This window comes from Vibrio sp. qd031 (assembly GCF_002100145.1).
Classification (GTDB): Bacteria; Pseudomonadota; Gammaproteobacteria; order Enterobacterales; family Vibrionaceae; genus Vibrio.
The window spans coordinates 1-57671 of record NZ_JXQD01000009.1; the positions used below are offsets into that span (position 1 = coordinate 1).

General features: G+C 46.0%; 51 protein-coding genes and 1 pseudogene (1 of these 52 running past the window's edge). 31 read left to right on the top strand and 21 right to left on the bottom strand.

The genetic code is table 11. The annotated features are described in order from the left end of the window. Positions 1 to 400 precede the first annotated feature (400 nt). The 3 genes from hemG to ST37_RS05360 form a co-directional block, all read right to left on the bottom strand. A complete protein-coding gene (hemG, locus tag ST37_RS05350) occupies positions 401 to 934 on the bottom strand; it encodes a menaquinone-dependent protoporphyrinogen IX dehydrogenase (protein ID WP_084884438.1) in 534 nt (177 codons plus the stop codon). A 63-nt stretch (positions 935 to 997) separates the two neighbouring features. Next, on the bottom strand, positions 998 to 2455 hold the full coding sequence (locus ST37_RS05355) for a TrkH family potassium uptake protein (protein ID WP_084884544.1): 1458 nt from the start codon (positions 2453 to 2455) through the stop codon (positions 998 to 1000). A gap of 25 nt (positions 2456 to 2480) precedes the next feature. After that, entirely contained in the window at positions 2481 to 3116 is a 636-nt protein-coding gene (locus ST37_RS05360) for a YigZ family protein (protein ID WP_084884439.1), read from the bottom strand. Between the two features lie 276 nt (positions 3117 to 3392). Between ST37_RS05360 and fadB the strand changes: the two genes are divergently transcribed. From fadB to ST37_RS05375, 3 genes are all read left to right on the top strand, one after another. Continuing rightward, positions 3393 to 5564 (top strand): fatty acid oxidation complex subunit alpha FadB, encoded by a 2172-nt coding sequence (gene fadB / locus ST37_RS05365; RefSeq protein WP_084884441.1) that lies wholly within the window; start codon positions 3393 to 3395, stop codon positions 5562 to 5564. Positions 5565 to 5590: 26 nt separating this feature from the next. Continuing rightward, positions 5591 to 6754 (top strand): acetyl-CoA C-acyltransferase FadA, encoded by a 1164-nt coding sequence (gene fadA / locus ST37_RS05370; RefSeq protein ID WP_084884545.1) that lies wholly within the window; start codon positions 5591 to 5593, stop codon positions 6752 to 6754. A gap of 186 nt (positions 6755 to 6940) precedes the next feature. Next, entirely contained in the window at positions 6941 to 7921 is a 981-nt protein-coding gene (locus ST37_RS05375) for an MDR family oxidoreductase (RefSeq protein WP_084884443.1), read from the top strand. 135 nt (positions 7922 to 8056) lie between these two features. Here the strand turns inward: ST37_RS05375 and ST37_RS05380 are convergent, their stop codons facing one another. Continuing rightward, positions 8057 to 8998 carry a LysR family transcriptional regulator gene (locus ST37_RS05380; protein ID WP_084884444.1) on the bottom strand — a complete coding sequence of 314 codons (942 nt, stop codon included), beginning with the start codon at positions 8996 to 8998 and terminating at the stop codon, positions 8057 to 8059. 453 nt (positions 8999 to 9451) lie between these two features. Here ST37_RS05380 and tusA point away from each other — a divergent pair, with 453 nt between their 5' ends. Then, positions 9452 to 9700, top strand: a complete 249-nt coding sequence (tusA, locus tag ST37_RS05385) for a sulfurtransferase TusA (RefSeq protein WP_084884446.1) — start codon at positions 9452 to 9454, stop codon at positions 9698 to 9700. 130 nt (positions 9701 to 9830) lie between these two features. Here the strand turns inward: tusA and ST37_RS05390 are convergent, their stop codons facing one another. After that, positions 9831 to 10067, bottom strand: a complete 237-nt coding sequence (locus ST37_RS05390) for a hypothetical protein (RefSeq protein ID WP_084884448.1) — start codon at positions 10065 to 10067, stop codon at positions 9831 to 9833. 294 nt (positions 10068 to 10361) lie between these two features. Here ST37_RS05390 and glyQ point away from each other — a divergent pair, with 294 nt between their 5' ends. From glyQ to ST37_RS05405, 3 genes are all read left to right on the top strand, one after another. Next, positions 10362 to 11294, top strand: a complete 933-nt coding sequence (gene glyQ, locus ST37_RS05395) for a glycine--tRNA ligase subunit alpha (RefSeq protein WP_084884450.1) — start codon at positions 10362 to 10364, stop codon at positions 11292 to 11294. Between the two features lie 2 nt (positions 11295 to 11296). Next, on the top strand, positions 11297 to 13363 hold the full coding sequence (gene glyS, locus ST37_RS05400; protein ID WP_084884452.1) for a glycine--tRNA ligase subunit beta: 2067 nt from the start codon (positions 11297 to 11299) through the stop codon (positions 13361 to 13363). A gap of 221 nt (positions 13364 to 13584) precedes the next feature. Then, the gene (locus tag ST37_RS05405) at positions 13585 to 14835 is read left to right on the top strand and encodes a valine--pyruvate transaminase (RefSeq protein ID WP_084884454.1); all 1251 of its coding nucleotides are present in this window, start codon (positions 13585 to 13587) and stop codon (positions 14833 to 14835) included. On the opposite strand, the gene ST37_RS05410 is transcribed toward ST37_RS05405, so the two are convergent. The 7 genes from ST37_RS05410 to dnaA all read right to left on the bottom strand — a co-directional run bounded on the left by ST37_RS05410 (position 14830) and on the right by dnaA (position 25083). Then, the gene (locus ST37_RS05410) at positions 14830 to 16779 is read right to left on the bottom strand and encodes a GGDEF domain-containing protein (protein WP_084884456.1); all 1950 of its coding nucleotides are present in this window, start codon (positions 16777 to 16779) and stop codon (positions 14830 to 14832) included. The two genes, ST37_RS05405 and ST37_RS05410, sit on opposite strands and share 6 nt — an antisense overlap. Beyond that, entirely contained in the window at positions 16776 to 17951 is a 1176-nt protein-coding gene (locus ST37_RS05415; protein ID WP_242426229.1) for an extracellular solute-binding protein, read from the bottom strand. Before ST37_RS05415 ends, ST37_RS05410 begins: the two co-directional genes overlap by 4 nt. A gap of 258 nt (positions 17952 to 18209) precedes the next feature. Next, positions 18210 to 18650 (bottom strand): Hsp20 family protein, encoded by a 441-nt coding sequence (locus ST37_RS05420; RefSeq protein ID WP_084884458.1) that lies wholly within the window; start codon positions 18648 to 18650, stop codon positions 18210 to 18212. A gap of 318 nt (positions 18651 to 18968) precedes the next feature. Further along, complete coding sequence (gene gyrB, locus ST37_RS05425) at positions 18969 to 21386, bottom strand: DNA topoisomerase (ATP-hydrolyzing) subunit B (RefSeq protein ID WP_084884460.1); 2418 nt, start codon at positions 21384 to 21386, stop codon at positions 18969 to 18971. A 17-nt stretch (positions 21387 to 21403) separates the two neighbouring features. Continuing rightward, entirely contained in the window at positions 21404 to 22483 is a 1080-nt protein-coding gene (recF, locus tag ST37_RS05430; RefSeq protein WP_084884461.1) for a DNA replication/repair protein RecF, read from the bottom strand. 17 nt (positions 22484 to 22500) lie between these two features. Beyond that, complete coding sequence (dnaN, locus tag ST37_RS05435; RefSeq protein WP_084884463.1) at positions 22501 to 23601, bottom strand: DNA polymerase III subunit beta; 1101 nt, start codon at positions 23599 to 23601, stop codon at positions 22501 to 22503. A gap of 72 nt (positions 23602 to 23673) precedes the next feature. After that, positions 23674 to 25083, bottom strand: a complete 1410-nt coding sequence (dnaA, locus tag ST37_RS05440) for a chromosomal replication initiator protein DnaA (protein ID WP_084884465.1) — start codon at positions 25081 to 25083, stop codon at positions 23674 to 23676. 506 nt (positions 25084 to 25589) lie between these two features. Here dnaA and rpmH point away from each other — a divergent pair. The 21 genes from rpmH to ST37_RS05545 all read left to right on the top strand — a co-directional run bounded on the left by rpmH (position 25590) and on the right by ST37_RS05545 (position 44881). Next, complete coding sequence (rpmH, locus tag ST37_RS05445) at positions 25590 to 25724, top strand: 50S ribosomal protein L34 (RefSeq protein WP_009600312.1); 135 nt, start codon at positions 25590 to 25592, stop codon at positions 25722 to 25724. Positions 25725 to 25736: 12 nt separating this feature from the next. Beyond that, positions 25737 to 26093: a ribonuclease P protein component gene (gene rnpA / locus ST37_RS05450; protein ID WP_084884466.1), complete on the top strand. Its 357-nt coding sequence runs from the start codon at positions 25737 to 25739 to the stop codon at positions 26091 to 26093. Further along, the gene (gene yidD, locus ST37_RS05455; protein WP_084884468.1) at positions 26060 to 26317 is read left to right on the top strand and encodes a membrane protein insertion efficiency factor YidD; all 258 of its coding nucleotides are present in this window, start codon (positions 26060 to 26062) and stop codon (positions 26315 to 26317) included. Before rnpA ends, yidD begins: the two co-directional genes overlap by 34 nt. A gap of 2 nt (positions 26318 to 26319) precedes the next feature. Beyond that, positions 26320 to 27945 (top strand): membrane protein insertase YidC, encoded by a 1626-nt coding sequence (yidC, locus tag ST37_RS05460; protein WP_084884470.1) that lies wholly within the window; start codon positions 26320 to 26322, stop codon positions 27943 to 27945. Between the two features lie 116 nt (positions 27946 to 28061). Then, a complete protein-coding gene (gene mnmE / locus ST37_RS05465) occupies positions 28062 to 29423 on the top strand; it encodes a tRNA uridine-5-carboxymethylaminomethyl(34) synthesis GTPase MnmE (RefSeq protein WP_084884472.1) in 1362 nt (453 codons plus the stop codon). A 5-nt stretch (positions 29424 to 29428) separates the two neighbouring features. Next, entirely contained in the window at positions 29429 to 29863 is a 435-nt protein-coding gene (gene mioC / locus ST37_RS05470) for an FMN-binding protein MioC (RefSeq protein ID WP_084884473.1), read from the top strand. Between the two features lie 418 nt (positions 29864 to 30281). Continuing rightward, entirely contained in the window at positions 30282 to 32177 is a 1896-nt protein-coding gene (gene mnmG, locus ST37_RS05475) for a tRNA uridine-5-carboxymethylaminomethyl(34) synthesis enzyme MnmG (RefSeq protein WP_084884475.1), read from the top strand. Next, on the top strand, positions 32177 to 32803 hold the full coding sequence (rsmG, locus tag ST37_RS05480; protein ID WP_084884477.1) for a 16S rRNA (guanine(527)-N(7))-methyltransferase RsmG: 627 nt from the start codon (positions 32177 to 32179) through the stop codon (positions 32801 to 32803). Before mnmG ends, rsmG begins: the two co-directional genes overlap by 1 nt. Positions 32804 to 32822: 19 nt before the next feature. Beyond that, positions 32823 to 33599, top strand: a complete 777-nt coding sequence (locus tag ST37_RS05485; RefSeq protein WP_084884479.1) for a ParA family protein — start codon at positions 32823 to 32825, stop codon at positions 33597 to 33599. Positions 33600 to 33623: 24 nt separating this feature from the next. Continuing rightward, on the top strand, positions 33624 to 34514 hold the full coding sequence (locus tag ST37_RS05490; protein ID WP_084884480.1) for a ParB/RepB/Spo0J family partition protein: 891 nt from the start codon (positions 33624 to 33626) through the stop codon (positions 34512 to 34514). A 171-nt stretch (positions 34515 to 34685) separates the two neighbouring features. Then, positions 34686 to 35075, top strand: a complete 390-nt coding sequence (locus tag ST37_RS05495) for a F0F1 ATP synthase subunit I (protein ID WP_084884482.1) — start codon at positions 34686 to 34688, stop codon at positions 35073 to 35075. 8 nt (positions 35076 to 35083) lie between these two features. Further along, positions 35084 to 35893 (top strand): F0F1 ATP synthase subunit A, encoded by an 810-nt coding sequence (atpB, locus tag ST37_RS05500; protein WP_084884484.1) that lies wholly within the window; start codon positions 35084 to 35086, stop codon positions 35891 to 35893. 52 nt (positions 35894 to 35945) lie between these two features. Next, positions 35946 to 36203, top strand: coding sequence for a F0F1 ATP synthase subunit C (gene atpE, locus ST37_RS05505; RefSeq protein WP_084884486.1), 258 nt, complete (start codon positions 35946 to 35948; stop codon positions 36201 to 36203). A gap of 57 nt (positions 36204 to 36260) precedes the next feature. Further along, positions 36261 to 36731 (top strand): F0F1 ATP synthase subunit B, encoded by a 471-nt coding sequence (atpF, locus tag ST37_RS05510; protein ID WP_084884487.1) that lies wholly within the window; start codon positions 36261 to 36263, stop codon positions 36729 to 36731. Between the two features lie 14 nt (positions 36732 to 36745). Then, the gene (atpH, locus tag ST37_RS05515; RefSeq protein WP_084884489.1) at positions 36746 to 37279 is read left to right on the top strand and encodes a F0F1 ATP synthase subunit delta; all 534 of its coding nucleotides are present in this window, start codon (positions 36746 to 36748) and stop codon (positions 37277 to 37279) included. Between the two features lie 12 nt (positions 37280 to 37291). Then, a complete protein-coding gene (gene atpA / locus ST37_RS05520; RefSeq protein ID WP_084884490.1) occupies positions 37292 to 38833 on the top strand; it encodes a F0F1 ATP synthase subunit alpha in 1542 nt (513 codons plus the stop codon). A gap of 41 nt (positions 38834 to 38874) precedes the next feature. Beyond that, a complete protein-coding gene (atpG, locus tag ST37_RS05525) occupies positions 38875 to 39741 on the top strand; it encodes a F0F1 ATP synthase subunit gamma (protein ID WP_084884492.1) in 867 nt (288 codons plus the stop codon). 30 nt (positions 39742 to 39771) lie between these two features. Further along, positions 39772 to 41175, top strand: coding sequence for a F0F1 ATP synthase subunit beta (atpD, locus tag ST37_RS05530; protein WP_084884494.1), 1404 nt, complete (start codon positions 39772 to 39774; stop codon positions 41173 to 41175). 18 nt (positions 41176 to 41193) lie between these two features. Then, positions 41194 to 41616 (top strand): F0F1 ATP synthase subunit epsilon, encoded by a 423-nt coding sequence (locus tag ST37_RS05535; protein ID WP_084884495.1) that lies wholly within the window; start codon positions 41194 to 41196, stop codon positions 41614 to 41616. A gap of 141 nt (positions 41617 to 41757) precedes the next feature. Then, positions 41758 to 43119, top strand: a complete 1362-nt coding sequence (gene glmU, locus ST37_RS05540; protein ID WP_084884497.1) for a bifunctional UDP-N-acetylglucosamine diphosphorylase/glucosamine-1-phosphate N-acetyltransferase GlmU — start codon at positions 41758 to 41760, stop codon at positions 43117 to 43119. A gap of 103 nt (positions 43120 to 43222) precedes the next feature. Then, positions 43223 to 44881: a diguanylate cyclase gene (locus tag ST37_RS05545; protein ID WP_084884498.1), complete on the top strand. Its 1659-nt coding sequence runs from the start codon at positions 43223 to 43225 to the stop codon at positions 44879 to 44881. Positions 44882 to 44951: 70 nt separating this feature from the next. Here ST37_RS05545 and ST37_RS05550 read toward each other — a convergent pair whose 3' ends face one another. After that, the gene (locus ST37_RS05550) at positions 44952 to 45695 is read right to left on the bottom strand and encodes an amino acid ABC transporter permease (protein WP_084884500.1); all 744 of its coding nucleotides are present in this window, start codon (positions 45693 to 45695) and stop codon (positions 44952 to 44954) included. 87 nt (positions 45696 to 45782) lie between these two features. On the opposite strand from ST37_RS05550, the gene ST37_RS05555 reads away from it, so the two are divergent. Further along, complete coding sequence (locus ST37_RS05555; RefSeq protein WP_084884501.1) at positions 45783 to 46556, top strand: transporter substrate-binding domain-containing protein; 774 nt, start codon at positions 45783 to 45785, stop codon at positions 46554 to 46556. Between the two features lie 61 nt (positions 46557 to 46617). On the opposite strand, the pseudogene ilvA reads toward ST37_RS05555, so the two are convergent. The 5 genes and pseudogenes from ilvA to ilvG all read right to left on the bottom strand — a co-directional run bounded on the left by ilvA (position 46618) and on the right by ilvG (position 53022). After that, a pseudogene (gene ilvA / locus ST37_RS05560) lies at positions 46618 to 48146 on the bottom strand (threonine ammonia-lyase, biosynthetic). 47 nt (positions 48147 to 48193) lie between these two features. After that, entirely contained in the window at positions 48194 to 50035 is a 1842-nt protein-coding gene (gene ilvD, locus ST37_RS05565) for a dihydroxy-acid dehydratase (protein ID WP_084884503.1), read from the bottom strand. A gap of 30 nt (positions 50036 to 50065) precedes the next feature. Continuing rightward, complete coding sequence (gene ilvE, locus ST37_RS05570) at positions 50066 to 51001, bottom strand: branched-chain-amino-acid transaminase (protein WP_084884505.1); 936 nt, start codon at positions 50999 to 51001, stop codon at positions 50066 to 50068. A 10-nt stretch (positions 51002 to 51011) separates the two neighbouring features. After that, on the bottom strand, positions 51012 to 51296 hold the full coding sequence (ilvM, locus tag ST37_RS05575; RefSeq protein ID WP_084884507.1) for an acetolactate synthase 2 small subunit: 285 nt from the start codon (positions 51294 to 51296) through the stop codon (positions 51012 to 51014). 22 nt (positions 51297 to 51318) lie between these two features. Beyond that, the gene (gene ilvG, locus ST37_RS05580; RefSeq protein ID WP_084884509.1) at positions 51319 to 53022 is read right to left on the bottom strand and encodes an acetolactate synthase 2 catalytic subunit; all 1704 of its coding nucleotides are present in this window, start codon (positions 53020 to 53022) and stop codon (positions 51319 to 51321) included. A gap of 324 nt (positions 53023 to 53346) precedes the next feature. Between ilvG and ST37_RS05585 the strand changes: the two genes are divergently transcribed. Further along, complete coding sequence (locus ST37_RS05585) at positions 53347 to 54876, top strand: YifB family Mg chelatase-like AAA ATPase (protein ID WP_084884510.1); 1530 nt, start codon at positions 53347 to 53349, stop codon at positions 54874 to 54876. Between the two features lie 93 nt (positions 54877 to 54969). Then, positions 54970 to 55845 carry an acyltransferase gene (locus ST37_RS05590; RefSeq protein WP_084884512.1) on the top strand — a complete coding sequence of 292 codons (876 nt, stop codon included), beginning with the start codon at positions 54970 to 54972 and terminating at the stop codon, positions 55843 to 55845. Between the two features lie 91 nt (positions 55846 to 55936). Here the strand turns inward: ST37_RS05590 and ST37_RS05595 are convergent, their stop codons facing one another. The 3 genes from ST37_RS05595 to ccoG form a co-directional block, all read right to left on the bottom strand. Further along, on the bottom strand, positions 55937 to 56536 hold the full coding sequence (locus ST37_RS05595; protein ID WP_084884514.1) for a thiol:disulfide interchange protein DsbA/DsbL: 600 nt from the start codon (positions 56534 to 56536) through the stop codon (positions 55937 to 55939). Between the two features lie 62 nt (positions 56537 to 56598). Continuing rightward, on the bottom strand, positions 56599 to 57582 hold the full coding sequence (locus ST37_RS05600) for a serine/threonine protein kinase (RefSeq protein WP_143698134.1): 984 nt from the start codon (positions 57580 to 57582) through the stop codon (positions 56599 to 56601). 56 nt (positions 57583 to 57638) lie between these two features. Beyond that, positions 57639 to 57671 carry the end of a cytochrome c oxidase accessory protein CcoG gene (gene ccoG, locus ST37_RS05605; protein WP_084884517.1) on the bottom strand. 1389 nt of this gene lie beyond the right edge of the window, so only the last 33 of its 1422 coding nucleotides appear in the window; its start codon lies beyond the right edge, outside the window; it ends in the stop codon at positions 57639 to 57641.

The following is a 57671-nucleotide window of genomic DNA, read 5'->3' on the forward strand; positions in this document are numbered from 1 at the left end:
ATTGGTCACTCAGTTCATTGAAATCAAGTTGATTCCGAGGAATCTATTTTGATTATCATCAACGAGTGCCCACACAGATTGATAGGTTTATATTGTTAAAGAGCGTTGTTCTTTCGAACGCCACTGAGGTCTCCCTCGAAGTGGACGGCCATTCTAGCGATTTGAGTCTCAGTGTCAAACACTTTTTTGCTTTTTATTTCGAAGCGTATTTTCGAATCGAAATTGTGCAAATGACTCAGCCACTTGGCCTACTGATGCGGCTGAAGCGTTGTGCGCTCTACCGTGTCAGTGAGGCGGCATTATAGAGATCCGAATCACATTGGCAAGTGTTTTTTGAAAGAAAAACGCAACTTTCTACTGTTTGAATAAAAGTTGGCCAAAACTCATCAAAAGTGACGCTTTACTCACCTAATTGTTTAACATTTTGGGCAAATAGCCTCACTTTTTCCCAGTTGGTGTATTCCACTTCTTTTGTCGTATCCGTTTCACCGCCTGTCATTGACATGATGAATCGAATCATAAATCGGTCAAACAGGTTATAACGAGGATAATAGAGCGCGCCGGCAAATACACCAATCAATGTAGGTGTCCAAGGTGACTTCTTAAGGAAGGTCTTTATATAGGCGCTGCCTTCTGGCGTATCCTTTCCCTGGTCTTCTTTGCGTGCGGTAAGATTGACACAGAAAAAAGCGGTATTCGCGTTTTCTAGCTGTGACTGATGTTGCTCTATAAATTGATAGAGCTTTTTATTGAGGTGCCCATATCGAATTGAGGCGCCTATGACGACTTTGTCATACTGAGAGAGATCAACAGTGCCAGCCTGGTGGATATCCATGGTCTCACATTCATGCCCATCCAACTTACTCTCTATATAAGAGAGAATCTTCTTGGTTTGCCCTTCTCGGGTAGAATGCAATAAAAGGGTTTTACTCACGGGATATCCTTATTAGGTGTCGGTGCGCTACTGTAAGCAATTACACACAAAAACAAAGCGAGGCTAGTTTCGCCAAAATGTTGGGGTAAAGAGTATCAACAAAGTGAAGATCTCTAGTCGACCGAAAAGCATACTGATCACCAGTATCCATTTAGCCGCATTGTCGATATCCCCATAATGCAAAGCCACGTCACCAAGACCTGGCCCTAAATTATTCAGCGTCGATGCGACCGCTGAGAACGCCGTTAGCTCATCCATACCTGTCGCAATGAGCGCGAGCATACACAATACAAACACCAACGCGTACGCGGAGAAAAACCCCCATACAGCATCTATAACTTTAGAAGATAGCGCTTTGCCTCCCACTTTGATGGTGTATACCGCTCTAGGGTGAATCAATCGCTTGACCTCACGCGCCCCTTGTAAGGTCAGCAACAAAATACGAATCACCTTCATGCCACCTCCAGTCGAGCCAGCACAGCCTCCAATAAAGGCTGAAAACAGCAATAACACGGGCAAAAATAGTGGCCAGTCAGCAAATCCTGTAGTGGTAAAGCCTGCGGTGGTTGATATCGAGACACTTTGAAAAAGTGCTTGGTCAAATGCATCGTAATATGAATCGTAAGTATGGTGGTTAAGCAAAATTAGGAAGCAAACACTAAACAGGGCTACTTGAATTACAATGAAAGCTCTAAACTCTGGATCTTTCACGTAGTACTTAGGATGAACACCCCCCGATGCAAACACAGCAAAGTGCAATGAGTAGTTCACTGCAGAAATGAGTAAGAACACCACTGTAATCATGTTAATAGCGTAACTGTCAAAATAGGCCATGCTGGCATCGTGTGTAGAAAAGCCGCCAATCGCAATGGTCGAAAAACTATGACAAATCGCGTCAAATGCAGACATCCCCGCCGTCCAAAAGGCCGCTGCACAGGCAATAGTTAAGGTTAGATAGATATACCAAAGTGCCTTAGCGGTTTCTGCTATTCGAGGCGTCATCTTAGAATCTTTAACCGGGCCAGGAATTTCGGCTCGGTACAGCTGCATGCCACCGATTCCTAATACGGGTAATATAGCAACGGCCAGTACAATGATCCCCATACCACCGAACCATTGCAGTAACTGACGATAGAATAGAATGGCTTTAGGGAGGTCATCTAAGCCAACAATGACTGTAGCCCCTGTTGTCGTTAATGCCGAGAACGATTCAAAAAAAGCATTGGCGACAGAAAAATTGGTTTTATCTAATAACAAAAACGGCAATGCACCCGCGCTGCCCAGTACCGTCCAAAATAGTACGACTATCAAAAATCCATCGCGTGCTTTAAGCTCGTGTCTATAACGACGGTTTGGAAACCAGCAAAAAAAACCTGCGACCAGCAAGGTAAAGAAAGTGCCCACAAAAGGAACACCAGCACCATCACGATAGATCAGCGCCACGAGCGCAGGTGCGAGCATGGTAAAGCTGAACAGTGCTAAAAGAAGACCGACAATGCGGATAATAGAACGAAACTGCATTAGATAATTATACGGCAGAAGCTGATTAACTCGCTTCTGCGTCACTTTCCTTAGTAATCAGGGCTTTCGCTCCCGTTTTATTGATCACAGCTTGCACAAAGTTGGCTTCGTTCAAACACTCAATCTCTACCGTTAACCTCACACTTGTCACATATTCACTGGCAAACTCTGTCGCCCCGAACTGTTGCATCAGGTTTTGGATAAGGCTCAATAAGCTGTAGTCTACCTCTATGGTCAATAAGGTGGTGATTTTTTTCTCAATTGTTTGAACAAGCTTTAACGCTTGCTGCACTCCACCCCCATAGGCTTTAACCAACCCGCCTGTTCCAAGCTTAATTCCACCGGAATAGCGCGTAACCACGGCACTGATCTCACCAATATGACTTCCAGAAAGCTGTGCCAATATTGGTTTCCCTGCGGTCCCTGATGGCTCTCCATCATCCGAGAACCCCCACAACATAGAATCGGTGGGCCTGCCCGCGACAAACCCCCAGCAATTATGCCGCGCACTCGAATGCTGCTGTTTCACACTCTGAATAAACGCCTTAGCTGCATTTATAGATGGCGTGTGCGCCAACTGAGTAATGAAGACACTTTTTTTAATTTCTTCTTCAAACACCGTGGAGTCGTTTGGGATCAGGTATGGCTGATGGGATGGCATGACCGAGTTTTAGGTTATTTATATCAAACAAAACCGAAGTGTATCACGACCTACTTTTAAGTCTAAGACTACCATTAGGGTGTGTTTTCCCACACAATGTTAAACAGTTGTTTAAAAAATGTATTGAAGTTTATTTTTGAAACGGTCAAACTGGCACTGGTCTAACCAGAATAGATATTAAATTGTTTTTGGGTTTACTAACCTGAGTGCAGCATAACGTTAGGCCCTCTGTACAACACTACATCGACGCTAATCAGCGTGTTATGGAGAACAACAATGATTTACCAAGCGGAAACGATAAAGGTAGAAGCCAAACAAGATGGGATTGTGGAACTCTCATTTTGTGCCCCTGGTCCGATTAACAAGTTGGATCTGGCGACACTTGAATCTTTAGATAAAGCCCTCGATGCGATTAACCAACACGCCGACTTGAAAGGCGTATTGCTCACCAGTGATAAAGATGCCTTTATTGTTGGTGCTGACATCACCGAATTTTTAGGCCTTTTTGCAAAACCTGACGCTGAGCTTGACCAATGGTTACAGTTTGCCAATGGTGTATTCAATAAATTAGAAGACCTCCCTGTTCCAACACTTTCTGTCCTTAAAGGCCACACTCTAGGTGGTGGATGTGAGTGTGTACTTGCTACCGACCTACGTATTGGTGATAAAACCACCAGTATTGGTCTGCCAGAGACTAAACTCGGCATAATGCCTGGGTTTGGTGGCTGCGTAAGATTACCAAGAGTCATCGGTGCGGACAGTGCCATGGAGATTATTACCCAAGGTAAGGCGTGCCGTCCTCAAGAAGCGCTTAGCATTGGGTTGCTAGATGCGGTTGTCGATACCGATGCGCTTGAAGCTTCAGGATTAAGCACACTAAAACAAGCCATAAGTGGAAAAATCGATTGGCAATCACGCCGCAAACAGAAAACCTCAGCACTTACACTGAGCAAGCTAGAGTCAATGATGAGCTTCACCATGGCCAAAGGCTTGGTGGCTCAAAAAGCAGGACCTCACTACCCTGCTCCAATGACTGCGGTTAAAACCATTGAAGAAAGTGCTCGTTGCGATCGCGACGAAGCGCTGGCTGTCGAACGCAAACATTTTGTGAAACTGGCAAAATCGGAAGAGGCTAAATCACTGGTCGGGTTGTTCCTTAATGACCAGTACCTAAAAGGGCTCGCTAAGAAAGCGGCAAAATCTGCAACAGTGCAAACCGAGCGTGCTGCAGTCCTTGGGGCTGGCATCATGGGGGGCGGGATCGCCTATCAGTCAGCACTCAAAGGCGTTCCTGTGATCATGAAAGACATCGCGCAAGCGTCTCTTGATTTGGGCATGAATGAAGCGAGTAAATTACTGAATAAGCGACTTTCTCAAGGTCGAATCGACGGCTTTAAGATGGCGGGTATCCTTTCTTCAATCACTCCTAGCCTTCATTATGCTGGTATCGACAGCTCAGACATTATTGTTGAAGCGGTTGTCGAAAACCCGAAAGTAAAAGCTGCTGTATTAAGCGAAGTTGAGCAGCACGTAGGTGAGAATGCCGTGCTAACCTCGAACACCTCAACCATTCCAATCAATCTTCTCGCTCAGTCACTCAAGCGTCCTGAAAACTTCTGTGGGATGCACTTCTTTAACCCTGTGCATCGCATGCCGCTGGTTGAGATCATCCGCGGAGAGCACACCTCTGATGAAACCATCAACCGTGTTGTGGCCTATGCAGCGAAAATGGGTAAATCACCCATCGTTGTGAATGACTGCCCTGGGTTTTTTGTTAACCGTGTCCTTTTCCCATACTTTGGCGGGTTTAGCCTACTGCTGCGAGACGGCGGTGATTTTACTCAAATAGACAAAGTGATGGAGCGCCAGTTTGGCTGGCCAATGGGACCTGCGTATCTTCTTGATGTTGTCGGTATCGACACTGCTCATCATGCTCAAGAAGTGATGGCACAAGGCTTCCCTGAGCGCATGAGTAAAGACGATCGTGACGCTATTGACGTGTTGTATGAAGCAGAGAAGTTTGGCCAGAAGAATGGGTCTGGGTTCTACAGCTACACCAAAGACAAAAAAGGTCGTCCGAAGAAGGTCTTTGATGAGTCCGTGACCGAGCTACTCGCGACAACCGTGCAAAATTACAATGAATTTGACGCGCAAACCATCATTGAACGAGTGATGATTCCGATGATCAACGAAGTGGCTCGTTGTTTAGAAGAGAACATTATCGCCTCGCCACAAGAAGCCGACATGGCTCTGGTTTATGGATTAGGTTTCCCTCCGTTTAGAGGCGGCGTGTTCCGCTACCTAGACAGCCTAGGGTTAAACCAATACCTCGCGATGGCTGAGAAGTATCACCACCTAGGCGCGATGTACCAAGCACCGCAACTACTGATTGATATGGCGTCTAAAGGGGAAAGTTTTTACGGTTCCCAACAACAAGGTTCTATTTAAGGAGTGTGTGTCAGATGAGTTCTCAAATGAAAAACGTCGTAGTAGTTGATTGCTTGCGCACACCGATGGGTCGCTCGAAAAATGGTGCTTTTCGCCATACTCGTGCCGAAGACCTTTCTGCGCACCTGATGAAAGGGATCCTAGAGCGCAATCCGCAAGTGAATCCGAGTGAGATTGAAGATATCTATTGGGGCTGTGTACAGCAAACATTAGAGCAAGGGTTCAATGTTGCACGCAACGCAGCCTTGTTAGCAGGCTTACCTATTGAAATTGGAGCAGTTACCGTGAACCGACTGTGTGGTTCGTCGATGCAAGCACTGCACGATGGCACTCGCGCTATCATGACCGGTGATGCCGATATTTGTCTCATTGGTGGTGTTGAGCATATGGGGCACGTTCCGATGAACCATGGTGTCGACTTTCACCCTGGTATGTCTAAAAATGTCGCAAAAGCCGCTGGCATGATGGGACTTACAGCAGAGATGCTGGGCAAACTGCACGGCATTAGTCGTGAACAGCAAGATGAATTCGCCGCTCGCTCTCACGCCCGTGCTCATGCGGCTACCGTTGAAGGTCGATTCAGTAACGAGATTTTACCTATAGAAGCGCACGCCGCAGATGGCACTCTGTTTACCTTAGATTACGATGAAGTCATACGCCCAGAAACGTCCGTTGAGGGCCTTTCTTCACTGCGTCCGGTGTTTGACCCAGCCAATGGTACGGTCACTGCGGGTACCTCTTCTGCCCTGTCAGATGGTGCCTCGGCAATGCTTATCATGAGCGAAGATAAAGCCAATGAACTGGGTCTAACCATTCGCGCCCGCATTAAGGGCATGGCGGTTGCAGGTTGCGATCCTTCCATTATGGGATACGGTCCCGTACCAGCCACTAAAAAAGCACTACAACGCGCGGGTCTTACCATTGACGATATGGATGTGGTAGAGCTGAATGAAGCCTTTGCTGCTCAAGCCTTGCCGGTTGCCAAAGATCTTGGGTTGCTGGATGTGATGGACCAAAAGGTCAATCTTAACGGCGGTGCAATAGCGCTTGGTCACCCACTAGGTTGCTCGGGATCGCGCATTTCGACGACGCTCATTAACCTCATGGAAGCACAAGATGCCAAGTACGGTCTCGCCACTATGTGTATTGGTCTTGGGCAAGGAATAGCCACGGTGTTTGAACGCCCTTAGCACTGCACTCACTGCTTAGTCATTTCCCAATAGCGGCTTTATGCCGCTATTTTTTTCATTCCGTTTGGTCTAGTGTCTTAAAATGCAAAAAACGCATGAATTTAATGACAAAGTTTCATTATTTTCATTTAAGTTTTAGGTCTACACTATCTACATACGCTTACGAACCCTCTTCTGGAGACTTTTATGTTTAATGCACTCGTTCTAAATCAACAAGATAAACGCACTATCGCCAGCATCGAGCAACTTGATGACTCACAACTGCCTGACGGTGAGGTTGTGGTACAGGTGGATTATTCATCATTGAATTATAAAGACGGCCTGGCGATCACCGGTAAAGGTAAAATCATTCGCAACTTTCCTATGGTACCTGGGATAGATCTTGCTGGCAGCGTGATCAGCAGCAGTGACTCACGCTACACCCAGGGGGACAAAGTTGTCTTAACCGGTTGGGGCGTCGGTGAAAATCATTGGGGCGGTATGGCTGAGCGCGCTTCGCTTAAAGCCGACTGGTTGGTTCCACAACCACAAGGGTTAGATGCCAAGCAAGCGATGATGATAGGCACTGCAGGCTTTACCGCGATGTTATGCGTGCAAGCATTGATTGATGGCGGTGTTAAGCCTGAAGACGGTGAAATCCTAGTAACGGGCGCCAGTGGTGGTGTGGGTTCAGTGTCAGTCACCCTATTGGCCGAACTGGGTTACAAAGTCGCGGCAGTAACAGGTCGATTGGAACAAAATGGGCCATTGTTAGAAAAACTAGGCGCAAGTCGAGTCATTGAGCGCAGCGAATTTGAAGAGCCAGCGCGTCCACTTGAAAAACAAGTATGGGCAGGCGCAATTGATACTGTCGGCAGCAAAATACTGGCGAAGGTTCTAGCGCAAATGGACTACAACAGTACGGTCGCTGCGTGTGGCTTAGCGGGAGGGTTTGATCTCCCGACAACGGTAATGCCGTTTATTTTGCGCAACGTGCGCCTGCAAGGCGTCGACTCGGTAAACTGCCCACAGCAGAGACGCGTTCAAGCTTGGGAGAGCCTTGCTAAGCTGCTGCCGCAAAGTTACTACCAACAAGCCTGTACTGAGATTGAACTTGAGCATGCACCACAGTTTGCTGAGTCCATCACTAATGGCGAAGTCACCGGTCGAGTCGTCATTAAGCTATAGCCACTAAGCTATAGTCGCTATGCTGTTGAGTACTCCCGTAACTAAGTACACAGACAGTTAAATACTCAAGCCGCACCAGTACACTAGCTGTATACCAATCTAACCAGAGCGCTTAATCCAGTGCTCTGGTTGGTATTATTCCAACCCCATATCATCGATACGCTTGGCAATTAGCCGGCCGCATTCTTCTTTCACAATTGATCGTAGCCACTCTTGAGCGGGTGCATTATCACATCGCGTATGCCAAATCATTGAGTAGTCAAACGCCGTAAACCTAAAAGGTAATGGCTTAACCACCAAGTCATAGCGCTGCGCCACCAAGTACGCAAGGTCGGCAGGCACCGTCATAATAAGGGGCAACTGTTCAATCACCGACAGCGCCGACTCTAAATGGTAGGCTCGCAGCACTAATTTTGGTTTCTCTTTCCCAGAAAGAGCCTCATCAATCAACGCTTTAACTCCATCACTAATGGCAATCATCGCTTGCGGATAGCTCAGGTAGTCCTCTATTGTCATATCGCGCTGTGCGATTGGATGACGTTTCGACACCATGCACAGTACACCCACTCGGCCTAGTACCTCACGACGTAAAGGCTCGACGGGCCCAATAGGCCGACAAATGGCCAAATCGGCGCCTTCGGTCGTCAACTGCTCTAAAATACGATCGTGTTGCAAGGGCAAAAAGTTAAAAGAGACTTTTGGCGCCTCTTGATACAACCTCGGCAGCGCAAACGGCAAAATGGTTTGCATTGCGTAATCGGTGGTCGCTATAGTGAACGTTTGCTGGCATTGACTGGGGTCAAACTCTTCTGGAGACAAGAGACTGCGTAATGATTCAAGCGGTGTGCCTAACGCATCGTTCACTTGAAGCGCTTTTTGCGTTGGGATCAGCTTTTGACCTTGTCGAGTAAACAAAGGGTCATTAAGCAACACGCGCATGCGCCCAAGAACGCGACTCATTGCTGACTGACTCAAATTTAGCCGCGCGGCGGCCTTACTGACACTGCACTCTTCAATCAGTACCCGTAAAGCCACCAGCAAATTTAGGTCTCTGCGATATATCTCTTCTAGCTCCATTGGATGCTCTTGCTGATAAAATCTAGAGCTATTGTAATCGGAAATAACGCTCGTCTTGCACCTAAGCACGAATTTTAGGCAAAAAAAATCCCGCATATACAGCGGGGAAGCCCAAGAAAACTGGGAGATAGTGTCGGAATGACAGTATAAGTAACACGCCAACGAACAGTCATATTGGGATAGACGCTCGTTGATTTTACTTCTTATACAATATTTATCGTTTTGATAAATAAGAAGTAAATACCAAGTTGTTACCCATTTGTTAACCTTAAGTTAAAATTAAATTTAACCCCTTTTTTAGGATTTGCCAAGTAACTATTGAATATTTTTTACACGAATGTATTATCTGCGCGTTCGCTCACAGTCCGAGTTTTTACTCGATTTTAACCGTAAAGAGCGACCCTTCAGGCTAATCACAGCCTCGTGACCGTGACCAGTAAGTGAGAAATTATCATGTCTTTTGATGCACAACACATCGATCGAATTTTGGAAGCCGAAGGATTGCGCTGCCCTGAGCCAGTAATGATGGTTCGTAAAACCATTAGGAAGATGGAAGTGGGTGAAACATTGCTAGTAAAAGCCGATGACCCTTCAACCGTCAGAGACATCCCGAGCTTCTGTCGATTTATGGATCATCAGTTAGTGGCAGAGCAAACCGCATCCAGCCCTTTTGAGTTTGTGATCAAAAAAGGCATCAGTTAGCCCTCATGCAGCGTCATTGGGGGAAGCCATACCCTCCCCCAAAAGCCATCGTTAAACGATACGGCAACACTTACTCCGCACACCTTCGTGTGTCATTTCCGTTAGTCGCCACCAAAGCTTCCATTGCAATCTACTTAACGACGCGATTGTCGAGCTGTTTGCGGATTTTTAGGAGCTCTTTACGCATTGGGATAATGTATTGAACACGGATCCAGGATTCGGCACACAATCCCGTCATCACAATGGCACCGACAACCATCGGCAACCACATATCCGTGATCACCATACCGATCAGATTCAGCGCTAATGCGAAGGTAAACAAGTACGCCTGACTTTGCGGCGTAATGCCCATATAACGTGTGAACATAGTCTTGCCCTCTTTCTACCACTCCATTCCAATGTGAACCTGAAATATGACAGTTTGATGTCAACAACTGTCTATTTAACCTCCTATTGATCGCGAATAATTTTACTTTTCGAACAAATTTACGCTGTGAGATCCTCGATTGAGCCATAACAAGCTCCATTTTATGACTGCTCGAGTCTTTTTTTTCGCCTGGACCGAATTTCTCGCAAGTTAACGCTACATTGATCCCAGCAAACTGAGTATACTTGAACGTTATTTTGTTCACTTTGACTAAAGAATCGCGCGAACCTGACTATGCAAAAATACGATATCAAAACCTTCCAGGGAATGATCCTCGCGCTGCAGGATTACTGGGCACAAAACGGCTGTACCATTGTACAACCGCTAGATATGGAAGTAGGTGCTGGCACCTCTCACCCAATGACATGTCTACGTGCACTTGGCCCAGAGCCAATGTCTACGGCATACGTTCAACCTTCACGCCGTCCGACCGATGGTCGTTACGGTGAAAACCCGAACCGTCTGCAGCATTACTATCAATTCCAAGTGGCATTAAAGCCCTCTCCAGATAATATTCAGGAGTTGTACCTTGGCTCACTAGAAGTTCTTGGTGTCGATCCACTGGTTCACGATATTCGTTTTGTTGAAGACAACTGGGAAAACCCAACGCTAGGTGCATGGGGTCTTGGCTGGGAAGTTTGGCTAAACGGTATGGAAGTGACTCAATTTACCTATTTCCAGCAAGTTGGCGGACTTGAATGTAAGCCAGTTACCGGCGAGATCACTTACGGTATAGAACGTCTTGCAATGTATATCCAAGAAGTGGATTCAGTGTACGACCTAGTATGGAACGTGGCACCCGATGGCTCAAACGTGACCTACGGTGATATTTTCCACCAAAATGAAGTTGAGCAGTCTACTTACAACTTCGAGCACGCAGATGTTGATTTCCTTTTCACTTTCTTCGACCAGTGCGAAAAAGAGTGTACCGAGCTACTTGAGCTTGAGAAGCCACTTCCGCTTCCTGCATACGAGCGCATCCTTAAAGCTGGCCACGCATTCAACATCCTTGATGCGCGCAAAGCTATCTCTGTGACAGAGCGCCAACGTTACATCCTTCGCATCCGCAACCTGACTAAGTCTGTTGCCGAGGCGTACTACGCATCACGTGAAGCATTAGGCTTCCCAATGTGCCGTACCCAAGATGCAAAAAGCGAGGAGAAGTAATCATGGCAAAAGAATTTCTAATTGAACTGGGTACTGAAGAGCTACCACCAACGCAGCTTCGCACACTAGCAGAAGCATTCGCATCAAACTTCGAAGCGGAACTTAAAGGCGCAGATCTCGCGCACGAAGGCGTGAAATGGTACGCAGCACCTCGTCGTCTAGCGCTTAAAGTAGCCGGTCTTGCAGAAGGCCAAGCGGACAAAGTGGTCGAAAAGCGTGGTCCTGCAATTTCTGTCGCATTTGACGCTGACGGTAACGCGACCAAAGCAGCCCAAGGCTGGGCGCGTGGTAACGGCATCACTGTTGAACAAGCTGAACGTCTGGTTACAGACAAAGGCGAATGGCTACTGTTCAAACAAGAAGTCAAAGGCAAAGCAACTACCGAGATCGTGGTCGATCTTGCGGCAAAAGCACTGGCTAACCTACCAATCGCTAAACCAATGCGCTGGGGCAATAAAACAACTCAGTTCATTCGCCCCGTTAAAACGCTAACTATGCTGATGGGTTCTGACCTTATCGAAGGTGAGATCTTAGGTGTTGCATCAGACCGCACAATACGTGGTCACCGCTTCATGGGTGAGCAAGAGTTCACTATTGACTCTGCTGAGCAATACCCTGCACTCTTAGAAGAGCGCGGTAAAGTAATGGCAGATTACGAAGCGCGCAAAGCTATCATCCTTGCTGACTCGCAAAAAGCAGCAGCAGCGGTTGGTGGTATTGCTGATCTAGAAGATGACCTCGTAGAAGAAGTCACGTCTCTGGTTGAATGGCCAGTCGTTCTAACTGCGAAATTTGAAGAAGAGTTCTTAAAGGTTCCTTCTGAAGCTTTGGTTTACACCATGAAAGGTGACCAGAAGTACTTCCCGGTATATGACGAAAACAAGAAGCTTCTGCCTAACTTCATCTTTGTTTCTAATATCGAGTCAAAAGAGCCTCGCCACGTAATCGAAGGTAACGAGAAGGTTGTACGTCCACGTCTTGCGGATGCCGAGTTCTTCTTTAACACTGACCGTAAGCGCCCTCTTATTGATCGACTACCTGAGCTAGAGCAAGCTATCTTCCAAAAGCAGCTAGGTACTATCAAAGACAAAACAGACCGCATCACCGAACTTGCTGGCTACATTGCTGAGCAGATCGATGCTGACGTTGAGAAATCTAAGCGCGCTGGCTTACTAGCTAAGTGTGACCTAATGACTTCTATGGTATTCGAATTTACGGATACTCAGGGTGTAATGGGCATGCACTACGCAACGCACGATGGCGAAGACGAGCAAGTTGCACTAGCACTTTACGAGCAATACATGCCTCGCTTTGCAGGCGACGATCTACCAAGCACTGGTATTTCATCTGCTGTAGCAATGGCAGACAAGCTAGACACTATCGTAGGTATCTTCGGTATTTGCCAAGCACCAAAAGGTTCTGACCCATTCGCTCTACGTCGAGCATCATTGGGTGTGCTGCGTATCATCGTTGAAAACGGCTACAACCTAGACCTAATTGATCTTATCTGTAAAGCGAAAGAGCTACTAGGCGACAAGCTAACCAACGACAACGTTGAAGCTGACGTTATCGACTTCATGCTAGGTCGTTTCCGCGCATGGTACCAAGATGCAGGTTTCAGCGTTGATATCATCCAAGCGGTACTTGCACGTCGCCCAACCAAGCCTGCTGACTTTGACCAACGTGTTAAGGCCGTATCTCACTTCCGTGGACTGGAAGCTGCAGAAGCTCTTGCAGCAGCGAACAAGCGTGTAGGTAACATCCTTGCGAAGTTCGACGGTGAGCTAGCTGAAGGTATTGACCTTGCTCTTCTTCAAGAAGATGCAGAGAAAGCACTAGCTGAGAATGTTGAAGTAATGACAGAAGCACTAGAGCCAGCATTCGCGACAGGTAACTACCAAGAAGCCCTAAGCAAGCTAGCTGACCTACGTGAGCCTGTAGATGCGTTCTTTGATAACGTTATGGTTATGGCCGATGACGAAGCACTTAAGAAGAATCGTCTCACACTGCTGAACAACCTGCGTAATCTGTTCCTACAGATCGCCGATATCTCTGTATTGCAGAAATAAACGGTTAAAGCGATTGCCTAAATCAAGAAGCCTCGGACCATGTTCGAGGTTTTTTTTTGTCCTCAAATTGAGTACTTGGGGTCATACCCCTGTACATCTTTCAATGACCGTCCCATTTTACGTTTATTTAACGTTTTGCGCTGACAAATGCTAATCGCTGGAGTATGTTATCGCATCAATGCCAATGAGCAGTACGTATTAATAGAATCAGAGGTTGTAGCATGTCATTTTCGCAGTTTGGAGAGAAGTTTAATCGCCACTCCGGTATTACCCAACTTATGGACGACCTTAATGACGGGTTACGTACACCTGGCGCACTGATGCTAGGTGGGGGAAACCCTGCGCAAATCCCAGCGATGAATGACTATTTTGAAAATGCGATTAAACAACTGATCGAGCAAGGTGACTTCGTTGACGCGCTGACCAATTACGATGGACCACAAGGCTCTGACCGATTTGTTAAAAACCTCGCAAATTTGCTTCAACAAGAGTTCAATTGGCCAATCACCGAAAAAAACATCACTTTGACCAATGGCAGCCAGAGCGCATTCTTCTATCTGTTTAATCTCTTTGCAGGTACACAGCCTGATGGCTCACACAAAAAAATTCTGCTTCCACTGGCACCTGAATACTGCGGTTATGCAGATTCGGGGTTAGATGAAGATATATTTATCTCTTATCACCCTGATATCGAGTACTTGGACAATCGCCAGTTCAAATACCATGTCGATTTCAGTCAACTGGTAGTGGATGACAGCGTCGGCGCCATTTGTGTGTCTCGTCCCACCAACCCAACGGGTAACGTGTTAACAGACGACGAGATCGCTCACTTAGATGAATTAGCGCGCGCTCACGATGTCCCACTCATCATCGATAATGCTTATGGGACCCCTTTCCCTAATATTTTGTTTGAGACCATCACTCCCTTTTGGAATGACAACACCATCTTATGCATGAGTTTGTCGAAACTTGGTTTACCTGGAGTACGGTGTGGCATTGTCATCGGCAATGAGGGCGTCATCTCTGCGCTGACCAACCTCAATGGCATCATCAGTTTGGCGCCAGCAAGTGTGGGCCCAAAAATCGCCTCGCACATGATTGAACAAGGGGATCTGTTGCCGCTAAGTCGCGATGTGATCACGCCGTTTTATCAGCAAAAATCACAGCAAGCGATTGAGATGCTTCAACAGGCCATTCCAGACAATCGCTTTCGAATACATAAATCGGAAGGTGCCATCTTTTTGTGGTTGTGGTTTGACGAGCTGCCTATCAGTACCAATGAACTCTACCAACGATTAAAGGCTCGCGGCGTACTGGTGGTACCTGGAGAGTACTTCTTTTTCGGAACCAACGACTGGCCGCACGCTCATCAGTGTTTGCGAATGAACTATGTTCAACCACAGGACGTTATGGAGAAAGGCATTGCAGTTATTGCCGAAGAAGTGTCCAGCGCATACTCAGACGCCCTATAGAGAAGGTTCTGCTTCATCTATATGCTCGACGTAATGACCTCGCTTGTCGCGATACATATTTGCGTCAGCCCGCGCGTATAAGGCATCTAATGGCGCCTCTAAGCTGCTGGCAACACCAATTGAATATGACACATAATACGCTCGGCCATCGGGCAGTTTTAGCTGCGACATGCCTTTGGATTGTTCAATTTGTGTCGTTAGCTCAGATAAAAGGTTGGCGGTATAATCACGTATTAACAAAACAAACTCATCCCCACCAACTCGGTAAAGTACCACTTTTTTATTGCACACAGGATTCAGAGTATTAACCATGGTTTGAATCAGTCGATCACCGGTGTCATGTCCATAGGTATCATTAATGATCTTTAATCCATTAATATCGATCATCATCAGCGATAAATTGCGACTGTGTCGCTGCTGAGTGCGAAGTTTGTAATACTCTAAGTCCTCTTCAAACGCCTTTCGATTGAGTGTAGAACTAAGAGGATCCCAACGAGCAAGGACTTCTAACTCCAACCAAGCGGAAAGTTGTTTGGCAAAAATGACCAACAGCATCTGTTGCTGCTCGCTTAATTTACTGCGTTCGAGTTGCATGTAGCCCAAAATTTGCCCTTCTATAGAGTAAATGGGCTCACATGGATGAACCGCGTGCTTTTCAAATGCAAAAACGACTTGTTGATGACTAAACAGCTTGGAGAGAAATAGATTACAAACGGTTGGAATACTTCGATAGGCGATGCCGGCGCGATTGGAAAAGAAATCTATAATGGTGACCAATTGCTGTTGATAATGCTCTTCTCTGTTTAATAGCTCTCTGAGTTCAATGGTTTTCTCGTCGACACTGCGCTCGAGTGTCTGATTAAAGTTCTCGAGTCGTAAGTTGGACTGTTGCACCTCACTGTGCGCTTTTTGTAGCTCAATATTCTGTATTTCTAGTTCTCTCATTTGCTTATGAATGCGAGACCACAATTTGTCGATAACATCGAGGAGTTGTTTAAATTCGCTAAACTGAAAGCGCTTTTTGGACTTGTAACGCTGATTGCCGTGCTGATATTTACGAACAGTCTGTTCGATATCTCTCACCGGATACAGCACCCCTTGACTGATGACCAACCCCAACACTAAGGTAATGACTAAAATAACCATCATCGACTGATACAGCTTTTGCTGTGAACGACGTAACTCGGTTTCTCTGGCTCGATCTGAGAGATGCTGTTCGACCTGAAAATAGAGCGGTGCAAACAGGTTATCAGAAGTAAGTTCAAGCACCTTTGTACCATCAACCGACTCCGAGTACGCTGGCAAGTAACGTATCGCTATGCTTTCTTCGGCAAATAGGTAGGGAGTGGACAAAGCGACCAAGGCATCATAAGCAATCAAAACCACTAGGTAACCTTTAGGCTCATACTCTGAGCCAGGTAACAAGGTATATGAAAGCAGTGGGGTTATCAGAGCAATACCTTGCTGCCCGCCATCAATAACCAACTCTTCGTTGGTAAATTCAGTATGGTACGATTTTCCCTGTTGATAAATAGCAGACTGTTGCTTTAATGATGTCAGTAATTGGCTCTTCTCAAAATGGAACAAGCTGCCATTACTCTCGTACATTGGTTGCCATTGGCTATCGAGTAGAAACGTTGAGGTAATAGGATCGGCTAACTGCTTAAAGCTACTTAGCTTCTGAGTAATGACCGCGCCGTACAAGATATTGTTGGTACTGGTAATTAACTGACGATCACGAGAATACCAGCTGGTTAGATTCGCAATATTAGACAACTCATGTTTGACCGTCGTTTCGATCCCTAAGCTCGACGCCTCAAGCTTAAGTTGCTTTTGATCCATTTGATACTCAGCGTGCCTATCTATAAGCAACGTACCGACGATATACGTTGGAACCAGCGATCCCAGCAGGACAAAAAACGTGATGATTTTGCGCAGACTCATCGCCCGTCCTCCTCAGGTATACCATTAATTTTCGCAAGATTTTCTCGCACAAACTCGAGAATAAAAGTGGCACTTTCTTCCGCTGGCATCCCCAATTGATGGCGCTTAATCCCTTGACTCACGGCTTCCCAGAATATAGCCATAGTGACACTGCTAGGCATGATTAGTGCAGGTGCAAGCTGCGTATACAATTGGGTATAAAAGGTAGAATAGGAGTAAAAAGACAACTCATTGAGTTTGGCATTTGCTGAGATCAAGTTCTGCCCAATGATCACGCTGTCAATAAACTCTGACTGCTGGACCATGTTTGCCAAAGCCTGGAGCGCTTCTCGCTTTATAGGATCTTGCATGGCTTGTTTGGTAAAAATGAGCACCTTACCGCCGCTCAAAGAACGCATTGGTTTTCCTTGATAGGAGGGTAATGCACTGATCACAAGATCATCAACCATTGACTGCTTTAACTCTCCAAGGGCCCAATCACCATCAATCAGATAGTTGACTTCACCACGAAGAAACTGCGCTCTCGCGCATTCTTGGTCACACCCATCAGCCATTAACCCCGAATCAATCAAACGTTGGTAAAATCTCAATGTACTGGCCAGCGGACTGACCTCAACATCTGTCGCGACCTGCATATCATCACGGCTAAACAGTGATGTAAACGACATAAAGAAGTACATATTCGGGTACTGCATTGCAATCGGTGACGGTCCGCTTTCAACTTGCTGAAAGAGCCCTTCCCATGTGGGTGTCAGTTGCTTGGTTTGGCCTTTATTGACATATAAAACCAAATGATTACCGATGGCCAACGGTACCCCAAAATAATGACCGTCGACATGAATTAAGTTTTTGGCCTTTGGCTCAAAACGCTCCAGCATTAGCCAATCTTCGGGGATTGGTGAGAGATTTAAAAACTGGTGTAAGCCTAGAAAATCTGAAGGTAGGTATAGAACGTCAGGAACTTGTCCGTTACTTTGACTTGCGACGAGCATTTCAGAGCGAATATTGTCGATATAAAACTCTCGTATCGACATAGTATGATCGGTTTGCTGCTCAAAGCGTGTCTCTATTTCTTTAATGGTGGTGTTGTCTAGACCACTCCACACTTCTATATCGGTTGCAATCACCGAGTGTGCGATAGAAAGTAACAAAACAACGAGCCAGCGCTTCATGATTACAACACCTTGCATTTTGAGTTAGGTTGTTCAATACGTCATCAATGAATTAAGCATGATATACAAAACACCATACCAATAATGTGGTATTGGCATCACTTTATAAGGCCAAACTATGAAAATAGGTTCATTTAGGTCACAAAATGTATCGCTACATTTCAACTAAAAAACAAGATGTTAAAAAATATTAATGGATCTGTATTGTTGCATAAAAAAGGAGCGCATTGCGCTCCTTAGTATCTGGTGATGAAAATATTAATCGTTTTCTAATAATGGACGAGATTGACCAATTTCAATCTTACGAGGCTTCATCGCTTCTGGAATTTCTCTTTCTAGACTAATGTGCAGCAGGCCATTTTCCATACTTGCACCAATCACTTTAACGTAATCGGCTAACTGGAATTTACGCTCGAAGTCGCGCTGCGCTATTCCTTGGTACACATAGTTTTTGTTTTCTTCTGGTTTACGAGTTCCGGTTACAATCAACACATTTTCTTTTTGAGTGAGATCCAATTGATCCTCAGCAAAACCAGCAACTGCCATGGTGATGCGATAACTATGCTCATCTTGTTGTTCAATATTGTATGGAGGGTAGCCGCCAGAAGCATTTTTGTTGCCATTCGCTTCCATCAAGTTTAATAGACGGTCAAAGCCGATAGCGTTGCGGTATAGGGGGGTGAAATCTACAGTTCTCATAATACTATCCTTTATTAAGCAATAGTCTTAGCCCTCATTCATAGAGAGACTAAGTTCCCTCAGCATTCATTATGTATTACGCCGTATGGCCGCAATGAACGACATGCAGGGATGGATTTAAGTTGTATGCAGCCATCGCATCCTCAATTGAGCGATGTTCGGTCTGCGGTTTCAGAGGCCCTTAGTAGGCATCCTCTTCACCAATAGATATAGGGGCCGGAAAATGGGGTTTCAAGGGATATATTAAAAAAACTTAGGTGCATAAAAAAGCACCACCCTAAGGCAGTGCTTTTTAGTCAATTTGTCGATTATTGCGATCTACACGTCCAAGTTTGCTACTTTTAGAGCATTCTCTTCGATGAAGTTACGACGTGGCTCTACTTGGTCACCCATTAACGTGGTAAACAACTGGTCCGCACCTACTGCATCTTCAATAGTCACTTGCATCATACGGCGAGTATCTGGGTCCATAGTGGTCTCCCAAAGTTGGTCAGGGTTCATCTCACCCAGTCCTTTGTATCGCTGTAGACTCAAGCCACGACGAGATTCTTTTTGTAGCCACTCAAGAGCACTAACAAAATCTGCGATAACTTGTACACGTTCACCACGCTTGATGAAGGCACCTTCTTCCAGCAGTCCATCCAATGTTTCAGAAAGGTCCGCAAGCTTCAGGTACTCTTTAGTACCAAACAGTTCAACAGAAAGAACGTGCTCATGTGTCACACCGTGTGTTCTAACGATCACTTTAGGCAAGCTGATATTAAGCTCTTCATGTTTTTCAACTTCTAAGGTGTATTGACTTGCTCCAATCTCTTTCGCATTAAGCTGCTTAATTAGCTGCTCACCCCAAGCTTGAACTTTATCATCACTTTGGCAATCTTCCGCAGTCAAGCGTGGAACATAAACCAGCTCATGCATAATCGCTTCTGGGAAGCGACGCTTTAGCTTGTTTGCAGCAGCAATTGCATTCTTATATTGTGTAACTAGCTGCTCTAAGCCTTCACCAGAAATGCCTGGTGCGTCAGCATTAACGTGTAATGAAGCATTGTCCAAGGCCAGACTGGTTTGGTATTGCTCCATCGCGTCTTCATCTTTAATGTACTGCTCTTGTTTGCCTTTTTTCACTTTATAAAGTGGTGGCTGAGCAATATAGATGTAACCGCGTTCAATAAGCTCTGGCATTTGACGGTAGAAGAATGTCAGCAGCAAGGTACGGATGTGAGAACCATCGACATCGGCATCGGTCATGATAATGATGTTGTGGTAACGCAGCTTATCTGGGTTGTACTCATCGCGGCCGATACCACAGCCTAATGCAGTGATAAGCGTTGCTACTTCTTGCGACGACAGCATTTTGTCAAAGCGTGCTTTTTCAACGTTTAGAATTTTACCTTTCAGAGGCAATATCGCTTGGTTCTTACGGTTACGACCCTGTTTTGCTGACCCGCCAGCAGAGTCACCCTCCACAATGTAGAGTTCAGATAATGCTGGATCTTTTTCCTGACAATCCGCCAGTTTACCGGGTAAACCAGCAAGGTCTAATGCGCCTTTACGGCGAGTCATTTCACGAGCTTTACGCGCGGCTTCACGAGCACGGGCTGCATCAATGATTTTAGAACAAACAATTTTAGCTTCGCCTGGGTTTTCAACAAGGAACTCAGACAGCTTTTCGCCCATTGCTGACTCTACCGCCGATTTCACTTCTGACGAAACAAGCTTGTCTTTGGTCTGGCTTGAGAACTTAGGATCAGGCACTTTCACCGAAATAACGGCGGTTAAGCCTTCACGAGCATCGTCGCCAGACGTTGCTGCTTTGGCTTTCTTAGAAAAGCCTTCTTTATCCATAAACGTGTTCAGGGTACGAGTTAACGCAGAGCGGAAGCCCGCTAAGTGAGTACCACCATCACGTTGAGGGATGTTATTGGTAAAACAGTAAATGTTCTCTTGGAAACCGTCATTCCACTGCATTGCGACTTCAACGGTGATACCGTCTTCGCGCTCTGTATCAAAATGGAAGATCTTTTGAATAATAGGCGTTTTATTGGTGTTCAGGTGATCAACAAATGCTCGAATACCGCCTTCAAACATAAAGTGATCAGACTTATCTTCCTCACGCTCATCCACAAGCTTGATCGATACGCCAGAGTTTAGGAACGACAGTTCACGTAAACGCTTAGCTAAAATATCGTAATGAAATTCGATGTTAGTGAACGTTTCTTCACTTGGCCAAAAACGGATTTCAGTACCCGTTTGGTCTGTCTGACCGGTCACCGCTAATGGGGCTTGAGGCTCACCATGACGATACGTTTGGCTATGAATTTCACCACCACGCTGAATGGTCAACGTGACTTGTTTTGACAATGCATTCACTACCGAAACACCCACACCGTGCAGGCCACCCGACACTTTGTACGAGTTGTCATCAAACTTACCACCGGCGTGCAACACCGTCATGATAACTTCTGCCGCGGAAACATTTTCTTCCTCGTGCAGTTCGGTAGGGATACCACGGCCATCATCTTTCACAGAAACCGAGTTATCTTCGTGGATTGTCACTATGATGTCATTACAGTGTCCAGCCAACGCTTCGTCAATGGAGTTATCCACGACCTCGAATACCATGTGGTGAAGACCAGTGCCATCGTCGGTGTCACCAATGTACATGCCAGGACGCTTGCGCACCGCATCCAGACCTTTAAGTACCTTAATACTCGAAGAATCGTAATTTTCTGCCATGAGTTTCTCTCTACTAATTATCCTTGTTCTATTTTGCCATGTTCCACATGAAACATCTTGCTATTTTCAGTGGACATGGAGGCAATCTGTGCCTCTGTAATAGAACTTACAAATACTTGTGCCTTGGTCTTAATAAGACACTCGGCTAAACGTTGACGACGTGTTGCGTCTAACTCAGACGCAAAATCATCAACCAGATAAATACACTCTTTGTTGGTGGACTCAGAAAGATGCTGCCCTTGAGCCAATCTTAATGCGCACACCAACAATTTTAACTGTCCTCTAGACAGGACATCTTCAACGGGTGTCCCTGCTATTTTTACTTTTAGATCCGCCTTATTCGGGCCGCTAAAGGTATACCCTAAGCCTTGATCTCGCTCGAAGTTCTTTTCTAAAATTTCATGGTAGGCAGTCTGCCTATCCCAACCTCGATAGTAATTAAAATCAATCTCAAATTCGGGCAAAAACTGAGCGCACAGCTCCTTCAAATACGGAAGCAGCTGCTCAACATAATCATTGCGCCACTGGCTGATTTTTTCGGCCAAGGGCGCTAATTCTTTATCCCAATAAACCAACTGAGCATACGACGAGGCGTTTTTTAACAATGCGTTTCTCTGTCGATGTAGGCGTTTTACTCGCCCCCATGCATCAAAAAACTCAGCTTCACTATAAAACACACCCCAATCGATAAACGACCGGCGAAATTTTGGTCCATCGGTCAGCAATTCGTAACCATCTGGGTGGATCATTTGCACGGGCATAACTTGAGCAAGCTGCGCCAACTTTTGTCCAGATTGACCGCTTATTTTAACCTCTGACGAGCCATCACGCTTCTTATTAATGCCAATTGGTAGCTCAAATTGATCAGCGGTCAAAAAACGGCCATGAACAAACAGCTCTTGGTGCTCATTTTGGATGATTCTACCTGTCAGGTTTGAACGAAATGAACGTCCATGACTCAACAAATATATCGCTTCAAGCAGCGATGTTTTACCGCTGCCATTCGCTCCGACAACAAAGTTAAAGCCAGGTGACAGATCCAAGCTGCACCCAGCAATATTTCTAAATTGCGTCAAACTGAGTCGAGTAAGTGGCATTAAAGTATGTAAAACGCCTACAAACGAATTGGCATAACAACGTACATTGCGCTGTCATCATCAACATTTTCAACTAATGCACTGGCGTTGGCATCACTCATTGAAAAGCGCACCGATTCACAGCGTAATGTGTTAAGCACATCAAGCACATAACTGACGTTAAAACCGATCTCCAGTGCGTCACCTTGGTAGTTAACGTCCAGTACTTCTTCGGCTTCTTCTTGTTCTGGGTTGTTTGCGGTCACACGCATTTCTTCGCCACCAAAATTGGCTCTCACGCCACGAAATTTTTCATTCGATAAGATGGCAACACGCATAAACAATTGGCGGAGTAATTCACAGTCCGCTTCCAACGTTTTATCGGTATTGCTTGGCAGTACTCGGCGATAGTCTGGGAAGCGACCATCCACTAATTTTGAGGTAAAGGTAAACGCATTCACTTTAGCGCGTATATTGGCGCTGCCGATTTGTAGTGTGACCGACTGATCGGGCTGATCCAATAACTTCGCCAACTCAAGCACGCCTTTACGCGGCACAATCACTTGCTGTTGGGTTAAGTTAGCGCTTACTTCTGTTTTTGCAACCGCCATGCGGTGACCATCGGTGGCGACACTGCGAACAGTATTACCATCAAATTCAAACAGCATTCCGTTCAAAAAATAACGAACGTCTTGATTCGCCATAGAGAATTGAGTCTTATCAATTAGCCCTTTAAGGTCCGCTTGAGTTAGAGTCAACTCAATATCACTTTGCCAGTCTTCGATGTTTGGGAAATCCATGGCGGGTAATGTGGCCAATGTAAATCGGCTACGGCCTGAACGAACTAAGGCGCGTTCTGCGTCTAAACTAAACGTGATCTCAGCGCTATCTGGCAATGCTCGACAAATATCAAGAAACTTACGCGCTGGAACCGTGACACTGCCTGGTTCGAAGTCGCCTTCTAAAGCCACATTGGCTATCAACTCCACTTCCAAGTCCGTTGCTGTCATCGATAAAGTGCCTTGATCGACTTTTAACAGCAAATTCCCAAGAATGGGCAAAGTAGGTCGGCCACCTAATGAGCCTGACACTTGCTGAAGTGGCTTAAGTAATGTTTGACGAGGTATAGTAAATCGCATGATAAATGTCTTCCGAGACAATGAGCCGAATAAATTAAACGGTGTGCGTTCGCACACTATGAGAATAATTGCCTATGATGACAAGGTACGCATCAAATTCGAGTAATCTTCTTTAATGTCGTGACTTTCTTCACGCAGCTGCTCGATTTTTCGGCATGCATGCAACACAGTGGTATGGTCACGGCCACCAAACGCATCACCAATCTCTGGTAAGCTGTGGTTTGTGAGTTCTTTTGCTAATGCCATCGCTAACTGACGAGGTCGAGCCACTGAACGAGAGCGACGTTTTGATAACAGATCCGCCACTTTAATTTTGTAGTACTCAGCAACGGTCTTTTGAATATTGTCGATGGTAACAAGTTTCTCTTGCAGTGCGAGTAAGTCCCGCAGAGCTTCACGAACAAAATCAATGGTAATTGGTCGTCCGGTAAAGTTGGCATTGGCAATAACACGGTTAAGCGCCCCTTCCAACTCACGAACATTAGAACGAAGACGTTTTGCAATAAAGAAGGCAACTTCATCAGCAAGATGAATTTGGTGATCTTCGGCCTTTTTCATCAAAATCGCGACGCGAGTTTCAAGCTCTGGCGGCTCGATCGCTACGGTTAAGCCCCATCCAAATCGAGATTTGAGTCGATCCTCTACCCCATTAATCTCTTTGGGGTATCGGTCAGAGGTCAAGATGATCTGCTGATTGCCTTCCAATAGCGCATTAAACGTATGGAAAAATTCTTCTTGAGAACGTTCCTTGTTAGCAAAAAATTGAATATCATCAATGAGCAGTGCATCGACACTTCGGTAGTAGCGTTTAAACTCTTCAATTGCATTGTTTTGAAGCGCTTTCACCATATCTTGGACAAATCGCTCAGAATGCATGTAAATGACTTTAGCATTCGGGTTGTTGTCGACGATGGCATTGCCCACGGCATGCAACAAGTGCGTCTTACCTAGGCCTGTTCCGCCGTATAGAAACAGTGGGTTGTAGGCCGCACCAGGGTTATCAGCAACTTGACGCGCTGCAGCCAATCCAAGTTGGTTGGATTTACCTTCAACAAAGTTGTTGAACTTGTGCTTCATATTGACGTTAGAACGGTGAGAAATGTCCGTTACATCAAGGTCACTATTGTTCCAAGTTTGATTAGGTGCTTGATTTGCTTGTAATTGAGCTGGCGCAGACGAAGCAGCAACGACTTCTGCCGCTGTGCGCTGGGCAACCGGCTTTGCTGCGCTACTTGCAGGCTTATTGCCTACTTCAAAGCGCAGTCCAGGGATATCGTTACCACAAAATTCGTTAAGTAGACGGTTGATGCGATTTAAATAACGTTCGCGAACCCAGTCCAACACAAAACGGTTTGGAGCAAACAAGGTTAATGTATTTCCATCTAACTCCGCTTGTAGCGGCTTAACCCACATGTTGAATTCGGTTGCAGGCAGTTCTTCCTGTAACTGCTGCAAACATTGCATCCATAATGACGACGACACCGGAACCCTACCCGCTAAGATCAACAAAAATATAAGAGAAAGGATTTTACCCCCACTCTATCAAGATCGCCACTAATAGATCGTCAGATCAGTGAATAAGATCTAAGTTATTAACAGTTTCTGCCTGAGTTTTACAACGATCGTCATGGATATACACAAAATTACCCACATTAAACGTTTTCACTCCCCAGCTTACGCTCAGGTTATTCCCGCTGTTATTAAGTTGTCCCCAAAATAAAAATAGTCGAAATAAGGTGTGTATAGGTCACGTTTTAGCTGTGTTTAAAATGCGATCGCGAAAGATCCTTGAGATTTATATCACAAAGCGTATAATCCGCCGACCGGAATTTCCCAAATCCAGTTGTTGACTCAAGACGGGTCAGTGATTACAATTCCGCCTCTTTTGTTGAGAGACGTCGGACACGTACTTCTTTATAGAAGAACATAAGTTCCCACGTCGGGTTTGGGCAAAACCTGAAAACTACTGATCAGTAAAGGTAATAACCATGAAACGCACTTTTCAACCTTCAGTTCTAAAGCGTAAGCGCAGCCACGGTTTCCGTGCTCGCATGGCGACTAAGAACGGTCGTAAAGTAATCAATGCACGTCGTGCAAAAGGCCGTGCGCGTCTTTCAAAATAATCGCGATTTATTTTGAATTCGTACGACTTTAATCGGGAGTTAAGACTCTTAACTCCCGAGCATTACCAAAGAGTTTTTGAGAAAGCGCACCGCGCTGGTTCCCCGCATCTGACCATAATTGCTCGCAACAACACCCTTTCACACCCTCGTCTCGGTTTAGCTGTTCCTAAGAAACAAATCAAAACTGCTCCTGGTCGCAATCGCTTCAAGCGCCTTGCAAGAGAGAGTTTTCGCTTAAATCAACACCAATTACCTCAAAAAGACTTTGTAGTTATCGCCAAAAAGAGCGCTGCAAGCCTTTCTAATGACGAGTTATTTAAATTATTTGAAAAACTATGGCAAAGACTGTCTCGCCCCTCGCGTGGTTAGCCATTGGCTTAGTTTATCTATACCGACTGGGGATTAGCCCCCTTATTGGACCTCGTTGTCGATTCCACCCAACCTGCTCTCGATACGCCATAGAAGCATTAAAAGTGCATGGATTTGTAAAAGGTTGTTGGTTATCTGGCAAACGTCTATTAAAATGCCACCCTTTAAACGATGGCGGCTACGATCCCGTACCTCCCAAAAACCATACTGATAGAGATAAATAACGATGGGTACACAACGTAATATCCTGTTTATCGCTCTAGCGTTCGTTTCATTTTTGCTATTTCAACAATGGCAGCAATATAAGAACCCGCCAGTAGCGACAAACCCGGCCACGACCGATACGGCCTTGCCAGCCCCAACGTATTCCAACGATAGTTTGGATCCAGCACCAGAAAATGCAGTATCAAGTAAGTTGATTACTGTAAATACCGATGTGTTGACTCTACACATCGATAGTAATGGTGGTGATGTCGTTTACGCAGAATTAAATCAATACGCCAATGAACTTGAATCAGAAGAACGTTTTGTCCTTCTTGAAAATATCCAAGGTCACCAATTCATTGCTCAAAGTGGCTTAGTGGGTCCTCAAGGTATCGACCTTAGCAATACGTCTCGCCCTGTTTACGCCGTTCAAGCCGACGAATTTAACCTCGCTGACGGTCAAGACGAACTTCGTGTTCCAATGACGTACAGTGCAAATGGTATCGACTACACTAAAACATTTGTGCTTAAACGTGATAATTACGCAGTTGACGTTGAATATAGCGTTGCCAACAACTCCGGCAACAACGCGACCTTTGGTATGTACGCACACTTGCGCCAAAGTTTGAAAGACGCAGGTGGCAGCATCACCATGCCAACCTATCGCGGCGGTGCCTACTCGTCAGAAGATAAGCGTTACGTAAAATACAGCTTTGACGACATGCAAGATCGTAACTTGTCCATTCAGTTGCCAAACGGTCAAGGTTGGGCTGCGATGATCCAGCACTACTTCGCAACAGCTTGGATCCCTCGCGAGCAACCTGGTACATCGCTATATACTCGTGTAATCGGCAATGTCGGCGACATCGGTGTTCGTATGCCTAACGCCACAATCGCAACGGGCGATACGTCTACTATCAAAGCAACCCTTTGGATTGGTCCTAAACTGCAAGACCAAATGGCAGCAACAGCTTCGCACCTTGATCTTGTTGTCGACTACGGTTGGCTATGGTTCATCGCGAAACCGCTGCATTGGCTTCTGTCGATGATTCAAAGTGTGGTGATTAACTGGGGTCTAGCTATTGTGGCATTGACCTTCATTGTACGTGGTGCAATGTACCCACTGACTAAAGCTCAGTACACCTCGATGGCAAAAATGCGTATGCTGCAGCCTAAGCTGACAGAAATGCGTGAGCGTATTGGTGATGACCGCCAGCGCATGAGCCAAGAGATGATGGAGCTGTATAAGAAAGAGAAAGTGAACCCACTTGGTGGTTGTTTACCTCTGATTCTACAGATGCCTATTTTTATCGCGCTCTACTGGGCACTGATGGAATCGGTTGAACTGCGTCACTCTCCATTCTTTGGTTGGATTCACGACTTGTCAGCGCAAGACCCATACTACATCTTGCCACTGCTAATGGGTGCAAGTATGTTCTTGATCCAGAAGATGAGCCCGACCACAGTAACAGACCCGATGCAGCAGAAGATCATGACCTTTATGCCGGTGATGTTTACGTTCTTCTTCCTATGGTTCCCATCAGGTCTCGTTCTATACTGGTTGGTATCAAACATCGTAACCCTTATTCAGCAAACGCTCATTTACCGTTCGCTAGAGAAGAAAGGCTTACACAGCAAGGCTAAATAAGCGTTAGCTGACAGTGCAAAAACAAAGGCGGCCAATGGTCGCCTTTTTTAATGGAACTGTTTACAATTTCAACTGGGAAGCGCTCCCAATGTCACCAACGAAATAAGAGAGATACTATGACAACCGAAACGATCATCGCACAAGCGACTGCACCAGGCCGAGGTGGTGTTGGGATCATTCGTGTATCTGGTCCAAAAGCCGATCAAGTGGCTAAGTATGTACTGGGAAAATCTATCACACCAAGGCGTGCGGAATATCTGCCATTCTTAGCATCCGATGGTAGCCAGATCGATCAAGGTATCGCTCTCTATTTTCCAAATCCTCACTCGTTTACTGGAGAGGATGTGCTCGAACTGCAAGGCCATGGTGGGCCTGTTGTTATGGATATGATCATCAAACGAATTTTAGAAATTGATGATATTCGTATAGCCAATCCAGGCGAGTTTACAGAGCGTGCTTTTCTCAATGATAAAATGGATCTCACACAGGCAGAAGCCATCGCCGACCTGATTGATGCAAGCTCTGAACACGCTGCCAAGTCGGCACTCAACTCCCTCCAAGGAGAGTTTTCTCATAAAATTCATCAACTCGTAGAGTCGCTTATTCACTTACGAATCTATGTTGAAGCCGCCATCGACTTTCCTGAAGAAGAGATAGACTTTCTAGCCGATGGTAAAGTCAGTGCCGATCTTGACGCCATAGTGTCGCAACTGGCGGCAGTACGAAATGAAGCGAAGCAAGGTGCGATAATTCGTGAAGGCATGAAGGTTGTGATCGCAGGGAGACCAAATGCGGGTAAATCCAGTTTGCTCAACGCTCTATCTGGTAAAGACAGCGCCATCGTCACCGATATTGCTGGCACGACCCGAGACGTGCTCAGAGAGCACATACACATAGACGGAATGCCTTTGCACATCATCGATACAGCAGGATTACGTGAAGCCACTGACGAAGTCGAACGCATTGGTATTGAACGAGCTTGGGAAGAAATAGAGCAAGCGGATCGCGTCTTATTCATGGTAGACGGTACGACCACCACGGCAACGACTCCACAAGATATTTGGCCAGAATTTTCAGATAGACTGCCAAGCAACCTAGGCATAACGGTGATCCGCAATAAATGCGATCAAACCGACGAGCAAATAGGTATTTGCCACGTTAACGATCCTACACTAATCAGACTATCAGCTAAGTCTGGGCAAGGGGTTGCTGACCTTAAAGAACATTTAAAGCAGTGTATGGGATACAGTGGAAGCAACGAAGGGGGTTTCTTGGCGAGACGTCGCCACCTTGATGCTCTCGATAACGCTTCGCAGCATCTCCACATTGGTCAAACTCAATTAGAGTCCTACATGGCGGGCGAAATTCTTGCCGAAGAGCTTAGGATCACTCAACAATATCTCAATGAAATCACCGGCGAATTCAGCTCTGATGACCTGCTTGGCCGAATATTCTCATCTTTTTGTATAGGGAAATAAGCACAATGGCTGAAATAATCATTGGCAGTACGCTAGGCGGCACCGAGTATGTTGCTGAACACCTCGCCGATTTACTGACTGATAAAGGGATCACCAGCACACTGCATACAGCGCCTGATCTCAGCGCTATTCCAGCAAGTGGCACTTGGGTTATCGTCACATCTACTCATGGCGCTGGAGACTACCCAGATAACATTCAACCCTTTATTCAAGCCCTACAAAACACACCACCAAAAATGAGTGACGTACGCTACATTACAATTGCCGTTGGTGATTCAAGCTATGATACTTTCTGCGCGGCAGGCAAGCATGCACATCATCTATTGGAAGATATAGGTGGGACAGCTCTAAGCGAACTGTTTTGCATCGACGTTCAACAATATCCAGTCCCAGAAGATGCTGTTAGTGAGTGGTTTGAGTCTCACGCAGACCTTTTTTAAGTCTTCACCACTTCATTATGAAAATAATCGGTCACATTTAGGCCGATTTTTTTTCGATCTATTGTGTATAAAAGTAGAGTTATCCGGTGAGGATCCTGAGTTTATCCACTGTACTAGTTTTTTTAACCTCTTGCGTTGTGAATAACTACATAAGTTGATCCCAGCTTATCGGGATCTAGATCAAGGGATCAGCACAGCTTTGATCTGTTTTTGATCCATGATCTTATTGATCATTTTTGAGTTATCCACAGAAAGAGGCTCCCTTAATAATAGATCTAATAAAAGATCTATATAGAGATCTTAAATAATATAGTTAAGATCCTAAGTGAAAATAAGGATTCTCTGTTTCGACCAAAACAGGTAGAATACGCTCCCCCATTTATTCAATATGAGCTTGCTCGACTGCCTGAGGTGATTCATGCAATACCATGAAAAATTTGATGTGATCGTTGTTGGTGGTGGCCATGCTGGAACGGAAGCCGCACTAGCGTCAGCCCGCACAGGTCAAAAAACACTGCTTCTTACGCATAACATTGATACTTTAGGACAAATGTCATGTAACCCCGCCATTGGTGGGATCGGTAAGGGCCATTTAGTAAAAGAAGTGGACGCCATGGGCGGATTAATGGCACAAGCCATCGATCATGCAGGTATCCAGTTTAGAACGTTAAACGCTTCAAAAGGTCCAGCTGTACGCGCAACGCGAGCTCAAGCAGATAGATCACTTTATAAAGCCTTCGTTCGTCATGCACTTGAGAACGCACCAAACCTTACTTTGTTTCAACAATCTGTTGATGACCTGATCGTTGACAACGATCGAGTGATTGGCGCTGTAACTCAAATGGGACTCAAATTTTACGCCAAAGCGGTGGTGCTTACCGTTGGTACATTTCTTGGTGGAAAGATCCATATTGGCATGGAAAGCGCGTCAGGCGGCCGGGCCGGAGATCCACCGTCTATCGCATTAGCGAATCGTTTACGAGAACTTCCTTTTAGAGTGGATCGACTAAAAACCGGCACCCCACCTCGTATCGATGCACGCAGTGTTGATTTTTCAGTCTTAGAAGTGCAACACGGTGATGATCCTACACCAGTGTTTTCTTTCATGGGAAATCGGACGCAACACCCAAGACAGATCCCTTGCTTCATCACTCACACTAACGAATCAACCCATGAAGTGATCCGTAACAATTTGGATCGTTCTCCATTGTATTCAGGAGCGATTGAAGGGATTGGTCCACGTTACTGTCCATCGATTGAAGATAAAGTGATGCGTTTCGCCGACAAAAATAGCCATCAAATTTTTGTGGAGCCTGAAGGCCTCGATACTCATGAACTTTACCCTAACGGAGTTTCAACTAGCTTACCGTTTGATGTTCAGATAAAAATTGTTCGTTCGATGAAAGGGTTTGAAAATGCGCACATCGTTCGACCTGGGTACGCGATAGAGTATGATTTTTTTGATCCAAGAGACCTCAAGAAAACTTACGAAACTAAGCACATGCATGGATTGTTCTTTGCGGGGCAAATCAATGGTACGACTGGATACGAAGAAGCGGCAGCGCAAGGGTTAATGGCTGGTCTTAACGCCAGTTTATACAGCCAGGACAAAGAAGGTTGGTCTCCACGACGTGATCAAGCTTATGCAGGTGTGTTGATTGATGATCTTTCTACCATGGGAACGAAAGAACCTTATCGAATGTTTACCTCTCGTGCAGAATATCGATTGTTATTACGTGAAGACAACGCCGATATTCGTTTGACTGAGCAGGCTCGTGAATTAGGTTTGATTGATGATCTTCGATGGGAACGATTTAATCAAAAAATGGATAACATCGACAAAGAACGTCAGCGACTTAAAGAAACATGGATCAACCCTAAATCTGAAGGTGTAGAAGCACTCAATGAGTTGCTGAAAACACCAATGATTCGAGAAGCTAGCGGTGAAGATCTATTACGTCGACCAGAGTTGACGTATCACAAATTGACCAGCCTCGATGCGTTCGCACCGGCATTGTCCGACACTGACGCCGCCGATCAGGTTGAGATTCAAGTGAAATATGAAGGCTACATTAAGCGTCAGCAAGACGAGATAGAAAAATCACTTCGTCATGAAAATACGCCGATTCCAATGACATTCGATTATACACAAGTCAAAGGTCTATCGAATGAAGTCATGGCAAAACTGACGGACGCTAAACCTGAAACTGTAGGTATTGCCTCACGTATTCCTGGAGTTACTCCAGCAGCAATATCTATCGTATTGGTTTACCTAAAGAAACAAGGCATGCTAAAAAAGGGTGAGGTTGCTTAATGAGTCAATTAGCCAGTCAGCTTGAACAATTGATTAGTGAGTCCAGTATAGAGGTTTCGGCCGAGCAACAAGCCAAGCTTGTCGGTTATGTCGAGATGCTCAACAAGTGGAATAAGGCCTACAACTTAACCTCGGTACGTGATCCGCAAGAGATGCTAGTTAAACACATTATGGACAGTATTGTGGTGAGTCCAGATCTTGCTGGCAGCCGATTTATCGATGTGGGTACAGGTCCTGGACTCCCTGGAGTTCCTTTGGCGATAATGAATCCAGACAAATCGTTTGTTCTGCTCGACAGCTTAGGAAAAAGGATCCGGTTCATTAAGCAAGTTCTTCACGAACTCGGGATCTCCAATGTCGATGCTGTACAAAGTCGAGTGGAAGAGTATCATTCTGAACAAGGATTTGACGGCGTTCTGAGTCGAGCATTTGCCTCAATGCGTGATATGGTTGAGTGGTGTCACCATTTGCCATCCGAAAATGGGGTATTTTATGCCCTCAAGGGACAGGTGAGTGATCAGGAGCAATCTGAGCTTCCTGAATGGTGCAGTGTGATCTCAATCAAAGCTTTAGCAGTTCCTAAGTTGGAAGGTGAGCGACATCTTGTAATCTTAAGTCGCAAATAAAAAGGACGAGGTTTAAACCGTGGGCAGAATTATTTCGATTGCCAATCAGAAAGGGGGCGTGGGTAAAACCACGACCTGTGTCAATTTGGCCGCGTCAATGGCCGCCACAAAACGCAAAGTGTTGGTAATAGACCTCGACCCACAAGGCAACGCAACAATGGCCAGCGGTGTCGACAAGTATTCTATTGAGTTTACTGCCTACGACCTATTGGTCGAAGAAACGCCATTTGCCAGTGTTGTATGCCCTTCACCTACTGGAGGGTACGATCTTATCGGTGCCAACGGTGATGTGACCGCCGCTGAAATCAAACTTATGGAAGTGTTTGCTCGAGAAGTCCGCCTTAAAAATGCCCTTTCAACGGTAAAAGATCATTACGACTATATCTTTATCGATTGTCCGCCTTCATTGAATTTATTAACCATCAATGCAATGGCTGCGTCTGACTCTGTTTTGGTACCAATGCAATGTGAATATTTTGCGTTGGAAGGCTTAACGGCATTAATGGACACCATCAGTAAACTGGCTGCAGTCGTTAACGACAAACTCAAAATTGAAGGTATATTGCGCACCATGTATGACCCGCGCAATCGTCTTTCAAATGAAGTGTCTGAGCAACTTAAGCAGCATTTTGGCAGCAAAGTATATCGAACCGTTATTCCTAGGAATGTTCGTTTAGCCGAGGCGCCAAGCCACGGCAAACCTGCTATGTATTACGACAAATATTCAGCTGGAGCTAAGGCCTATCTAGCGCTTGCTGGAGAAATGCTTAGACGTGAAGAAGAAGTGGTCGCATAAAAATCTAAAAATAAAGGAAATCCCATGTCGAAAAGGGGCTTAGGTAAGGGGTTAGACGCCTTACTTGCAACCAGCGCACTCGCGCGTGAATCAAAAGCCAGTCAACAGCCAGAAGCAAAGACGCAAGACGGCGAATTGCAAGAGTTGGTGATATCCCAATTACAGCCAGGGGTATATCAACCGCGAAAAGACATGCAAAGCGATGCTCTTGAAGAGTTGGCATCCTCCATTCAATCTCAAGGTATTATCCAACCTATCGTTGTTCGCCGAGTGGGTGAACAGCGCTACGAAATTATTGCCGGTGAACGTCGTTGGCGTGCTGCTCGCAAAGCCGGTCTGAGTCACGTCCCTTGCTTGGTGAAAAACGTTCAAGACAGAGCGGCTATTGCCATGGCACTCATTGAAAATATTCAACGTGAAGATCTCAATGCCATCGAAGAAGCGCAGGCATTAGAGCGCTTGCAAACTGAATTCGAACTATCTCATCATCAAGTGGCAGAAGTCATAGGCAAGTCTAGAGCAACGGTCAGCAACCTATTGCGTCTTAATCAACTTGAATTAGAAGTGAAGCAACTGGTTGAGCGAAAAATGCTCGATATGGGGCATGCACGAGCATTACTTGCACTAGAAGGTGAACAACAAGTTAATGTTGCCGAGCAGGTGTCTAACAAAAAATTGACCGTTAGACAGACAGAGCAACTGGTCAAAAAGCATCTTAATCCGCCAGAGCCTGCGGTCATTGTTCCACCACACCCACAATCTGACACATGGTGTCACACACTTTCCCAGCAATTTGACGCTAAGGTGACAATCAACTCAGGTGCGGACGGCAGTGCAAAACTTCTCATCACAGTGGACGACAAAGAATCGCTTGAAAGCTTAATTAAAAAGTTGCAAAGTACGCACGATAATTGATTTAAATCAAAAATATTGCGCTGTGTCACACGCATAGTGTTTAGTGTTGTGAAACATACAGATTGTGGCGAGTTGATATTGCGACTCGGCGTAACAGTTCGTATAATTTTTTCTAACGTAATTTAACGGTATGATGTTCTTTATTGAATTACGTTTAAGAGGTAAGAATACATGGTAGCGGCTCTAGCGAAACCGGGACGAACGCTTGCAAAGCGATTGATAACGATTGAGATAGCAGCGGTTATTTTTGTGGCTGCAGGCATGGCATTGTCGGTCAGTGTAGAGTGGGCGATTGCATCTTTTATTGGTGGCGCAATTATTGTGACTGCAAATATGGTGTTCTCGTTGTGTGCCTTCCTATTTGTTGGTGCACGAGCGGCTAAATTAGTCGCAGCACTTTTCTACACCGGTGAGGTTCTTAAAATTCTCATCACCGTCGCTCTGTTTTCTGTTGTCCTCGTGTATACCGATGTGGAACTCGTTCCACTCACACTAACCTATTTGCTGGTATTAGGGATTCATATCTTTGCGCCAGTATTTTTCATTAACAATAACAAATAGGACATGTTATGGCTGCGCCAGGTGAAGCGCTAACACAGTCCGGTTACATCACTCACCACTTAACCAATTTGTCATTGACCAAATTAGGACTGGTGGAAGAGGGAAGTTTCTGGAACGTACACATAGATAGCTTGTTCTTTTCTTTTTTGATGGGCGTGATTTTCCTTTGGATATTCCGCTCTGTCGCTAAGAAAGCAACAGCGGGTGTGCCAGGCAAGTTGCAGTGTTTTGTTGAAATGGTAGTTGAATTTGTCGACCAAAACGTCAAAGACACCTTTCATGGACGTAACCCACTGATAGCACCACTGGCCCTAACGGTATTTTGTTGGATTCTATTGATGAACGTATTGGACCTTGTGCCAATCGATTTCATTCCATACCCAGCAGAACACTGGCTAGGTATCCCGTATTTGAAGATAGTGCCAACTACCGATGTGAACATCACCATGGCTATGGCTCTAGGCGTTTTTGCATTGATGGTGTATTACAGCATCAAAGTAAAAGGTCTAGGTGGTTTTGCACGCGAATTAGCACTGCATCCATTTAACCATTGGACAATGATTCCGTTTAACCTACTTATTGAAGTTGTGTCGCTACTGGCGAAACCACTGTCACTAGGTATGCGTCTATTCGGTAACTTGTTCGCGGGTGAGGTAGTGTTTATTCTATGTGCAGCAATGCTGCCATGGTATTTACAGTGGATGGGTTCGCTCCCATGGGCAATCTTCCACATACTAATTATCGTCATTCAAGCCTTCGTATTTATGATGTTGACCATTGTTTATTTATCAATGGCACACGAAGATAGTGATCATTAAGTTTTAAAATTTTTACACGACAATACGTCAATTTTTATTTTTGGAGATAGTAATGGAAACTGTATTAAGCTTTTCAGCAATCGCAGTAGCAATCATCGTTGGTATGTGTGCTCTAGGCACAGCAATTGGTTTTGCTCTTTTAGGTGGTAAATTCCTAGATGGTGCGGCTCGTCAACCTGAAATGGCTCCAATGCTTCAAGTTAAGATGTTCATCATTGCAGGTCTATTGGATGCGGTTCCAATGATTGGTATCGTAATCGCACTACTATTCACATTCGCGAACCCATTTGTTGGTCAACTTGCTGGTTAATCAATAGCTCAAAACAAACTGGATTTTGTCGTTGATTAATAAGAAGGGGTAGCTGTTGTGGAAATGAACGCAACTCTGCTAGGTCAAGCTATATCGTTTACGCTGTTTGTTTGGTTCTGCATGAAGTATGTATGGCCACCAATCATGGAAGCGATCGAAGAGCGTCAGAAAAAAATTGCTGACGGTCTGTCTGCTGCCGAACGCGCAGCAAAGAACTTGGATCTAGCGCAAGCCAACGCTTCTGAGCAGTTGAAAGAAGCGAAGCGCACTGCAAGTGAAGTGATCGAACAAGCTAATAAGCGTAAAGCTCAGATTGTCGATGAAGCGCGTGAAGAAGCTCAGGCGGAACGCCAGAAGATTCTTGCGCAAGCGGAAGCGGAAATTGAAGCTGAACGTAACCGAGCTCGCGACGACCTGCGTAAACAGGTTGCCACTCTGGCGTTAGCTGGTGCCGAGAAAATCTTGGAGCGCTCTATTGATGAAGCCGCTCACAAAGATATTCTCGACAACATTACTGCAAAACTTTAAGTCTGGGGGCGCAAATGTCTGATTTGACTACTATCGCACGCCCCTATGCTAAAGCAGCATTTGACTTTGCTGTAGAGAAGGGAGCGTTGGACCAATGGGGCCAAATGCTGACTTTTGCTGCAGAAGTTGCCAACAATGAACAGGTTCATGAACTTCTTACAAGTTCGACTTCAGCCAATAGGCTAAGTGAAATCTTTGTAGCAGTGTGTGGCGACCAAGTTGATGAGCACGGTCAAAACTTTATTAAAGTGATGGCTGAGAATGGCCGATTAGAGGCCCTTCCTGATGTATGTGCACAATTTATTGTGCTTAAGCAAGAGCTTGAAAAAGAGATCGACGTAGATATTACTTCTGCCGCTGTTCTCTCAGACGAGCAAAAAGCAAACATCAGCAGCAAACTTGAGCAGCGTCTAGAACGCAAAGTTAAGCTGAATTGCAGTGTAGATGAGACCCTACTTGGTGGGGTTATTATTCGAGCCGGAGACTTAGTCATTGATAGCTCAGCCCGAGGTCAACTCGGTCGTCTGAGTGACGCTTTGAAGTCTTAATGGGGATTGAAAATGCAACTTAATTCCACGGAAATTAGCGATCTAATCAAACAACGTATCGAGTCATTCGAAGTTGTTAGTGAAGCTCGCAATGAAGGCACTATCGTTTCGGTAAGCGATGGTATCATTCGTATCCATGGCCTTGCAGATGTAATGCAAGGTGAAATGATTGAATTACCGGGTGGCCGTTACGCGCTAGCACTTAACCTCGAGCGTGACTCGGTAGGTGCTGTTGTAATGGGACCATATGCCGACCTTAAGGAAGGCACAAAAGTAACTGGTACAGGTCGTATCCTTGAAGTGCCTGTGGGTCCAGAGATGCTTGGTCGTGTGGTAAACACGCTAGGTGAGCCAATTGATGGTAAAGGTCCAATCGATGCGAAATTATCTTCGCCAATCGAAGTGATTGCACCAGGGGTTATCGATCGTAAATCGGTTGATCAGCCTGTCCAAACTGGCTACAAATCTGTTGACTCAATGATCCCAATCGGCCGTGGCCAGCGTGAGCTGATCATCGGTGACCGTCAAACTGGTAAAACAGCAATGGCGATCGATGCGATCATTAACCAGAAAAACTCTGGTATCTTCTCTATCTACGTAGCAATCGGCCAAAAAGCGTCGACTATTGCTAACGTAGTACGCAAACTGGAAGAGCACGATGCACTGAAGAACACTATTGTAGTGGTTGCTTCTGCGTCTGAATCTGCTGCACTACAATACCTAGCGCCTTACGCTGGTTGTGCAATGGGTGAGTACTTCCGTGATCGCGGTGAAGATGCTCTTATCGTATACGATGACTTGTCTAAACAAGCTGTTGCTTACCGTCAAATTTCACTATTGCTTAAGCGTCCACCAGGTCGTGAAGCATTCCCTGGTGATGTTTTCTACCTCCACTCTCGTCTTCTAGAGCGTGCTGCACGTGTAAGTGAGCACTACGTTGAGACGTTCACCAATGGTGAAGTGAAAGGTAAAACCGGTTCTCTAACGGCACTGCCAATTATCGAAACCCAAGCGGGTGACGTATCGGCATTCGTACCGACCAACGTTATCTCTATCACCGATGGCCAGATCTTCTTGCAAACTGAACTATTCAACTCAGGCATCCGTCCTGCGGTAGACCCGGGTATCTCGGTATCTCGTGTTGGTGGTGCAGCGCAAACTAAGATCATTAAGAAACTGTCTGGTGGTATCCGTACAGCACTTGCTGCGTACCGTGAACTTGCTGCGTTTGCTCAGTTCTCATCTGACCTAGATGAAGCGACTAAGAAGCAGTTAGACCACGGTCAGAAAGTAACTGAGCTAATGAAGCAGAAGCAGTACGCTCCAATGTCTGTTTTTGACCAAGCTCTGGTTATCTTCGCAGTAGAGCGTGGTTACCTAGAAAGTGTAGAACTGAACAAGCTTCTAGACTTTGAAGCGGCGTTGCTATCGTTTGCTCGTGCACAGTACGCTGATCTTGCGACTGAAATCGACCAAACTGGTGCTTATAACGATGACATCGAAGCTGGTCTTAAAAAGCTGGTCGATGAGTTTGTAGCAACCCAAACTTGGTAAAGGTGAGTGACAGAAATTGTCACTCCTAATGGAGAGTAACAATGGCCGGCGCAAAAGAGATACGTAATAAAATCGGTAGTGTGAAAAGCACTCAGAAAATTACGAAAGCGATGGAAATGGTAGCCGCTTCAAAAATGCGTCGTAGTAACGATGCAATGGAAGCGTCTCGTCCATACGCGACAACTATGCGTAAAGTGATCGGTCACATAGCTAATGCAAGTCTAGAGTACAAACATCCGTACCTAGAGGAGCGTGAAGCTAAGCGAGTGGGTTACATCATTGTGTCTACGGACCGTGGATTGTGTGGTGGTTTGAACATCAACCTTTTTAAAAAGGCGATGATCGACATGCAAGAATGGAAAGAGAACGGTGCTGAAATCGAACTGGCTGTTATTGGTTCTAAAGCAACCGCCTTCTTCAACAACAGTGGCGCGAAAGTGGCAGCACAGGTATCGGGACTTGGTGATGAACCAAGCCTTGAAGACTTGATTGGTTCTGTCGGCGTGATGCTAGAGAAATACAACGAAGAAGAGCTGGATCGTCTATATGTGGTGTATAACAGCTTTGTTAACACAATGACGCAAGAACCAACGATCGATCAATTACTGCCTTTGCCTAAATCAGATAGCGAAGAAATGCAACGCGATCATGCATGGGATTACATCTATGAGCCTGAGCCTAAGGTTCTACTCGACGCACTGTTGTTGCGTTACGTAGAGTCACAGGTGTACCAAGGTGTTGTAGAAAACCTAGCGTGTGAGCAAGCAGCTCGAATGATTGCCATGAAAGCTGCAACAGACAATGCATCCAACCTCATCGATGAGTTAGAGCTTGTGTATAACAAGGCGCGTCAAGCGGCGATTACACAAGAACTGTCAGAGATTGTGAGTGGCGCAGCAGCGGTTTAAGCTTAGGAAACTAAATTAGAGGATTTAACGATGGCTACAGGTAAGATCGTACAGATCATCGGTGCGGTAGTCGACGTAGAGTTCCCACAGAGTGATGTACCAGGTGTATATGACGCTCTGAACGTAACGGACTGGAAAGAACGTCTTGTTCTTGAAGTTCAGCAACAGCTAGGCGGTGGCGTAGTTCGTTGTATCGTAATGGGAAGCTCAGATGGTTTACGTCGTGGAGTGGAAGTAGTAAATACAGGCGCTCCAATCTCAGTACCAGTGGGTACTAAGACCCTAGGTCGTATCATGAACGTACTTGGCGATCCAATCGACGAGTGCGGTGAAGTCGGTGCAGAGGAACTTTACTCTATTCACCGTCCAGCACCAAGCTACGAAGAGCAGTCTAACGTGACTGAACTTCTAGAAACGGGTGTAAAGGTTATTGACTTGATTTGTCCATTCGCTAAGGGTGGTAAAATCGGTCTGTTTGGTGGTGCAGGTGTTGGTAAGACCGTTAACATGATGGAACTTATCAACAACATCGCCCTTCAACACTCTGGTCTTTCAGTATTTGCCGGTGTAGGTGAGCGTACTCGTGAGGGTAACGACTTCTACTTCGAAATGCAGGAAGCGGGCGTTGTAAACGTCGAGAATCCAGAAGAGTCGAAAGTGGCCATGGTATATGGTCAGATGAACGAGCCACCAGGAAACCGTCTACGTGTTGCCCTGACTGGTCTAACAATGGCTGAGCGCTTCCGTGATGAAGGTCGTGACGTATTGTTGTTCATCGATAACATTTACCGTTATACCCTTGCGGGTACAGAGGTATCGGCACTTCTAGGTCGTATGCCATCTGCGGTAGGTTATCAGCCAACTCTTGCAGAAGAAATGGGTGTGCTTCAGGAGCGTATCACGTCGACTAAAGCCGGTTCTATCACGTCTATTCAGGCGGTATATGTACCAGCGGATGACTTGACTGACCCGTCTCCAGCAACCACCTTTGCTCACTTGGATGCAACCGTTACTCTTAACCGTAACATCGCAGCCATGGGTCTTTACCCAGCAATCGATCCATTGGATTCGTCTTCACGACAGCTTGATCCATTGGTCGTTGGTCAAGAGCACTACGATATCGCAACAGGCGTACAAATCACGCTTCAGCGTTATAAAGAGCTTAAAGACATCATTGCTATCCTAGGTATGGACGAGCTATCTGAAGAAGATAAGCAAGTGGTATCACGTGCACGTAAGATTGAGCGTTTCCTTACTCAGCCTTACCACGTAGCGGAAGTATTTACTGGTGACCCTGGCGTATACGTACCTCTTAAAGAGACACTACGTGGCTTTAAAGGTCTACTAGCTGGTGAATACGATGACATTCCAGAGCAAGCGTTCATGTACTGCGGTAACATTGACCAAGCTCTTGAGAATGCGAAGAAGCTATAAGGCTAATTAGGAGGCGATATGGCAGCAATAACCTTTCACCTAGATGTGGTTAGCGCAGAAGAGAAACTGTTCTCAGGTCGCGTTGAAACCTTTCAGGTGACCGGTAGCGAAGGTGAACTTGGTATTTTCCATGGTCATACTCCGCTGCTGACCGCTATTGAGCCTGGTATGGTGCGCATTGTTAAGCAGCACGGCCACGAAGAGTTCATTTATGTCTCTGGTGGTATGGTAGAAGTTCAGCCTGGTACATCAACTGTACTGGCTGATACCGCTATCCGTGGTGAAGAACTAGACGCAGCGAAAGCAGAAGAAGCCAAACGCAAAGCTGTGGAGAATATCCAAAATCAGCATGGCGATATGGACTTTGCTCAAGCGGCCAGTGAACTGGCTAAAGCCATTGCTCAGCTTCGAGTAATCGAGTTGACCAAGCGCGGTCGTTAATCGTTTTTGATTAATGATTGAGAAAAAGGCAGCCGGAAGGCTGCCTTTTTGTTTATTTGCATTGCGAATTTTTTCCCGATACTTAATTGCGTGAGTAATTTTGTGTACACTTCTGAAAGAGTAAATTATTAGGGAAACATCATGAAATTCAGTGCTGTGATATTGGCTGCAGGGAAGGGTACGCGCATGTACTCAAACAAACCGAAGGTTTTGCATACCTTGGCAGGAAAACCGATGGCCAAGCATGTGATCGACACATGCGTTAGCTTAGGTGCCAACAATATCCACTTGGTTTATGGTCACGGCGGTGAGCAGATGAAGTCTGAACTCGGAAGTGAGCCAGTCAATTGGGTGCTGCAGCAAGATCAACTGGGTACAGGTCACGCGGTGGATCAAGCATCATCACGTTTTGAAGATGACGAAAAAATCCTAGTTCTTTATGGTGATGTACCGCTGATTTCTGAAGAGACCATCGAAAACCTTTTGGAAGCCCAGCCAACGGGCGGCATTGCGCTGCTAACGGTTGAGTTGGATAATCCGATGGGTTATGGCCGCATAGTACGTCGAAATGGCCCTGTGGTAGCGATTGTCGAGCAAAAAGACGCAACCGATGAGCAGAAGCTTATTAAGGAAATTAATACGGGAGTGCTTGCGGCTACAGGCAAAGATCTAAAGCGTTGGCTCTCTGGGTTAAACAATAACAATGCTCAAGGTGAATATTACCTCACCGATGTGATTGCGGCGGCACACGCGGAAGGACATGCGGTTGAAGCGGTTCATCCAATGAGTAAAATCGAAGTCGAAGGCGTGAATGACCGCGCACAACTGGCTCGATTAGAACGTGCATACCAGTCATTTAAAGCTCAAACCCTGTTGGAGCAGGGGGTTATGCTTCGCGATCCATCTCGATTTGATATCCGTGGCACACTGCAGTGCGGTATGGATTGTGAAATTGATACCAATGTGATTATCGAAGGCAATGTTACCCTTGGGGATAACGTGTTTATTGGCACAGGGTCTGTGCTCATTGATTGCGAAATCGATGACAATACAATCATAAAGCCATACAGCATTATTGAACAAGCAACCGTAGCGGAAGATTGCACAGTTGGTCCTTTTGCTCGACTTCGACCAGGCGCGGAAATGCGTGACAATTCTCATGTAGGGAATTTTGTCGAAATGAAAAACGCTCGATTGGGTGAAGGCTCTAAAGCAAACCATTTGACCTATTTGGGTGATTCCGAAATAGGCCAAAGAACCAATATTGGTGCTGGTACCATTACTTGTAACTATGATGGTGCGAACAAGCATAAAACCATTATTGGTAATGATGTGTTTGTCGGCTCAGACAGCCAAATTGTCGCACCGGTTACCATTGCCGACGGCGCTACAATTGGCGCGGGTACAACATTGACCAAAGACGTTGATCAAGGTGAGCTTGTGATCACCCGAGCGAAAGAACGCAAAATATCCGGCTGGGAAAGACCCGTTAAGATAAAATAGTCCTTTGTAGCCAAATCATAAAGCCACCAAGTTGTTAAGGTGGCTTTTTTGTACTATTTTTGCTATACAGAACGAAATATTGTTTCTTGGTCAAGGATGATGCATGACGAGTATTATTGATAAAAAGTGGCAGCTATTCCCCATAATCACTTTGATTGTCACAATGTTGTTAGGACTAAATTATTTTAAAGTCACATTAGAGAAGTGGGTAGAAGCTAGTATGACGGGCTACTCGCAATCGCTTCTGTCGGACATTATCTATGAGATAGAAGAGGATAATCCAGACTTCCTAACGATATCCATCGATGAATATATTGGGCAGCTAACTCAAGCGTCGGCCGATCAACGTATCACAGTCATTGATCCTAACGGTAGAGTCGTTGGTGACTCCTCACTGTCATCACGTGCAATATCGGATTTAGATAATCATGGTAACAGACCCGAATTTAATCAAGCGTGGGAAGAGGGGTATGGTAAATCTATTCGATACAGCGAGACCCAGCAAGTTGACTTACTTTACGTAGCGAAAAAATTGTATGTATCAGGCAATGAATATGTGATCCGTCTATCCCTACCTATGCATCTTCTAGGCAAAATGGCGCAACACTTAATGGCGATTTTGGTGGTGCTTGCAATAGTCAGCATTGCATTATTGGCGACATCGTCGTTTATCAGCAACCGTCAAATTAACGCACGAGTGCAAAAAGAGCAGGGATTGCAAGAGGAACGCATTGCGCAACGAACTTACGAAATCGAATTGTTACACCGATTGGCGAATATGCTCGCGGCGTGTAAATCAATAAGCGAAGCGCAAGATGTGGTTGCTGATCTGATCCCTAGAATACTTGGAGACATCAATGGTAGTGTTGCCATCATGCGCTCATCACGCAACCTATTGGAAGTTAAACTAGATTGGGGTCAGCCTTGGCCAGCCGCTCATGCTTATGCACCAGAAGAGTGTTGGTCACTACGCAAGGGCAAATTTCATCTGACTAACGATGATTTCCATTGTATCTCATGCGCGCACATGAGCGCTGTTGGGGATGATCAAACGATGTGTATCCCATTGACTGCGCACGGAAGTACGATAGGTATGTTGCACTTGTACTTTGGTGAACCCAATGTATCGGTAGATAAACATACGAGACAGTTGGCGTTTACGGTTGCTGAGCATTTAGGTTTGGCGTTAGCGAACCTTAACATGCAAGATAAACTGCGTTTCCAAGCGGTAAGTGATCCACTGACAGGACTATACAATCGCAGACACTTTGAAGAGCAACTGGACATGGCTTTATTGAACGCAGAGCGCGAAGGTGAAGAGATGTCACTGTTGATGTTAGACCTTGACCACTTTAAGCGATTCAATGACAACTTTGGTCATGATGCTGGAGATTATGTTCTCAAAACCATTAGTAATTTATTGGTAGAACATGCTTCAAGCGATGATATTGTATGCCGACTAGGCGGGGAAGAGCTGGCGATAATAGTGCCTAATACCGACGCTGAGCAAGCGCTAACTTATGCTAAAAATATTTGTGTGAAAGTGCGCGAATTACACTTAGAGATGAAAGGGTTATCTTTAGGGCGTTTAGGCGTATCGATAGGTGTTGCTCAAGCCCCCACTGATTCCAATGACGCTGAACAACTGATCAAGTGCGCGGATATAGCTTTGTATGATGCGAAGGAGCAAGGGCGTGATAGAGCAATAAATTACGCAGATAGCCTTGAGCAAAAGAAGAAAGCCCAGCTCACAAGTGTTTAGTTGTCTGTCTATGAAGAACCAAATAGTGCACTTTAAGGCGCGCTATTTGGTTATTATTGATTGGTGTTTATTAGTGACTGGGTATCGCGATACGCTTTTCCATCCAGCGCACGGCTTGCGAAACGACCAATATCAAGACTAAATACTCCAACACCAAAAACGTGTAAATCTCTAACGGTAAGTACTCGTTTACTACGAGTTCATTTGCTCGCCTGGTAAGGTCGCTCAATCCAATAACGCTAACCAGTGACGACATTTTTAGAATGTAAACAAACTGGTTTCCTAGAGGAGGCAGTATCTGTCTAAATGCTTGCGGGAAAATAACCAAACGCATCTTCTTCCAGTAACTTAATCCTAGAGACTCAGCGGCTTCGTGTTGACCTCGTGAAATTGCTTGGATACCGCCGCGAAACACCTCTGCCATAAATGCACTCTCAGCGATGGACAGTGCAATCACGCCTGCCCAGAAGTGGTTGAGTGATACATCGAGCAGTGTCGGCAACCCATAGTAAACCCATAGCAGTAGTACCAGGACAGGAATTGAACGAATGGATTCAACATACACACGGTTCACCCAGCGTAAAGGCGCGTAGGTGGAGAGCGCGGGCAGCGCTATAGCAAAGCCTAGCAACATCGCAAAGACCATGCTTAACAGTGATACAGCAATGGTATCGCCGAAACCGTTCATTAAAAACGTAAGGTTGGTTCGACCCTGCTGCGTTGATGGATCAAGTACATACCAGCCCCATTGGTAATCACTGCACCCAGTGAGAAGTAGCGGGGCAAATAAGCTAAGACGCGCTTTATTTGTCAAAACAGACTCTTGTGACTAACAAATGAAAAAATAGACTGCTATGGTAACAATAACTTAACTAAAGTGCGTCAATAAAAGGAAATCGAGATGAAAAAGTGGATTTTTGCATTGGGTTTAGCGGTATTGAGTGCATCTGCCGTGGCGGAGACTAGCCGTTTACAAGAGATATTAAACAGCGGAAAACTGAGAGTTGGAACCACGGGCGATTGGAATCCTATGACTATGAAGGATCCTGCCACCAACAGTTATCGAGGGTTCGATATTGACGTCACCACAGAGTTAGCTAAGGATCTAGGCGTTGAAGTGGAGTACGTTGCGACAGATTGGAAAACCTTGGTCAACGGTATCACCGCCAATAAGTATGACATAACCGGCAGCGCGTCTTTGAATATGTCTAGAGCGAAAGTGGCAGGCTACAGTCAACCATACTTCTACCTTGCTTTTGTCCCTGTGGTGCAAAAAAAGGATCTAGAGAAATTCAGTCAATGGTCTGATTTTGATAAAGCCGACATTAAAGTGGCGGCAACTCTCGGTACGGTCCAAGAAAAAATGGTCAAAGAGTTTTTCCCAAATGCTGAGCATATTGTGATTGAAGCGCCCGCTCGTGACTTTCAGGAGCTGCTTGCTCGCCGCGCCGATGTCAGCGTAACCTCGAATGTTGAAGCCGCAACCTTGGTCACCAAATTTAGCCAATTGGCGATTGTCCCAGTGGATAAGCCGCGCAAGCCAACACCGATCTCTATGTTGCTGCCACAAAATGATCAAGTGTGGATTAATTATGTGAACCATTGGGTTGAGCTGAAGAAAACACAGGGCTTCTTTGAAGAGACGGCTCAAAAGTGGGGTCTAAAGAGTATGTAACGCTCACTGCGCGTGTGCATCGACAAAAAAACGGTCACCTAATGAGGTGACCGTTTTACTCTTATTTTAAGAAGAACTTATACGACGGGTTATCGGTTTCATCTTTAAACTGATACCCCAAGAACTCGAGGTGTTCGCTGAAGCGAATTAAATCCGTTTCACTTAACTCAAAACCACACAATACTCGGCCATAGTCAGCACCATGATTACGATAATTGAATAGGCTGATGTTCCAGTGGGTGCCCAGTGTGCTTAAAAACTTCAATAACGCGCCAGGATACTCTGGAAATTCAAAGCTAAATAACTTCTCGTGTAAGCTGTTTTTAGGTTTGCCTCCCACCATATAGCGAACGTGCAGCTTGGCCATTTCGTCATCGGATAAATCGACAACGTCATAGCCACCCTGTTTTAGATCGCCAATGATATGATCCAGCTCGGCCTGGCCTTCTTGCAATCGAATACCGACAAAAATATTGGCACTGTCTGGATCGTTATAGCGATAGTTAAACTCGGTGACCGCTCGACCGCCAATCAGTTGGCAAAATTCAAAAAAGGCCCCTTGACGCTCAGGAATGGTGACGGCTAACAGGCCTTCACGTTTTTCACCTAGCTCACAGCGTTCTGAAACGTAACGTAAGCCGTGGAAGTTGGTATTGGCGCCTGATAGTACTGTGGCGAGTTTTTTGTCGCACCAGTGATGGCTCTCGGCGTATTTTTTAAGCCCAGCCAGTGCAAGAGCGCCAGAAGGCTCAGCGATGGCACGGGTATCTTCAAAAATATCTTTTACCGCTGCGCATATTTCATCGCTAGAGACCGTCACATGATCGTCAATGTACTTTTGGCAAAGCCTAAACGTCTCTTCGCCAATGCGCTTAACGGCTACGCCGTCAGCAAACATACTGACTTGATCAAGCACAACAGGCTCGCCTGCGTCCAGTGCGGCTTTAAGACACGCTGAATCTTCGGGCTCTACCGCGATGACTTTCACTTCTGGCATTAACTGCTTCACCAACACAGCAACACCGGCGGCTAAGCCCCCCCCCCAACAGGGACAAAAATCGCATCTAAATGTCCGTTTTGACGGAGCATTTCCATGCCAATTGTTCCTTGACCTGCGATCACCAGTGGATGATCAAAAGGTGGGACAAACGTATAACCATGAAGCGTAGAGAGTCTTTCTGCTTCGGCTTTCGCTTCATCAAAGTTACTGCCATGAAGCACCACTTCGCCGCCAAAACTACGAACGGCTTCTACTTTTATGTCTGGGGTCGTTTTAGGCATCACAATGATGGTTTTTATGCCTAACTTAGTACCCGATAACGCCATACCTTGTGCGTGGTTACCCGCTGATGCGGCAATCACACCGGCTTGTTTTTGCTGTTGGTTGAGGCTCGACACCATATTGTAGGCGCCGCGCAGCTTAAACGAATGAACCGGCTGGCGGTCTTCACGCTTAATTTGTATCTGATTGCCTGTACGCTCAGATAAACGAGGCATATCCTGCAACGGTGTATCACTGGCGACTTCATATACCGGTGCACGTAGGATGTGGCGCAGATAATCTGCGCCACTGTGTGGAATATCCATCATGCGTTCATCGGTCGCGACCTCTGAATCTTCGTTCCCATTGGACATGATTACTCCTCAAGCATCGATTTATCGCGCACTGCACCCTTATCGGCGCTGGTGGCCATACTTGCATAAGCTTTCAGAGCAAAGGAAACTTGGCGCTCTCGCGAAACAGGTTTCCAGCCCAACTGATCTTGTTTCGCACGACGCGCAGCGAGCTCTGACTCGCTCACTTCCAATGAGATGGTACGATTTGGAATATCGATAGCAATGGTATCACCGCTGTTCACCAGACCGATCACACCGCCATTGGCCGCTTCCGGAGACGCGTGACCGATAGATAGACCAGAGGTACCACCAGAGAAACGACCGTCGGTTAACAGCGCACATTCTTTGCCAAGACCCATGGATTTAAGATAGGTGGTTGGGTAAAGCATCTCTTGCATACCAGGGCCGCCCTTAGGACCTTCATAGCGAATTACAACCACATCTCCAGCTTTCACTTTGCCACCTAAGATGCCATCAACCGCGTCTTCTTGGCTTTCAAATACTACCGCTGGGCCAGTAAATTTAAGGATGCTTTCATCGACGCCTGCAGTCTTAACGATGCAGCCATCCAGAGCAATGTTTCCACTTAGCACGGCCAAACCACCATCTTGGCTGTAGGCGTTGTCTTTGGTGCGGATACAGCCATTTTCACGGTCGTCATCCAGCGTGTCCCAGCGACAGTCTTGCGAAAAGGCCTTTGTGGTACGAATGCCTGCAGGACCGGCTCTAAAGAAGTCTTTCACCTCTTGTGACTCAGTCAGCATGATATCGTACTCTTTTAGTTGCTCTTCAAAGCTTAGGCCAAGAACCGTTCTGGCTTGGTTATTCAATAATCCGGCTCGGTCGAGCTCGCCCAGAATACCCATCACACCCCCTGCGCGGTGCACATCTTCCATATGGTACTTCTGAGTCGAAGGTGCAACTTTACATAGGTTTGGAACGCGACGCGACATGGCATCGATATCGGCCATATCAAAATCGACGTCACCTTCCTGAGCCGCCGCTAGTAGGTGTAATACTGTGTTGGTAGAGCCACCCATAGCAATATCTAATGCCATTGCGTTTTCAAACGCTTCTTTGGTGGCAATATTGCGCGGTAGAGCGGTTTCGTCGTCTTGTTCGTAGTAACGCTTGGTGAGCTCAACCACACGCTTACCAGCATTAACAAATAGCTGTTCGCGGTCCGCGTGAGTGGCCAGCATGGAACCATTTCCTGGCTGAGATAGACCCAAAGCTTCAGTGAGACAGTTCATTGAGTTGGCGGTAAACATACCAGAGCATGATCCACAGGTAGGACAGGCTGAACGTTCGATCTGCTCGCTCTGTTCATCCGATACCGAAGGATCCGCGCCTTGCATCATTGCATCAACCAGGTCGAGCTTGATGATTTGATCAGAGAGCTTGGTTTTACCCGCTTCCATCGGACCGCCGGAGACGAAAATAACCGGAATATTGAGGCGCATTGACGCCATCAGCATCCCTGGAGTGATTTTGTCACAGTTAGAGATACACACCATCGCATCGGCGCAGTGTGCATTGACCATGTATTCCACTGAGTCGGCGATAAGTTCGCGTGAAGGCAACGAATACAACATACCACCATGACCCATGGCGATACCGTCATCGACCGCAATGGTGTTAAATTCTTTGGCGATGCCGCCAGCTTTCTCTATCTCTCTTGCAACCAGTTGTCCCAAGTCTTTAAGATGGACATGACCTGGAACAAATTGGGTGAATGAGTTTACTACCGCAATAATGGGCTTACCGAAATCTTCATCTTTGACACCGGTAGCGCGCCACAATGCGCGTGCACCCGCCATATTACGACCGTGGGTGGTTGTTGCTGAACGATACTTAGGCATTACAATTTTCCTTAATCTTGTGGGTAGACCCTAATCTTGTGGATAGACGTAGTCCAACCAGCCCCACTTGTCTTCCGTGGTGCCGTTGAACAGGCCGAAATAGGTGGATTGCAACTCGTGCGTTATTGGGCCACGTTTGCCTTCACCCACAGTTATTTGGTCGACAGAGCGTACCGGTACGATCTCTGCCGCGGTGCCAGTCATAAAGATTTCGTCAGCAAGATAGAGCGCTTCACGTGCAATGTTGGCTTCGCGCACTTCATAGCCTTTGTCTTTGGCAATAGTCATGATCGAATCACGAGTAATGCCCGGCAAAATTGCGCTGGTTGCTGGTGGCGTAATCAAAACACCGTCTTTAATGACAAAAATATTTTCACCAGCACCTTCAGATAAATAGCCATCAACACTTAATGCGATACCTTCATCGTAGCCGTGACGACGTGCTTCACCACCAACAAGAAGTGAAGACAAGTAGTTACCACCTGCTTTAGCTGCGGTAGGAATCGTATTTGGCGCTGCGCGGTTCCAACTTGAAATCATTGCATCAACGCCGTTCTCTAGTGCTTCCTCTCCAAGGTATGAGCCCCACGGGAATGCAGCGATGATAAGGTCCATTTCAGTATCGACCGGTGGACAAACACCCAAACCGACATTTCCTACAAAACCTAGTGGGCGAATGTACGCAGACTCTAATTTATTTTGACGAAGCGTCTCACGTGTTGCTTCCATGATTTCGTCAATCGTGTACGGGATCGGAAAGCGATAAATCTTTGCTGAGTCTTTAAGGCGTTGTGCGTGCTCTTTGTGACGGAAAACAATGGGCCCTTTTGGCGTGTTATAGCAACGAACCCCTTCAAATACAGACGTGCCGTAGTGCATTGCATGGGTAAGCACATGGACATTGGCTTCTGCCCATGGAACCATTTCGCCATTAAACCAAATAAAATCAGCCGTTCTCTTAGACATGTTGCCTTCCTTATGCGTTTACTTTTTGCTGTAAGTTGTTGTTTGGGAGTTCATTGTTATCGATTTTTATCACTTCTACACTGATGACATCCCACAACTTTTCAATTTGGTTGGTCAAAAATGAGATTGGGCGTTCACTATCTACAATGATTTCCACGCTGGCAATTTTGCTCTGGTGGTTTTGAGTGCCCGCTACTTGTCGAACGGTAAACCCGCGATGCCGTACTACACGTAATACACGCTCAAGAAGTACAGGTTTGTCGTCCGCTTTGATATCAAGTAAGTATCTTTCCATGGTGATTCCTAGATCTTGGGTATTAAGTGTTTTCTAGCATTTCTTCGTTGGAAGCGCCCGGTGGAACCAGTGGCCACACGTTTTCTTCTTCATCGATCAAAACATGCAATAGGTACGACGTCTCACACGCCAGCATCTCTTTCAGTGCGGGTTCAACTTCGTCTTTGCGAGTGATGGTCTTTCCTGGAATATCAAACGCTTTTGCAAGCATGACAAAGTCTGGGTTGTCGTCCAGAATCGTCTCGCTGTGTCGACCATCGAAAAACAGCGATTGCCACTGCCTAACCATACCTAATCGTTGGTTGTTGATCAGTACCATCTTGACTGGAATTTGGCGACGCTTAAGCGTGCCTAGCTCTTGAATGTTCATCATGAACGAGCCATCTCCAGAAACCAAAATGGATTGATCGTTTGGACGTGCGACAGCAGCCCCCATTGCCGCAGGTAAACCAAATCCCATCGTGCCAAGTCCGGCGGAAGAGATGAAGTTTTGCGGATCGCGAGGTTGAATATGTTGCGCAGCCCACATTTGGTGTTGACCAACGTCTGTCGACACCATCGAGCTGTCGGGCATCATATCGGACAGCTGTTTAAGCAGCAGCGGTGCGTAAATGAGATCACCTGGGTGGTCATAGCGCCACTTAAATGCCGTGCGTAAGCTTTCACAGTGATGAACCCAAGGTGAGATATCATGATCCATCCCCATTTGAGGCAAAATGGTGTTGATATCGCCTCGAAGGGTCGCGTGTGCATGACGAAGCTTATTAAACTCAGCTTTATCGATATCGATATGAATCACTTTTGCATGAGGGGCAAAGGTGTCGAGCTTGCCAGTGACTCGGTCATCAAAACGAGCGCCGACAACAATCAATAAGTCAGACTCTTGTACCACTAAGTTGGCTGCCTTAGTTCCATGCATGCCGAGCATGCCTAGGTAATGTGGGTCGTGTCGCTCAACAGAACCAAGGCCTTTTAATGTACTGACGGAAGGCATTGGGTTTGCTTTTAGAAAGCGTCTTACCGATTTTGTTGCTCGCGCAATTTGCACGCCGCCACCGACATACAGTACAGGGCGTTTACTTTCGCGAAGTATGGCTTGCGCTAAACGAAAGTGCTCTGGTTGAGGGGTTGGCATCATAGGTGGTGCAAAGTGAGGTAGTTTCGCAACGGGCGCTTCACCTAACTGGACATCTTTCGCGATGTCGACAATCACAGGGCCAGGGCGTCCACTTTTCGCGACTTCGAATGCCTCAGCAAGAGTTGGAGCAAGATCATTGATGTCGGTAACCAAATAGCTGTGTTTGGTACAGGACAAAGACATACCAATAACATCCATTTCCTGGAAGGCATCCGTACCAATATGCGAGCTGGCGACCTGTCCGGTTATCGCAACAATGGGCACCGAGTCCAAAAACGCGTCTGCAAGGCCAGTGACCAGGTTGGTGGCGCCGGGACCTGACGTTGCCATACATACCGCGACATCTTGTGTTGACCGTGCCATGCCAATGGCTGCCATCGCGGCGCCTTGTTCATGACGACACAGAATGTGCTCAACCCCACCATCGTACAACGCATCATAGATGGGCATGATCGCGCCACCAGGATAACCAAAAATGGTTTTAATGCCTTCTTGCAGTAGAGCTTTCACCACCAATTGTGCGCCGGTTAACGGTGCTGGTGTTGCTGCGCCTGCCTCTTCGGGCTGTTGCGTCTCTTGTGCTCCCATAATCCCTTTTCCCTGTTTTTATAAATTATAAAAAAGCCCCCGGACTCTTCAGTGCGGGGGCTTTTTAAATCTGGCTGTCTATCTTTCGCCTACTCGCCCGCCCGCGGTGTTAATAATCACCACGACAAGCAGGATAATCAGTGTGTTAATACGAGTAGCGACAGTCATCATTAATGTTGTGTTTGTGTTCGTTTATTTTGCTGTAGTAAGTGGTATCACAGTTTTCGGTTTTGTGACAAGTAAAAATTCATACTTTTTTCATAATGATATTTTCTCTCTGTCTGAGTTAGCATGACTCAAACGCTATTTTTAAGGTGAAAAGTAATGGGCTTGGCCACTATTTTCAGCCGGGCATGTGTGGGTGTTGATGCCCCTTTGGTTAGAGTCGAAGTGCATATTAGTGGAGGGATGCCTGCATTCAATATGGTGGGTTTGCCAGAGACCACGGTCAAAGAAGCCAAAGATCGCGTGCGCTGTGCACTGATCAACTCTCGATTTGAATTTCCTCATAACCGGATCACTGTCAGCTTAGCACCGGCGGATCTACCTAAAGAGGGTGGGCGCTTCGATCTTCCTATTGCGTTGGGGATTTTAGCGGCCTCCGCTCAACTGCCAGACAACCACCTTTCTCAACATGAATTTGTGGGGGAGCTGGCGTTAAATGGCGCTTTACGCGCAGTAAAAGGCGTGTTACCGGCTGCCATTGCCGCAAACAAACACCAGCGTGTATTAGTGGTGCCTCAGTCCAACGCACATCATGCCGCGTTAGTGGGGGGAGAACACCATCGCTGCGCCGCTAGCCTACTTGATGTGTGCCAGAGCTTATTTGGGCAGCAAGCGCTTCCTGTTGCATCATCTGTGGTAGCGCCTCAGACTGCTATAAAAGGTCCAACCCGAGATCTGCAAGATATTATCGGGCAGGCTCATGGTAAAAGAGCGCTGGAGATAGCCGCGGCGGGTGAGCATAACCTTCTCTTTTTGGGCCCTCCTGGTACCGGAAAAACGATGCTCGCCTCTCGATTGAGTGACTTACTGCCGCCTCTCACTCAAGAACAAGCCATAGAAACCGCGGCAGTCACTTCTTTGGTGTCACATCAGGTGAGTTCCAGTAATTGGCGAAACCGGCCCTTTCGTTCACCGCATCACTCAGCTTCAATGGCGGCACTAGTGGGGGGTGGGACTAACCCAAGGCCGGGAGAAATCTCTTTGGCTCATAATGGATTGCTCTTTTTAGATGAGCTGCCTGAATTTGATCGGCGCGCTTTGGATTCTTTGCGAGAGCCTTTAGAGTCCGGTGAAATCATTATTTCTCGCGCCAATGGAAAAACCCGTTTTCCTGCTCGTTTTCAGTTGGTGGGAGCTCTTAACCCAAGCCCCAGTGGCTATTACTCAGACCAAAGCCGCCAGCATACCAACGTTATATTGCGCTATTTAAGTCGCTTATCGGGTCCACTTTTGGATAGGTTTGATATGTCAGTCGAAATTCCTTTGCTGCCAAAAGGTGTACTTGCGGAAGGGGGGGATCGTGGAGAATCTACCGAGATAGTGAAACAACGTGTTAATAAAGCTCGAGCGGTGATGGTTGATCGAGCAGGCGTGATCAATGCGCAGTTGGCTGGTCGACAATTGGAAAAAGTCTGTCAATTGTCGACCAGTGATGCCCGTTTTCTTGAAGATGCGTTACACCAGTTAGGGTTGTCGATTAGGGCGTACCATCGGATCTTAAAGGTGGCACGAACAATCGCTGATTTGGACGAGCAGAGTGCCATATCTCGCCACCATATATCCGAAGCGCTAGGGTACCGAGCCATGGACAGGCTTCTTAACCGACTCAATAGTGCTTACGAGAGTTAACAACTCCGACCAAGTCGCATATTCCATTCGTCGGCTAGGTTAGTATAATGTCGAGGTCATTGTTTAACCTGATAATAATACAGAACTAACCCTATGCACGGCTATTTGATCTTAGTTGCTACTTCATTCTTGGTGATCGTTAATACAGCGATCATTTCGCTGTTGATCTGTATCATAGCCCTTATTAAGGTAATGACGCCCACCTTGGTACTCAAACGCTATCCAACCGCTTTGGCGAATCAACTCATGTGGGTATGGGCGACCTTAAACGCTGGCATATTAAGACTGTTTAATCGAGTTGAGTGGGACATTTCGGGCGTTGACAATCTTAGTAAGCATGGCTGGTATTTGATGATCAGCAATCATCGCAGTTGGACCGATATTGTGGTGCTCTGTTGTGTGTTTAAAGATCGTATTCCGATGCCAAAGTTCTTTATGAAGCAGCAACTGCTGTATATCCCGCTTATGGGGATGGCGTGTTGGGCTTTAGGTATGCCTTTTATGAAACGCTACTCCCGAGAATATCTGCTTAGGCATCCGGAAAAGCGAGGGGAAGATTTACGCACCACGCGTCGCTCCTGCGAGCAATTTAAGCATACCCCTACAACTGTCGTAAATTATGTTGAAGGAACTCGCTGTACCAAACAGAAGCTCGCCACCAGTAAGGCGGGTTACCAACATCTTCTGCAACCTAAGTCAGGAGGCATTGCCTATACTTTAGCGGCAATGGGAGAGCAGTTTGATAGTATCCTCGATGTAACCTTGGCTTACCCGCAAAATGTTGAAAACCCATTTAGAGATATGCTCATGGGGCGAATGAATCGTATAGTGGTGCATGTCACGGTGAGGCCAATCGACGAACACGTATTGGGTGATTACTTTAATGACAAACCGTACAAACGACGATTTCAGCACTGGCTTAGCGATGTTTGGGAAGAAAAGGATAGATTACTCGAAAAGCATTACTAATGATCGGTTTATCTGCAGTAAAAAATAACAGAACTTTATTGTAAATGAACAAACCCCGCGGATATTCGCGGGGTTTGTTGTATTTAAGGTATTACAGTTTTAGTAGATAGTTAACCAAGTCATTAAACTCTGCACCAGAGCTGATTGAACCGATATTAACCTGATATTTATTGTTCACAATAAACGCTGGAACACCGCGTAAACCTGCTTTTTGGAATTCTTTGTCGAATCGACGCACCATAGAATCCACCGCAAAACCGTTAAATGCTGCGTCAAACTTTTTGCCGTCATACCCTTCATCAACGAACATTTGGCGCAGCTCTTCATTGCTTTGAGGTGGCTTGTTTTGGTTGTGGATGCGATTAAACATCACAGGGACCATGGTTTCTTCCGCTTTAAGGGAAATCATCGTTGCGTAGCCTTTACTCATCGATGCGCCCATGTTGCCTCCCATAAAAGAGACGTGCGATTTTTGAAATTTAGTGCCTTCTGGCAACGATTCTTTTAGCCCTTTAACCAGTGGCTCGAAGCTGAAACAGTGTGGACAGTAAAATGAGAAAAACTCGTTTACCACGGGTTTGCTGGATTTTTCTTGGTCTAAAACGGTGTAGTGAGTGCCTTCGTTAAATTGAGCGGCAAATGCACTTAGTGACAACATCATTGTTGAGAGTAAAACGATGAGTTTCTTCATGGATTAAGGTTCTCCTTTGACCTTTTATCTGCTTATTGGCGCAGGTTTAGTGTTCTATTTAATTACCATTGAGGGGCTAACGTCAATGGTGGCTCGTTAAGAAGCGCAATTTGTTCTTTAAAAGCCAGTACTTGACCTTCCCAATACTTGTCCTCTCCAAACCAAGGAAACGCAAGTGGGAACGCGGGATCTTGCCAGCGTCGATTCAGCCAAGCCATGTAGTAGACTAATCTAAGACCACGTAATGGCTCGATAAGTTTCAATTGATTGTTATCAAAATCGCAATATTGTTGATATTCCTCTAACAAAATATCCAACTGCATTAATTTATCGACACGCTCGCCATTAAGCAGCATCCAAATATCTTGGATGGCGGGACCATTGCGCGCGTCATCAAGATCGACGATGACGGGGGCATCGTTGCGCCATAGAATATTACCTGGGTGGCAATCGCCATGTAAGCGGCCAATCGCCACATCATTGGGCCATTGAGTTTCAATAGCACGAATAAGAACGTCTAGATCGCCAAAGAATGCATTTTCTAGATGCCTCGGTATCGCAGAGTTGTTTTGCAGTTGCTCTCTGGATTGATACAAGTACTCATTGAGATCCATGGTGGGGCGATGAATAAAAGAGTCGCTCAACGACACTTGATGAAGCCTACCTAAATAGCGACCTAAAGACTCCAGTTGCCCTAAGTTATCGACTTCAAACTGACGCCCACCAACACTTGGAAAGAGCGTAAAGTAGCTTCCTTGATATTGATGCAAAGTAGTGCCATTAATCACTAACGGTGCGACAACGGGAACCTCTGCCTCGACCAATTCTAGTGCTAAGTCGTGTTCTTCGAGCAGTTGAGCGTCACTCCAGCGCTGAGGTCGATAAAACTTAACCACAAATCGTTGCTGGTTTTCATCACTAAATTGATAAACCCGATTTTCATAACTGTTTAAGGCGAGTAACCCTGACTCGGCGCGTACACCGATAGACAATAAGGCCTGCCACATAAAATCGGGGGTAAGATGATCAAAATTAAATTTCTGCATGATACTCATAAAAAAGTTGGCCGCTCACTGAGCGGCCTTAGGATAGGGGAGATGCATTAAAGGTTTTTAATAAATCGGCTTTCTTTATT

Bases quoted from the DNA above. Each gene is read 5' to 3' on its own strand.
- atpA (WP_084884490.1), top strand. From the start codon at position 37,292: ATGCAACTTAATTCCACGGAAATTAGCGATCTAATCAAACAACGTATC.
- mnmE (WP_084884472.1), top strand. From the start codon at position 28,062: ATGACAACCGAAACGATCATCGCACAAGCGACTGCACCAGGCCGAGGT.
- ilvD (WP_084884503.1), bottom strand. From the start codon at position 50,035: ATGCCTAAGTATCGTTCAGCAACAACCACCCACGGTCGTAATATGGCG.
- glmU (WP_084884497.1), top strand. From the start codon at position 41,758: ATGAAATTCAGTGCTGTGATATTGGCTGCAGGGAAGGGTACGCGCATG.
- fadB (WP_084884441.1), top strand. From the start codon at position 3,393: ATGATTTACCAAGCGGAAACGATAAAGGTAGAAGCCAAACAAGATGGG.
- atpB (WP_084884484.1), top strand. From the start codon at position 35,084: ATGGCTGCGCCAGGTGAAGCGCTAACACAGTCCGGTTACATCACTCAC.
- ST37_RS05595 (WP_084884514.1), bottom strand. From the start codon at position 56,536: ATGAAGAAACTCATCGTTTTACTCTCAACAATGATGTTGTCACTAAGT.
- rsmG (WP_084884477.1), top strand. From the start codon at position 32,177: ATGAGTCAATTAGCCAGTCAGCTTGAACAATTGATTAGTGAGTCCAGT.
- ilvM (WP_084884507.1), bottom strand. From the start codon at position 51,296: ATGGAAAGATACTTACTTGATATCAAAGCGGACGACAAACCTGTACTT.
- atpD (WP_084884494.1), top strand. From the start codon at position 39,772: ATGGCTACAGGTAAGATCGTACAGATCATCGGTGCGGTAGTCGACGTA.
- ilvG (WP_084884509.1), bottom strand. From the start codon at position 53,022: ATGGGAGCACAAGAGACGCAACAGCCCGAAGAGGCAGGCGCAGCAACA.
- ST37_RS05380 (WP_084884444.1), bottom strand. From the start codon at position 8,998: ATGGAGCTAGAAGAGATATATCGCAGAGACCTAAATTTGCTGGTGGCT.
- ST37_RS05495 (WP_084884482.1), top strand. From the start codon at position 34,686: ATGGTAGCGGCTCTAGCGAAACCGGGACGAACGCTTGCAAAGCGATTG.
- fadA (WP_084884545.1), top strand. From the start codon at position 5,591: ATGAAAAACGTCGTAGTAGTTGATTGCTTGCGCACACCGATGGGTCGC.
- ST37_RS05600 (WP_143698134.1), bottom strand. From the start codon at position 57,582: ATGCAGAAATTTAATTTTGATCATCTTACCCCCGATTTTATGTGGCAG.
- ST37_RS05410 (WP_084884456.1), bottom strand. From the start codon at position 16,779: ATGAGTCTGCGCAAAATCATCACGTTTTTTGTCCTGCTGGGATCGCTG.
- yidD (WP_084884468.1), top strand. From the start codon at position 26,060: ATGGCAAAGACTGTCTCGCCCCTCGCGTGGTTAGCCATTGGCTTAGTT.
- atpH (WP_084884489.1), top strand. From the start codon at position 36,746: ATGTCTGATTTGACTACTATCGCACGCCCCTATGCTAAAGCAGCATTT.
- ST37_RS05555 (WP_084884501.1), top strand. From the start codon at position 45,783: ATGAAAAAGTGGATTTTTGCATTGGGTTTAGCGGTATTGAGTGCATCT.
- ST37_RS05405 (WP_084884454.1), top strand. From the start codon at position 13,585: ATGTCATTTTCGCAGTTTGGAGAGAAGTTTAATCGCCACTCCGGTATT.
- ST37_RS05590 (WP_084884512.1), top strand. From the start codon at position 54,970: ATGCACGGCTATTTGATCTTAGTTGCTACTTCATTCTTGGTGATCGTT.
- ST37_RS05360 (WP_084884439.1), bottom strand. From the start codon at position 3,116: ATGCCATCCCATCAGCCATACCTGATCCCAAACGACTCCACGGTGTTT.
- ST37_RS05535 (WP_084884495.1), top strand. From the start codon at position 41,194: ATGGCAGCAATAACCTTTCACCTAGATGTGGTTAGCGCAGAAGAGAAA.
- ilvE (WP_084884505.1), bottom strand. From the start codon at position 51,001: ATGTCTAAGAGAACGGCTGATTTTATTTGGTTTAATGGCGAAATGGTT.
- yidC (WP_084884470.1), top strand. From the start codon at position 26,320: ATGGGTACACAACGTAATATCCTGTTTATCGCTCTAGCGTTCGTTTCA.
- mioC (WP_084884473.1), top strand. From the start codon at position 29,429: ATGGCTGAAATAATCATTGGCAGTACGCTAGGCGGCACCGAGTATGTT.
- ST37_RS05420 (WP_084884458.1), bottom strand. From the start codon at position 18,650: ATGAGAACTGTAGATTTCACCCCCCTATACCGCAACGCTATCGGCTTT.
- ST37_RS05355 (WP_084884544.1), bottom strand. From the start codon at position 2,455: ATGCAGTTTCGTTCTATTATCCGCATTGTCGGTCTTCTTTTAGCACTG.
- recF (WP_084884461.1), bottom strand. From the start codon at position 22,483: ATGCCACTTACTCGACTCAGTTTGACGCAATTTAGAAATATTGCTGGG.
- atpE (WP_084884486.1), top strand. From the start codon at position 35,946: ATGGAAACTGTATTAAGCTTTTCAGCAATCGCAGTAGCAATCATCGTT.
- tusA (WP_084884446.1), top strand. From the start codon at position 9,452: ATGTCTTTTGATGCACAACACATCGATCGAATTTTGGAAGCCGAAGGA.
- glyQ (WP_084884450.1), top strand. From the start codon at position 10,362: ATGCAAAAATACGATATCAAAACCTTCCAGGGAATGATCCTCGCGCTG.
- ST37_RS05490 (WP_084884480.1), top strand. From the start codon at position 33,624: ATGTCGAAAAGGGGCTTAGGTAAGGGGTTAGACGCCTTACTTGCAACC.
- gyrB (WP_084884460.1), bottom strand. From the start codon at position 21,386: ATGGCAGAAAATTACGATTCTTCGAGTATTAAGGTACTTAAAGGTCTG.
- glyS (WP_084884452.1), top strand. From the start codon at position 11,297: ATGGCAAAAGAATTTCTAATTGAACTGGGTACTGAAGAGCTACCACCA.
- mnmG (WP_084884475.1), top strand. From the start codon at position 30,282: ATGCAATACCATGAAAAATTTGATGTGATCGTTGTTGGTGGTGGCCAT.
- ST37_RS05415 (WP_242426229.1), bottom strand. From the start codon at position 17,951: ATGAAGCGCTGGCTCGTTGTTTTGTTACTTTCTATCGCACACTCGGTG.
- ST37_RS05545 (WP_084884498.1), top strand. From the start codon at position 43,223: ATGACGAGTATTATTGATAAAAAGTGGCAGCTATTCCCCATAATCACT.
- ST37_RS05585 (WP_084884510.1), top strand. From the start codon at position 53,347: ATGGGCTTGGCCACTATTTTCAGCCGGGCATGTGTGGGTGTTGATGCC.
- ST37_RS05375 (WP_084884443.1), top strand. From the start codon at position 6,941: ATGTTTAATGCACTCGTTCTAAATCAACAAGATAAACGCACTATCGCC.
- atpG (WP_084884492.1), top strand. From the start codon at position 38,875: ATGGCCGGCGCAAAAGAGATACGTAATAAAATCGGTAGTGTGAAAAGC.
- ST37_RS05390 (WP_084884448.1), bottom strand. From the start codon at position 10,067: ATGTTCACACGTTATATGGGCATTACGCCGCAAAGTCAGGCGTACTTG.
- rpmH (WP_009600312.1), top strand. From the start codon at position 25,590: ATGAAACGCACTTTTCAACCTTCAGTTCTAAAGCGTAAGCGCAGCCAC.
- dnaN (WP_084884463.1), bottom strand. From the start codon at position 23,601: ATGCGATTTACTATACCTCGTCAAACATTACTTAAGCCACTTCAGCAA.